The organism is Streptomyces sp. NPDC054794 (assembly GCF_053611585.1).
In genome coordinates this window covers 1-54,000 of sequence record NZ_JBSHAQ010000011.1, presented here as the reverse complement: position 1 = coordinate 54,000, position 54,000 = coordinate 1, and the positions used below count along the sequence as shown (strand labels likewise).

The 54,000-nt window shown below is 69.8% G+C and carries 58 protein-coding genes and 7 pseudogenes (1 of these 65 only partly in view); 38 read left to right on the top strand and 27 right to left on the bottom strand.

Annotation, left to right across the window (positions count from 1 at the left end):
• From ACWGKT_RS14050 to ACWGKT_RS14030, 5 genes are all read left to right on the top strand, one after another.
• Positions 1-713, top strand: partial view of an FAD-binding oxidoreductase gene (locus ACWGKT_RS14050; protein ID WP_453273781.1) — the end only. Its footprint begins 910 nt before the window's first position; only the last 713 of its 1,623 coding nucleotides appear in the window; its start codon lies beyond the left edge, outside the window; the stop codon is at positions 711-713.
• A 118-nt stretch (positions 714-831) separates the two neighbouring features.
• Entirely contained in the window at positions 832-2,013 is a 1,182-nt protein-coding gene (locus ACWGKT_RS14045; RefSeq protein WP_453273780.1) for a PP2C family protein-serine/threonine phosphatase, read from the top strand.
• 219 nt (positions 2,014-2,232) lie between these two features.
• A complete protein-coding gene (locus tag ACWGKT_RS14040; RefSeq protein ID WP_453273779.1) occupies positions 2,233-2,547 on the top strand; it encodes a hypothetical protein in 315 nt (104 codons plus the stop codon).
• A 218-nt stretch (positions 2,548-2,765) separates the two neighbouring features.
• Positions 2,766-2,906, top strand: coding sequence for a hypothetical protein (locus ACWGKT_RS14035; RefSeq protein WP_453273778.1), 141 nt, complete (start codon positions 2,766-2,768; stop codon positions 2,904-2,906).
• Entirely contained in the window at positions 2,897-3,115 is a 219-nt protein-coding gene (locus ACWGKT_RS14030; RefSeq protein WP_453273777.1) for a hypothetical protein, read from the top strand. Before ACWGKT_RS14035 ends, ACWGKT_RS14030 begins: the two co-directional genes overlap by 10 nt.
• Positions 3,116-3,120: 5 nt before the next feature.
• Here ACWGKT_RS14030 and ACWGKT_RS14025 read toward each other — a convergent pair whose 3' ends face one another.
• The 5 genes and pseudogenes from ACWGKT_RS14025 to ACWGKT_RS14005 form a co-directional block, all read right to left on the bottom strand.
• The gene (locus ACWGKT_RS14025) at positions 3,121-3,840 is read right to left on the bottom strand and encodes a DinB family protein (RefSeq protein WP_453273776.1); all 720 of its coding nucleotides are present in this window, start codon (positions 3,838-3,840) and stop codon (positions 3,121-3,123) included.
• Positions 3,841-4,230: 390 nt separating this feature from the next.
• Entirely contained in the window at positions 4,231-6,459 is a 2,229-nt protein-coding gene (locus ACWGKT_RS14020; protein WP_453273775.1) for a TIGR03767 family metallophosphoesterase, read from the bottom strand.
• Between the two features lie 564 nt (positions 6,460-7,023).
• Entirely contained in the window at positions 7,024-7,686 is a 663-nt protein-coding gene (locus ACWGKT_RS14015; protein ID WP_453273886.1) for a response regulator, read from the bottom strand.
• Between the two features lie 75 nt (positions 7,687-7,761).
• A pseudogene (locus ACWGKT_RS14010) lies at positions 7,762-7,965 on the bottom strand (ATP-binding protein); the annotation flags it as partial.
• Between the two features lie 232 nt (positions 7,966-8,197).
• Positions 8,198-9,586, bottom strand: a complete 1,389-nt coding sequence (locus ACWGKT_RS14005) for an MFS transporter (protein ID WP_453273774.1) — start codon at positions 9,584-9,586, stop codon at positions 8,198-8,200.
• A 98-nt stretch (positions 9,587-9,684) separates the two neighbouring features.
• Here ACWGKT_RS14005 and ACWGKT_RS14000 point away from each other — a divergent pair, with 98 nt between their 5' ends.
• From ACWGKT_RS14000 to ACWGKT_RS13990, 3 genes are all read left to right on the top strand, one after another.
• Positions 9,685-10,278, top strand: coding sequence for a helix-turn-helix domain-containing protein (locus tag ACWGKT_RS14000; RefSeq protein WP_453273885.1), 594 nt, complete (start codon positions 9,685-9,687; stop codon positions 10,276-10,278).
• 354 nt (positions 10,279-10,632) lie between these two features.
• Positions 10,633-10,803 carry a hypothetical protein gene (locus tag ACWGKT_RS13995; protein ID WP_235454081.1) on the top strand — a complete coding sequence of 57 codons (171 nt, stop codon included), beginning with the start codon at positions 10,633-10,635 and terminating at the stop codon, positions 10,801-10,803.
• 35 nt (positions 10,804-10,838) lie between these two features.
• Positions 10,839-11,039 (top strand): hypothetical protein, encoded by a 201-nt coding sequence (locus tag ACWGKT_RS13990; RefSeq protein ID WP_453273773.1) that lies wholly within the window; start codon positions 10,839-10,841, stop codon positions 11,037-11,039.
• Positions 11,040-11,060: 21 nt separating this feature from the next.
• Here ACWGKT_RS13990 and ACWGKT_RS13985 read toward each other — a convergent pair whose 3' ends face one another.
• From ACWGKT_RS13985 to ACWGKT_RS13965, 5 genes and pseudogenes are all read right to left on the bottom strand, one after another.
• Positions 11,061-11,270 carry a hypothetical protein gene (locus ACWGKT_RS13985; protein WP_453273772.1) on the bottom strand — a complete coding sequence of 70 codons (210 nt, stop codon included), beginning with the start codon at positions 11,268-11,270 and terminating at the stop codon, positions 11,061-11,063.
• Between the two features lie 88 nt (positions 11,271-11,358).
• Positions 11,359-11,787, bottom strand: coding sequence for a hypothetical protein (locus tag ACWGKT_RS13980; RefSeq protein WP_453273771.1), 429 nt, complete (start codon positions 11,785-11,787; stop codon positions 11,359-11,361).
• A gap of 46 nt (positions 11,788-11,833) precedes the next feature.
• A complete protein-coding gene (locus ACWGKT_RS13975; protein WP_453273884.1) occupies positions 11,834-12,082 on the bottom strand; it encodes a cupin domain-containing protein in 249 nt (82 codons plus the stop codon).
• Positions 12,083-12,296: 214 nt separating this feature from the next.
• Positions 12,297-12,622 (bottom strand): annotated as a pseudogene (gene fdxA, locus ACWGKT_RS13970) (ferredoxin).
• Positions 12,623-12,688: 66 nt separating this feature from the next.
• A complete protein-coding gene (locus ACWGKT_RS13965) occupies positions 12,689-13,162 on the bottom strand; it encodes a group III truncated hemoglobin (RefSeq protein WP_453273770.1) in 474 nt (157 codons plus the stop codon).
• Positions 13,163-13,280: 118 nt separating this feature from the next.
• Between ACWGKT_RS13965 and ACWGKT_RS13960 the strand changes: the two genes are divergently transcribed.
• The 4 genes from ACWGKT_RS13960 to ACWGKT_RS13945 all read left to right on the top strand — a co-directional run bounded on the left by ACWGKT_RS13960 (position 13,281) and on the right by ACWGKT_RS13945 (position 15,794).
• A complete protein-coding gene (locus ACWGKT_RS13960; RefSeq protein ID WP_453273769.1) occupies positions 13,281-13,979 on the top strand; it encodes a helix-turn-helix transcriptional regulator in 699 nt (232 codons plus the stop codon).
• 368 nt (positions 13,980-14,347) lie between these two features.
• Positions 14,348-14,800 (top strand): DUF5707 domain-containing protein, encoded by a 453-nt coding sequence (locus ACWGKT_RS13955; protein ID WP_453273768.1) that lies wholly within the window; start codon positions 14,348-14,350, stop codon positions 14,798-14,800.
• A gap of 85 nt (positions 14,801-14,885) precedes the next feature.
• Positions 14,886-15,119, top strand: a complete 234-nt coding sequence (locus tag ACWGKT_RS13950) for a hypothetical protein (RefSeq protein WP_356153439.1) — start codon at positions 14,886-14,888, stop codon at positions 15,117-15,119.
• A 33-nt stretch (positions 15,120-15,152) separates the two neighbouring features.
• Positions 15,153-15,794, top strand: a complete 642-nt coding sequence (locus tag ACWGKT_RS13945; RefSeq protein WP_453273767.1) for a TetR/AcrR family transcriptional regulator — start codon at positions 15,153-15,155, stop codon at positions 15,792-15,794.
• A gap of 30 nt (positions 15,795-15,824) precedes the next feature.
• On the opposite strand, the gene ACWGKT_RS13940 is transcribed toward ACWGKT_RS13945, so the two are convergent.
• Entirely contained in the window at positions 15,825-16,619 is a 795-nt protein-coding gene (locus tag ACWGKT_RS13940) for a hypothetical protein (RefSeq protein ID WP_453273766.1), read from the bottom strand.
• 88 nt (positions 16,620-16,707) lie between these two features.
• Here ACWGKT_RS13940 and ACWGKT_RS13935 point away from each other — a divergent pair, with 88 nt between their 5' ends.
• Positions 16,708-17,178 (top strand): hypothetical protein, encoded by a 471-nt coding sequence (locus ACWGKT_RS13935; protein ID WP_453273765.1) that lies wholly within the window; start codon positions 16,708-16,710, stop codon positions 17,176-17,178.
• A gap of 110 nt (positions 17,179-17,288) precedes the next feature.
• Positions 17,289-17,885, top strand: coding sequence for a nucleotidyltransferase family protein (locus ACWGKT_RS13930; protein WP_453273764.1), 597 nt, complete (start codon positions 17,289-17,291; stop codon positions 17,883-17,885).
• Positions 17,886-17,936: 51 nt separating this feature from the next.
• Here ACWGKT_RS13930 and ACWGKT_RS13925 read toward each other — a convergent pair whose 3' ends face one another.
• Positions 17,937-18,623 carry a DUF4232 domain-containing protein gene (locus tag ACWGKT_RS13925; protein WP_453273763.1) on the bottom strand — a complete coding sequence of 229 codons (687 nt, stop codon included), beginning with the start codon at positions 18,621-18,623 and terminating at the stop codon, positions 17,937-17,939.
• Between the two features lie 181 nt (positions 18,624-18,804).
• Between ACWGKT_RS13925 and ACWGKT_RS13920 the strand changes: the two genes are divergently transcribed.
• The 3 genes from ACWGKT_RS13920 to ACWGKT_RS13910 all read left to right on the top strand — a co-directional run bounded on the left by ACWGKT_RS13920 (position 18,805) and on the right by ACWGKT_RS13910 (position 23,136).
• The gene (locus ACWGKT_RS13920) at positions 18,805-19,770 is read left to right on the top strand and encodes a nitronate monooxygenase (RefSeq protein WP_453273762.1); all 966 of its coding nucleotides are present in this window, start codon (positions 18,805-18,807) and stop codon (positions 19,768-19,770) included.
• Between the two features lie 318 nt (positions 19,771-20,088).
• Positions 20,089-22,077: a galactose-binding domain-containing protein gene (locus tag ACWGKT_RS13915; protein WP_453273883.1), complete on the top strand. Its 1,989-nt coding sequence runs from the start codon at positions 20,089-20,091 to the stop codon at positions 22,075-22,077.
• Between the two features lie 111 nt (positions 22,078-22,188).
• On the top strand, positions 22,189-23,136 hold the full coding sequence (locus tag ACWGKT_RS13910; protein WP_453273761.1) for a YhjD/YihY/BrkB family envelope integrity protein: 948 nt from the start codon (positions 22,189-22,191) through the stop codon (positions 23,134-23,136).
• A gap of 57 nt (positions 23,137-23,193) precedes the next feature.
• On the opposite strand, the gene ACWGKT_RS13905 is transcribed toward ACWGKT_RS13910, so the two are convergent.
• The gene (locus ACWGKT_RS13905; RefSeq protein ID WP_453273760.1) at positions 23,194-23,871 is read right to left on the bottom strand and encodes a GAP family protein; all 678 of its coding nucleotides are present in this window, start codon (positions 23,869-23,871) and stop codon (positions 23,194-23,196) included.
• 369 nt (positions 23,872-24,240) lie between these two features.
• Between ACWGKT_RS13905 and ACWGKT_RS13900 the strand changes: the two genes are divergently transcribed.
• Genes ACWGKT_RS13900 through ACWGKT_RS13890 form a run of 3 tightly spaced genes read left to right on the top strand, consistent with a single transcriptional unit; the run spans position 24,241 to position 27,090 of the window.
• The gene (locus ACWGKT_RS13900; protein ID WP_453273759.1) at positions 24,241-24,468 is read left to right on the top strand and encodes a ferredoxin; all 228 of its coding nucleotides are present in this window, start codon (positions 24,241-24,243) and stop codon (positions 24,466-24,468) included.
• Positions 24,465-25,856, top strand: coding sequence for an NAD(P)/FAD-dependent oxidoreductase (locus ACWGKT_RS13895; RefSeq protein WP_453273758.1), 1,392 nt, complete (start codon positions 24,465-24,467; stop codon positions 25,854-25,856). The genes ACWGKT_RS13900 and ACWGKT_RS13895 overlap by 4 nt, the downstream gene beginning before the upstream one ends.
• A 13-nt stretch (positions 25,857-25,869) precedes the next feature.
• Entirely contained in the window at positions 25,870-27,090 is a 1,221-nt protein-coding gene (locus ACWGKT_RS13890) for a cytochrome P450 (protein WP_453273757.1), read from the top strand.
• Positions 27,091-27,178: 88 nt separating this feature from the next.
• On the opposite strand, the gene ACWGKT_RS13885 is transcribed toward ACWGKT_RS13890, so the two are convergent.
• Complete coding sequence (locus tag ACWGKT_RS13885; RefSeq protein ID WP_453273756.1) at positions 27,179-27,532, bottom strand: RNA polymerase sigma factor; 354 nt, start codon at positions 27,530-27,532, stop codon at positions 27,179-27,181.
• Between the two features lie 139 nt (positions 27,533-27,671).
• Here ACWGKT_RS13885 and ACWGKT_RS13880 point away from each other — a divergent pair, with 139 nt between their 5' ends.
• From ACWGKT_RS13880 to ACWGKT_RS13870, 3 genes are all read left to right on the top strand, one after another.
• A complete protein-coding gene (locus tag ACWGKT_RS13880) occupies positions 27,672-28,790 on the top strand; it encodes a trypsin-like serine peptidase (RefSeq protein ID WP_453273755.1) in 1,119 nt (372 codons plus the stop codon).
• Positions 28,791-28,991: 201 nt separating this feature from the next.
• Positions 28,992-30,479 carry an alpha/beta hydrolase gene (locus tag ACWGKT_RS13875; RefSeq protein WP_453273754.1) on the top strand — a complete coding sequence of 496 codons (1,488 nt, stop codon included), beginning with the start codon at positions 28,992-28,994 and terminating at the stop codon, positions 30,477-30,479.
• 51 nt (positions 30,480-30,530) lie between these two features.
• Entirely contained in the window at positions 30,531-31,208 is a 678-nt protein-coding gene (locus tag ACWGKT_RS13870) for a formylglycine-generating enzyme family protein (protein WP_356142293.1), read from the top strand.
• Here the strand turns inward: ACWGKT_RS13870 and ACWGKT_RS13865 are convergent.
• Positions 31,205-31,495: pseudogene (locus tag ACWGKT_RS13865) on the bottom strand (hypothetical protein); the annotation flags it as partial. The gene ACWGKT_RS13870 and the pseudogene ACWGKT_RS13865 sit on opposite strands and share 4 nt — an antisense overlap.
• Before the next feature lie 58 nt (positions 31,496-31,553).
• Positions 31,554-31,715 (bottom strand): annotated as a pseudogene (locus ACWGKT_RS13860) (TetR/AcrR family transcriptional regulator); the annotation flags it as partial.
• Positions 31,716-31,903: 188 nt separating this feature from the next.
• On the opposite strand from ACWGKT_RS13860, the gene ACWGKT_RS13855 reads away from it, so the two are divergent.
• Positions 31,904-32,422 (top strand): hypothetical protein, encoded by a 519-nt coding sequence (locus ACWGKT_RS13855; protein WP_453273753.1) that lies wholly within the window; start codon positions 31,904-31,906, stop codon positions 32,420-32,422.
• Here the strand turns inward: ACWGKT_RS13855 and ACWGKT_RS13850 are convergent.
• Positions 32,401-32,787: a hypothetical protein gene (locus ACWGKT_RS13850; protein ID WP_453273752.1), complete on the bottom strand. Its 387-nt coding sequence runs from the start codon at positions 32,785-32,787 to the stop codon at positions 32,401-32,403. The genes ACWGKT_RS13855 and ACWGKT_RS13850 overlap by 22 nt on opposite strands.
• 251 nt (positions 32,788-33,038) lie before the next feature.
• Here ACWGKT_RS13850 and ACWGKT_RS13845 point away from each other — a divergent pair, with 251 nt between their 5' ends.
• Together ACWGKT_RS13845 and ACWGKT_RS13840 are read left to right on the top strand one after the other, a co-directional pair.
• Positions 33,039-34,361, top strand: coding sequence for an Ig-like domain repeat protein (locus tag ACWGKT_RS13845; protein WP_453273751.1), 1,323 nt, complete (start codon positions 33,039-33,041; stop codon positions 34,359-34,361).
• Between the two features lie 218 nt (positions 34,362-34,579).
• Entirely contained in the window at positions 34,580-35,002 is a 423-nt protein-coding gene (locus ACWGKT_RS13840) for a hypothetical protein (protein ID WP_453273750.1), read from the top strand.
• 73 nt (positions 35,003-35,075) lie between these two features.
• Here the strand turns inward: ACWGKT_RS13840 and ACWGKT_RS13835 are convergent, their stop codons facing one another.
• On the bottom strand, positions 35,076-36,596 hold the full coding sequence (locus ACWGKT_RS13835; RefSeq protein ID WP_453273749.1) for a sensor histidine kinase: 1,521 nt from the start codon (positions 36,594-36,596) through the stop codon (positions 35,076-35,078).
• 204 nt (positions 36,597-36,800) lie between these two features.
• Here ACWGKT_RS13835 and ACWGKT_RS13830 point away from each other — a divergent pair, with 204 nt between their 5' ends.
• A complete protein-coding gene (locus ACWGKT_RS13830) occupies positions 36,801-37,454 on the top strand; it encodes a response regulator (protein ID WP_453273748.1) in 654 nt (217 codons plus the stop codon).
• Positions 37,455-37,671: 217 nt separating this feature from the next.
• Here ACWGKT_RS13830 and ACWGKT_RS13825 read toward each other — a convergent pair whose 3' ends face one another.
• The 4 genes from ACWGKT_RS13825 to ACWGKT_RS13810 are packed head-to-tail and all read right to left on the bottom strand — an operon-like array spanning position 37,672 to position 40,973.
• A complete protein-coding gene (locus tag ACWGKT_RS13825) occupies positions 37,672-37,851 on the bottom strand; it encodes a hypothetical protein (protein WP_453273747.1) in 180 nt (59 codons plus the stop codon).
• A 54-nt stretch (positions 37,852-37,905) separates the two neighbouring features.
• A complete protein-coding gene (locus ACWGKT_RS13820) occupies positions 37,906-38,046 on the bottom strand; it encodes a hypothetical protein (protein WP_453273746.1) in 141 nt (46 codons plus the stop codon).
• A gap of 59 nt (positions 38,047-38,105) precedes the next feature.
• Positions 38,106-39,989 (bottom strand): trypsin-like serine peptidase, encoded by a 1,884-nt coding sequence (locus tag ACWGKT_RS13815; protein ID WP_453273745.1) that lies wholly within the window; start codon positions 39,987-39,989, stop codon positions 38,106-38,108.
• Between the two features lie 54 nt (positions 39,990-40,043).
• Positions 40,044-40,973 (bottom strand): hypothetical protein, encoded by a 930-nt coding sequence (locus tag ACWGKT_RS13810; RefSeq protein ID WP_453273744.1) that lies wholly within the window; start codon positions 40,971-40,973, stop codon positions 40,044-40,046.
• 188 nt (positions 40,974-41,161) lie between these two features.
• On the opposite strand from ACWGKT_RS13810, the pseudogene ACWGKT_RS13805 reads away from it, so the two are divergent.
• Positions 41,162-41,640, top strand: a pseudogene (locus ACWGKT_RS13805) (class I SAM-dependent methyltransferase); the annotation flags it as partial.
• A 261-nt stretch (positions 41,641-41,901) separates the two neighbouring features.
• On the opposite strand, the gene ACWGKT_RS13800 reads toward ACWGKT_RS13805, so the two are convergent.
• The gene (locus tag ACWGKT_RS13800; protein WP_356142314.1) at positions 41,902-42,765 is read right to left on the bottom strand and encodes an enoyl-CoA hydratase/isomerase family protein; all 864 of its coding nucleotides are present in this window, start codon (positions 42,763-42,765) and stop codon (positions 41,902-41,904) included.
• Positions 42,766-42,852: 87 nt separating this feature from the next.
• Here ACWGKT_RS13800 and ACWGKT_RS13795 point away from each other — a divergent pair, with 87 nt between their 5' ends.
• A complete protein-coding gene (locus ACWGKT_RS13795) occupies positions 42,853-43,221 on the top strand; it encodes a MerR family transcriptional regulator (RefSeq protein WP_453273743.1) in 369 nt (122 codons plus the stop codon).
• Between the two features lie 27 nt (positions 43,222-43,248).
• On the opposite strand, the gene ACWGKT_RS13790 is transcribed toward ACWGKT_RS13795, so the two are convergent.
• Positions 43,249-44,247, bottom strand: a complete 999-nt coding sequence (locus ACWGKT_RS13790; protein WP_453273882.1) for a GlxA family transcriptional regulator — start codon at positions 44,245-44,247, stop codon at positions 43,249-43,251.
• Between the two features lie 259 nt (positions 44,248-44,506).
• Here ACWGKT_RS13790 and ACWGKT_RS13785 point away from each other — a divergent pair, with 259 nt between their 5' ends.
• Positions 44,507-44,893: a VOC family protein gene (locus tag ACWGKT_RS13785; RefSeq protein WP_453273742.1), complete on the top strand. Its 387-nt coding sequence runs from the start codon at positions 44,507-44,509 to the stop codon at positions 44,891-44,893.
• A gap of 13 nt (positions 44,894-44,906) precedes the next feature.
• Here ACWGKT_RS13785 and ACWGKT_RS13780 read toward each other — a convergent pair whose 3' ends face one another.
• Positions 44,907-45,128 (bottom strand): hypothetical protein, encoded by a 222-nt coding sequence (locus ACWGKT_RS13780; protein WP_453273741.1) that lies wholly within the window; start codon positions 45,126-45,128, stop codon positions 44,907-44,909.
• A 133-nt stretch (positions 45,129-45,261) separates the two neighbouring features.
• Here ACWGKT_RS13780 and ACWGKT_RS13775 point away from each other — a divergent pair, with 133 nt between their 5' ends.
• Both ACWGKT_RS13775 and ACWGKT_RS13770 read left to right on the top strand, forming a co-directional pair.
• A complete protein-coding gene (locus ACWGKT_RS13775) occupies positions 45,262-45,840 on the top strand; it encodes a TetR/AcrR family transcriptional regulator (protein WP_453273740.1) in 579 nt (192 codons plus the stop codon).
• A gap of 190 nt (positions 45,841-46,030) precedes the next feature.
• Positions 46,031-46,897, top strand: a complete 867-nt coding sequence (locus tag ACWGKT_RS13770; RefSeq protein ID WP_453273739.1) for an SDR family NAD(P)-dependent oxidoreductase — start codon at positions 46,031-46,033, stop codon at positions 46,895-46,897.
• A 1-nt stretch (position 46,898) separates the two neighbouring features.
• Here ACWGKT_RS13770 and ACWGKT_RS13765 read toward each other — a convergent pair whose 3' ends face one another.
• Positions 46,899-49,127, bottom strand: a complete 2,229-nt coding sequence (locus ACWGKT_RS13765) for an MMPL family transporter (protein WP_453273738.1) — start codon at positions 49,125-49,127, stop codon at positions 46,899-46,901.
• A 174-nt stretch (positions 49,128-49,301) separates the two neighbouring features.
• Here ACWGKT_RS13765 and ACWGKT_RS13760 point away from each other — a divergent pair, with 174 nt between their 5' ends.
• The 3 genes from ACWGKT_RS13760 to ACWGKT_RS13750 all read left to right on the top strand — a co-directional run bounded on the left by ACWGKT_RS13760 (position 49,302) and on the right by ACWGKT_RS13750 (position 51,978).
• Complete coding sequence (locus ACWGKT_RS13760) at positions 49,302-50,474, top strand: sensor histidine kinase (protein ID WP_453273737.1); 1,173 nt, start codon at positions 49,302-49,304, stop codon at positions 50,472-50,474.
• Positions 50,449-51,111, top strand: a complete 663-nt coding sequence (locus tag ACWGKT_RS13755; RefSeq protein WP_453273736.1) for a response regulator — start codon at positions 50,449-50,451, stop codon at positions 51,109-51,111. The genes ACWGKT_RS13760 and ACWGKT_RS13755 overlap by 26 nt, the downstream gene beginning before the upstream one ends.
• Positions 51,112-51,327: 216 nt before the next feature.
• Positions 51,328-51,978 carry an RICIN domain-containing protein gene (locus tag ACWGKT_RS13750; RefSeq protein ID WP_453273735.1) on the top strand — a complete coding sequence of 217 codons (651 nt, stop codon included), beginning with the start codon at positions 51,328-51,330 and terminating at the stop codon, positions 51,976-51,978.
• Here the strand turns inward: ACWGKT_RS13750 and ACWGKT_RS13745 are convergent.
• A pseudogene (locus tag ACWGKT_RS13745) lies at positions 51,969-52,399 on the bottom strand (GNAT family N-acetyltransferase). The gene ACWGKT_RS13750 and the pseudogene ACWGKT_RS13745 overlap by 10 nt on opposite strands.
• A 66-nt stretch (positions 52,400-52,465) precedes the next feature.
• Here ACWGKT_RS13745 and ACWGKT_RS13740 point away from each other — a divergent pair.
• From ACWGKT_RS13740 to ACWGKT_RS13730, 3 genes and pseudogenes are all read left to right on the top strand, one after another.
• Positions 52,466-52,591 (top strand): annotated as a pseudogene (locus ACWGKT_RS13740) (DUF7638 domain-containing protein); the annotation flags it as partial.
• A 91-nt stretch (positions 52,592-52,682) separates the two neighbouring features.
• Complete coding sequence (locus ACWGKT_RS13735) at positions 52,683-53,114, top strand: DUF7639 domain-containing protein (protein ID WP_453273734.1); 432 nt, start codon at positions 52,683-52,685, stop codon at positions 53,112-53,114.
• A gap of 42 nt (positions 53,115-53,156) precedes the next feature.
• Complete coding sequence (locus tag ACWGKT_RS13730; protein ID WP_453273733.1) at positions 53,157-53,936, top strand: inositol monophosphatase family protein; 780 nt, start codon at positions 53,157-53,159, stop codon at positions 53,934-53,936.
• Positions 53,937-54,000: the final 64 nt, after the last annotated feature.

The following is a 54,000-nucleotide window of genomic DNA, read 5'->3' as shown; positions in this document are numbered from 1 at the left end:
TGCGCGCCGTCGCGCAGTCGGGCCTGCACCCGGCGAACTGCCGACTCCTCGACCCCGGGGAGGCCGGCCTGGCCGGCATCACACAGAACGGCGAAAGCGTCCTCGTCCTGGGCATGGAATCGGCACACTCCCCCGTCGAGGAACGCCTGGCCGAACTCGTCGCGCTCGCCCGTGATCATGGCGGCACACCCACAGTCGGGGACTCCGCCGGCCCGGACACCGCCGCGGACACCTGGCGCTCGGCGTTCCTGCGGATGCCCTACCTACGTGACGCGCTCGCCCGTATGAGCGTGATCAGTGAGACCTTCGAAACGGCCTGCACCTGGGAGCGCGCACCGGCGTTGTACGAGTCGGTACGGAGTCGGCTGGCCGACGTGGTGAAAGAGGTGACGGGCACGGCCGGCACCATCAACTGCCGCTTCACCCACGTCTACCCCGACGGCCCCGCGCCGTACTTCACCGTGATCGCACCGGGCAGGCGCGGCTCCGAAGTGGCGATGTGGGACGAGATCAAGGCCGCGGCCATGGACATCCTCCACGATCACGGCGCGACCGTCACCCATCATCACGCCGTCGGCCGCGACCACCGGCCCGGCTACGACCGCCAGCGTCCAGAACCCTTCGCCCTCGCCCTGCGCGCCTCGAAACAGGCGCTCGACCCGGCCGGGATCCTGAACCCGGGCGTACTCCTGGACCCCGCCCCGGCGCACTGACAGCGCGCTCACGGACGTCTGTGCGCTGACGGAGCGTAGCGAGCGGTATCTCCACTCCTTGTGGGGACAAAAGGGCCTTGAGTGGAACACCGGACTTCAAGTGAGTCAGGCTGTAGCCATGGGGTCGCTCTACCGTTCGTCCGGCGCGTCAGGAGCAGGCGGTCATGGCCGGGTCCTCTTCAGGCTCGGTCAGTGCGTGCCGTTCATGATCGTGCTGTTTGCGCTGCTGATCGAGCTCTCGCCCGCGCATGATGTGGTGACCGGCCCCATCCTCGCCGCGACACCGGCTCTGGCTTCGCTGACGTGGGGCCCGAGAGGCATCGTCTCGGCGGCGGTCGGGGCCGGTGCTGTCACCGTGACGACGGCCACCCTCCACCACAGTTGGGGTGGCCAGGTCTACAGCAACCTTCTGTCTCTCCTGATGGTTTCGGTGGCCAGCGCCGCCGTGAGCAATGCCATGCGTACGCGCAGACGTATCCAACTCGACCAGGTTCGCCGAGTCGCCGAGGCGGCTCAACAAGTCGTCCTGCGCGAAGTGCCGGACCGGCTGGGGCCGGTGCAGATGGCCGGCCTGTATCTGGCGGCGGAGGAGGGGGCGCAGATCGGCGGCGATCTGTTCGAGGCGACGCAGACCCGGTACGGGGTCCGGATGATCGTGGGCGACGTCCGCGGGAAGGGGCTGCCTGCCGTGCGCCTGGCCGCGGCCGTGCTGGGCGCGTTCCGGGAGGCAGCACACTACGAGGATGATCTGGCGGAAGTGATGAATCGCTGCGCGGCCGCACTGCGCCGGGAGCGCGCCGTGCCGCATGCGGCCCATCAGGGCCCCGGGGAAGATCCCTCCGAGGATTTCGTCACGGCGCTCGTCGTCGAGGTCTCCGACGACTTCGTGGTCCGGGTCGTCAATCGCGGCCATCCGCCCCCGCTGATACTGCGCGAGGGCAAGGTGGAGGCCCTGATCCCCTCCTCCCCACTGCCTCCCCTGGGCCTCGAAGACTTCGTCCCCGCTCTTCCCAGCGAGCCGGAGAGCTATCCGTTCACACCCGGTGACCGTCTGCTGCTGCACACCGACGGGGTGATCGAAGCCCGCAGCTCCGACAACGAATTCTTCGCCCTGGCCGACGCCATGGAGGCGGTGTACCCGTGCACTCCGCCGCAGTTCCTGTCGCGTCTGCATCAGGGCTTGGTCCGCCACACCGGGGGCCGTCTGGCGGACGATGCGGCGATGCTCATCGTCGAGCGGCTCGACGAGGCGGAGAGTCTGGTGGGCGAGGCGGCAGACTTCCCGGGGGCCGTCCACTGAGCACCGGAGGGATGATCACGGGCTGGCTGGAGTGCTCATGGTGTGGCTGGGGTGAGCACGGCATCGGACCCGTGCGAGCGGCGCCCGTCGGCCCTGCCCGTCCTCGGCCGCTGCAGCCGCCTGCGACGCCGCATTCGGTAGGGTCGGCAGGCGGGCGGAACGCGACTCCCTGCTCTGCCGACGCAGCCGCCTCATCCCCCACGACGGAGGAGCCCGTTCATGACTCCCGATGAAGTCTTCGACGACATCGCGGCCGACCTCGCCCACCAGGGCGCGACCGCCGGTGCGATGTTCGGCAAGCGCGCCCTCAAGGCCCACGGCAAGGCCTTCGCCTGCCTCAAGGACGACTACCTCGCCTTCAAACTCGGGGACGGCACCCCCACGCACACCGCAGCCCTCGCCCTCCCCGGTGCCGAATTCTTCGACCCTTCCAGCAAGCACCGTCCCTTCAAGGACTGGGTCGCCGTTCCCCACACCCACGCGGGGAAGTGGCCTGAACTGGCCGAAGCCGCGCTGAACAGCCTCGCCTCATGACCCCATGCCATCATGCGGGAAGGCGGATCGTACTCACTCGTTGAGCAGCCGCCATGCGGTGAGGGCGAGCCTGGCCCGGGTCAGCCCGGTGGGTTCGGTGAGTTCGAAGTCCAGGTTCTTCGCGATCTGTTCGAGTCGGCGGGCGACGCTGCTGTGGTCGGCGTTTCTACGGCAAACTGCTCGACGGCAAGATCGTCAACCCGTCGTCGCTGGCGGAGATGCAGCACACCGTCCCGGTCCGTGCCCTGGACGGAACGACGATCGACTACGGCCTCGGACTGCAGAAGGTCGGCATCCCGGGTTGCGGCACCTTCTGGGGCAACGAGGGCACGTCTGGGGAGCCGGAACGATGTCCCTGACCCGGGCCGACGGCAAGCGGCAGATGTCCGTCGCGTTCAACCTCATCAGGTGGAACAAGCGGGACTCCTCGGGGGCGCCGCGGCACCATCCGCTCGACGACGCGCTGCCGAAGTTGTACGAGCAGGCGATGTGCGGTGGCGGTGACGGCGGCGCCCAGGCCGAGAATGCCTCACCGGTCTCGGGGTTGGTCCCGTGGCTGCCTCGCTGACGGGCCTAAGCGCGAGTGGTGAGGCGGGTCCGCCAGAGGTCGCGAAGCAGCGCGATCTCGGCCATGTGGTGGATGAATTCGAGGTTGGTCCCCCAGAGCACGTCGAGGTACGGATCGTCGGGGTCGGAGCCGTACGGGTACTGCGAGAAGCCGATCGTTTCGAGCTGCTCGTCGGTAACGGTGGCGACGCTGTCGCGCCAGCGGTCGATCACTGCCCAGAACCGCTCGACCGCCACGGTGGCATCGGGAGTGAAGTCGACCAGCTGTTTCGGCTCCTGCCGCCGGTCTCCGAAGGTCCACTCCCATTGGCCCGCGAAGCCGACGTGCAGGTGCCCGAGCCGCCACGCGATCGTGGTCACCGGGGTCTCGTCGGGCTCGGGCGGGCTGCTGTGGTTGAGGATCTGCTCGACCCGCTCGACGCTCACGCTCCAGTCCTCGGCGATCTTGGCGACCGACATGCCGTCGGCGGCCTGCCGGGCCACCTCCGCGTACTCGCTTGCCGGGATCTCCGGTGCGCCCTGATCGAGCAGCCAGTCACCCGGCCCGAAGGCCCTCGGCGTCGTCGCCTCGCCCCGACGCCGGATCGACCAGCAGTCGGGTACCGGCTCCCAGAGGAACTCCTCGTCGCTGAGCCCGGTCAGCCGAACCTCGGCTCTCTCCCTGGCGTAGTCGAACTGTTCGAGCAGCAGGCCCAAACGGTCGGTCCGCGTGCGCTCAGTCCCCATGTCCGGCTCCGTTTCGCGGTGACGTACCTCGCTGAGTCCAGGCGGAGGCTAGCGGCTCGCTCTCACGGGGCGCGACAGATTTCCGCGCGCTCCTGCCACGCTGCGATCGACACAAACGCAGCCCGTCTCGGAGCGGTGGCGGCCCGCCGCCTGCGGGAGGCCGACCCGGCCGGCCCGTCAGCTCGCCGCGCGAAGAGGGCGCCACCTGGGAGTCGAGTGCGGCCACTGGCACGCCTCATGGGGCACGCCCCGCCGAACCGGAGGCCGCCAGGGCCGCGGCGCAGACGCAACTGAGGGCGGTGCCCCAGCTGATACCGGACTACGCCCAAGGGCACCTTCGACCGCCTCCGTCGAGGGGGCGGTCGAGCGTGCTGCGGGTGCCCGGTGATGTCAGGGTGCCAGGAGCGCCTGCCAGGTGGGTGGGGTCACCAGGCCGTCGGTCGTGAGTCCGCGGCTGGTTTGGAACGACCTCAGGGCTGAGGCGGTGAGGGGGCCGAAGACGCCGTCCACGGTCAGCGCCGCGCCATGCGTCTTCAACTGGCTCTGCGTCGCCGCCACCGCCGGGCCGGTGCTGCCCTGCTGCACCGTCACGGCGAGCGCCTGCCAGGTCGACGCGGCGGCGATGCCGTCGGCCGTCAGGGCGATCCGGGTCTGGAAGGACCGCAGGGCGGTGGCCGTGGCGGGGCCGAAGGCGCCGTCCACGGTCAGGGCCGCACCGCGAGCGTTCAGCAGGTACTGCAGTGTCTTGACCTTCTCACCGCTCTGCCCCTGCTGGACCTGCGGCCAGCCGACGCCGGGGAGCAGCGTGCCACCACCGGACGGGATGGTGAAGGGCGCCGGAATGAGCAGCTGGGTGTTGCGCACGTCGGGGGTGCCGCGGCGCTCGTCGATGCCCCGGCCCACTTCCTGCAGGTCGTTGGCGGACAGCTCGCGCGCCACGGAGGCCAGCGCCGCCGCGGTGCTGGTGTCCCCGCCTGCCGACAACGGCGCGTCGGCGTCGACCATGGTGGTGAAGACGGACAGCAGGCCGTCGCCCTCGGCGATCTCCAGGAGTCGGCTCTGGACGGGCCAGTCGATGTGCGAGGCGGTGTTCACCTCCCAGAAGCCGTGGCCGAGGGTGGAGGGGAAGGCGGGACGGTGGGCCGTGATGTTGTTGGCGTGGGTGTGGCCGTCGACCATCAGGACCACGTTCGGGAAGCGCAGCAGCAGGTCGCGCAGGTCCGCGCCGCTGTAAGGGTGGTCGCCGTCCGTGTTGCCCATCGAGTCGATCGTGTGGTGGCAGAACACGACGAACAGCTTGTCGGTGACGCCGGGCTGGGTGACGACCGTCCGGGGCTTGGTGCCGTCGGAGTCGTCGCGCTCGTACCGGGAGCTGTTGGCCTTCAACTGGCTCTGGAGCCAGTTCCATTGGTCCTGGCCGAGCGCGCCGTCGGCTCCCCCGCTCCCGTTGGTGGTGTCCAGGACGAGGCACTTCACGAGGTCGTTCGCCCCGGACGGTATCGCGTAGTACGCCTTGTCGCTGCCCGAAGTGAACCCGTGCCCGGAGGGAAGCCCGCTGGTGTTGAAGTGCTCGGAGATGAACTCCTGCCGCGAGAGCAGCCGGCGCGCGGAGTCCGAGGTCACCGTGGCGGTCTTCAGGGTGAACTCGCCGGTGATGATGTCCTTGAGGAACTCGATGTAGTACGAGGGGTCCGTGTAGTTGAAGACGTCCGGAACGCCGGTGACCTGCGTGAGCTTGGTCGACCCTGTGGCGATCTTCTTCAGCGGGTCGAAGGGCAGCACGTCGGGCGGGACGTTTCCCTGCACCAGCGCGTCGTGGTTGCCGTAGGCGGCGTACCACGGCATGCCGAGGCCGCTGGCGGTGTACGGTCTGCGGGCGGCCGCCAGCAGACCGGGGAGTACCGGGAAGCCGTTGACGTCGTTGTGGTCCGGCGGGTTCTGACGCGCCTCCGGGTGCCAGTAGTTGACGTCGGGACCGAGGACACCGCTCGACACGCTCTCGTCCTCGGCGAGGTTGCCGGAGTCGGGTCGGACGGTGCTGCCGTCGAGCAGGTTGATGTACCAACGGGTCTCGTTGTACTGGCAGTTGTCGACCGCGTCGCCGGTGACGACGGTGAAGGTCAGCGGGGCGCCGGTGCGCGGGCCCCGGCCGACCGCCCTGATGGCCCGGCACATGGCGTCGGTGGAGTGCGTGGAGAGGAACTCGTGGGCCCGATAGGCGGATGCGGTCGGGTACGAGTTGTAGTGCGGGGGGCCGAAGTCCGCGAGCCGGTCGAGGCACTCCACACGCAGCGGTGACTGGTCGTCGATGATGTGCAGGTCCGTCATCTGGGCGAACGCGGCCAGTGAGCGGGTGATGTGAGGAGCGGCGACGTTGACGAGGTCCCGGCGGACGATGTGCGGCTCGCCGGGAGCCGCGACGATGCCGTGGTAGCCCTCGCCGAGATCCGGACCGCGCTGCACGGTCACGTCCAGCGTCGTCAGGCCGAAGGTCGATCCGGTGGTCGGGGCAGCCTGGGTCGCAGCGCTGGCGGTGGCTCGCAGTCCGCCGACATCGATGGCCGCCGCCACCACGCTTGCCGCGGCTGCTGCGAGGAGTCTTCGGCGGGAGATTTCCATGTCGCGTCCTGTTCGATCGGTGGGGTGTGGGGGTGGTGCGATACGGAGGGGCGCGGTGAGGTGCGGGTTCCGTCCCGCGGGGCCGGGGAGGGCCTGAGGCGGGGCGGCTTCTGGACGAGCAGGGGGCGTTGCAGCGGCGGATGCGGCGATCGAGGCCGGCGACTACGGGGGACGACGCCCCTGCGCGCGGCGGGGCCCGGATCTGCCGTAGGCAGGCTGACAGCTGAGGAATCGGCCCTCGGATGTGCCGGGCGCGCGCCAACCGCGCAGGGCCGACGCTGCCGACGCTGCCGGCCTAGGAGCAGGCCGATTCGACACCGGTTCCCCCCTGGGTGATGCGGAATTGAGTGTCAGTCACCTATGTGGCAAGGCCGGGTCCACGGCCGAAAGCCTCGCCAAGAGTGGGGCATGGAGACCCGGTGCGGCAAGAGCTGGGACAGTGACTCATCCACTGAGCCAGTCGTCCAGTGAGCGGACCTGCGGGTTCCCCGCTCAGAGCAAGTGACTTGACGCAAGGAAGGTCGCACCGCGCAAGCCACTCACAGCATTCCGGCGTCGGCGTGCTCAGCTCGGCGGCTTGGCCAGCCCCACTTCATAGGCGGTGATCACGAGCTGAACCCGGTCCCGGGCGCCCAGTTTGGTGAACAGCCGTGACACGTGCGACTTCGCGGTGGCCACCGTGATGAAGAGGTCCCCCGCGATCTCGCTGTTGGACCGGCCCTGGCCGACCAGAGCCAGCACTTCCCGTTCCCGCTCGGTGAGGCCCTCGATGGGCCGTGGGGAGCGCTCCGGGGCAACCGGGGGGCGTCCGACGAAGTCCGCGATCAGACGGCGCGTCACGCTCGGTGCGATCAGTGCGTCACCGGCAGCCACCACGCGGATCGCCGCGAGGATGTCGTCCAGGGCCATGTCCTTGACCACGAAGCCGCTCGCGCCGGCCCGCAGGGCGCCGTACATGTTGTCGTCCTCGTCGAACGTGGTCAGCATGAGGACACGGGTCACCGCCGGTCCGGCCGTGATCTGGCGAGTGGCCTCGATCCCGTCCATGCCCGGCATCCTGATGTCCATCACCACGACATCGGGGCTGACTTCGTTGACCAACTGGACGGCCTCGGCGCCGGTGGCGGCCTCACCGACGACCTCCAGGTCGGGGTGGTCGGCCATGAGCACGCGGAGACCGGACCGTACCAACGGCTGGTCGTCGGCGAGTACGACTCGGACGGTCACCGGGCCTCCCCCGGCACGCCGACGGGCTTGGGCAGCGGCAGGCGCGCCACCACTCGGAAGCCGCCCCCCCGGACGCGGACCGGCGCTGAGGTGTCCGTGCAGCAGGTCGACCCGCTCCCGCATGCCGACGAGGCCGAAGCCATGGGCCGAGCCGTTCTCGGTGACGCCGCGACCGTCGTCGACGACCTCGACCGAAAGTTCCTCGTCCCTGTGGTCGACGGTCACCCGGCAGTGCCCGGTGCCCGCGTGCCGGACCACGTTGGTCAGCGCCTCCTGCACGATCCGGTAGGCGCACAGTTCGATGTCGGCCGGGAGGGGCCGCCGTTCGCCGCTGAAGCGCACGTCGACGCGTACCCCCGCGTCCGCGGTCGCCGCGGCGAGCCACTCGATGTCCGTCAGACTCGGCGCGGGTGCGAGAGTCGCCTTGCCCGATGCCGCTGACTCCGCTTCGGCCTGACGCAGCGCCACCAGTGTGCGTCGCAGGCTCGACAAACACTGCGCAACGCCGTCTTCAGCCCTTCGACCGCGACGCACGGGCCATGAGCAGCAGGAGCAGTCCGCAGGTGGCGACCAGGAACCACCCCGGGCGGGAGGCTTGTGCGAGTCCCGCCGGGCCGGTGTGTGCGACCAGGCCGCCGGCGATGGCTATCCCGAGCGCGGAGCCCAACTGCCGTGCCGTGGACGTGATCGCTCCGGCCACACCGGCGCGGGCGGGAGGCAGGCCGCTGACCGCGGTGTTGGTGATCGGCGCGTTGGCGAAGCCGAAACCGATCCCGATGAGGAAGTAGGCGAACAGGAGCAGCGCCACGCCCGTGTGCCGGTCGAGCCCGATCAGACACAGGCCGCCTGCCGTGATGAAGCCGCCGGCCAGGCTCAGCGGCAGCCGTGGCCCGACACGACCGACCAGACGGCCGGACCAGGGTGCGCAGACGGTCGCTCCGAAAGCCATGGGCAGGGTCGCCAACCCGGTGGCAAGTGGCGTGAATCCTCGGGCTTGTTGCAAGTAGAGGGTGTTGAGCAGCAGCGTCACGTTCAAGGCGACGAAGACCGCCACGGCGCCCAGGACCGCACCGCTGAACACCGGACTCCGGAACAGGCGCAGATCCATCAGCGGCTCGTCCCGGCGGGCCTCGACCCCTACGAACCCGACCGTCGCCATGGCCGCGACCCCGTAGGCGACCAGAGCCGCAGGCGACGTCCAGCCGATGCGCGGCCCCTCGATGAGGACGCCGACCCAGACCCCGATGACCGCGGTCAGCAGGACCTGACCCGGCACATCGAGGCGCCGCGCCCGCGGCCCCCGGGACTCGGGCACGAACACCGCGCTGAGCACCAGGGCGATCACTATGACCGGGGCATTGACCCAGAACAGCGAACGCCAGCCGAACACCCCGACGAGCGCACCGCCCGTAACCGGGCCCAGGGCCATGCTGAGCCCGAACACGGACGCCCAGACGCCGATCGCCTGCGCTCGTTCCTTCGGATCGGTCATCACGTTCACCACGATCGCGAGCGCCACCGGACTGAGCATCGAGGCGCCGACGCCCTGAACGGCACGGGCCGCCACGAGCGCGTCCACCGAAGGTGCCGCCGCGCAGACCAGCGAGGCCGCGCCGAACACCATCAAGCCGCACTGGAACACCCGGCGGCGCCCGAAGCGGTCCGCCAACGCACCGGAGGAGATCAGCAGACCGGCCAGGACGATGGTGTACGCGTCCACCGTCCACTCAAGGCTGCGTGTCCCGACATCCAGGCCGCGCCCGATGGCGGGCAGACCTACGTTGACGATGGTGGTGTCCAGGCCCACCAGGAACATGCTCAGGCAGCAGACGGCCAGCACCGTCCAGCGTCTGCGCGCGCTCAGGACTGCCTGAGCAGGGGGAGTCGTCGTTGTGGTCACGGTCTACCTCTCACGTCCGGGAGTACCAGCCCGGCAAGGCTCAGACAGGCCGACCGCCCCCGACCAGCGTTTTTGCGAAGGCTGCAAAAGGCTCCACACTGGACCACGTGGACACGGAACTGGAGCAGATCCTCGACGGCATCGGGCCACGGCTGCGCACGATGCGCCAGGACAGAGGGCTCACGCTGGAGGCGCTGGCGTCCACTACCGGTATCTCGGTCAGCACGCTGTCCCGTCTGGAATCAGGCAAGCGGCGCCCGACGCTGGACCTGCTCATCCCCCTCGCGCGAGCGCACCGGGTCGCACTCGACCAACTCGTGGCGGCTCCGGCCACCGGTGACCCAAGGGTGCATCTCACGCCCTTGCGCAAGAACGACGGCAGCATCCTCGTGCCCCTGACCCAGTACCCGGGCCGGCTGCAGGTGTTCAAGCACGTACTGGCGCCCCGCGAGCCGAAGTTGGTGACCCACGAGGGCTACGAGTGGCTCTACGTCCTCGCCGGCGAGCTGCGTCTCATCCTCGGTGACCACGAATCCACGCTGCACCCCGGTGAAGTGGCCGAGTTCGACACGAGGGAACCGCACTGGTTCGGTCCGGCGGGCACGAGCGCGGTGGAGATCCTGCATCTGTTCGGGCCACGAGGCGACCAGGCCGTCGTCCGTGCGAGACCTTCGGCCCCGACCTCTCCCTGACGACCGTCGGCTCGGCGACGCGAAACCCCAGGGCGGGAGGGACTCCTCGCGCGAATGCGGCGGTGGTCGCCTGGGCCTGGGCCTTTGCATTCGGCACAGGATCGCATGCGATGCAGGAGTCGAAGTGAGACGAATCCCGCACCGGCATCGGTGTTTGAAGCATGTGGCCATGACGAGGCATTTGGCCCCCGCGGGCCCGCCGCCCCGGGACCGGCGGGCCGGCTCCTCGCAAGGAGCCGACGCGGGGTAAGCGGAACATACGCCTCCGCAAGTCGAAACGGAAGCCCCTTTGCCCCTTGACCCTCAACCTTCGCAGACGCAACCTGAACCCCACGCGCCGCAAGGGAGCACAGCATGAGTCGAGCCACCGCCACACACCGCGTCGTCGAGTACTGGACGGACCAGGGCACCCACGTGATCTTTCCAGTCGAGCGAAGCGAAGAAGTCGACGGCATGAGCGACGCGCAGCTGATCTCGATGTACGGGGATCCCGAGGACGGGGCTGTCACCCGCATCGTCCACTAGATCGCTCCACCGCTAGTCTGGAAGAGGTCACTCTCATGCGGGAGTTGGGCGTCGCGCTCAACGCCGCGCAGGCCGAGGCACCCAGCGACACCGACGCGGAGTACCTTCAGGCGACGGTATGGCCCGAAGTGGTGGCGGTCGCCGGACGTCTCGCTCAGGTCATGGTCGCGAACGACTTGGCGGAACTCGTTGCCCTGCACGACGCCGAGCCCACCGCCGGGTCCCCGCCCGAGTAAGGGCCAGGCAGCGGCGCGCCGTCATCGCGGCGCCGCCGTCGGTGCCGAAGGGTGTGCCGACGAGCCCGCGAGAGTGCGAAGTACCTGCTCGCACAGCATCCGCAGCTGGTGTTCCTCCGCCGGGGACAGGCCCAGCTGGCACAGCATGGCCTGTGGGATGTCGATGGCCTCGCGCTGCAGTCGCCACCCCGCCTCGGTGACGGTCAGCACCAGGCGCCGCTCGTCGTCCACGGCCTTGGGTCAAGGATCACCTTTCGCCTGTCGGCCGCCGCACCACGAGCCAGCGCCATGGGGCCCCACGCTCACGCACCCGGCCGGTCTACCCGGTCAGCACGCTGACCCCCAGCACGAGCAGGGCGAAGACCTTGGCGAGCTCCAAGGCCACGTAGTACAGGTGACCCCGGGAGCGCGGCAGGTTCTCTCCGGCCAGCACCCGGTCGGTCCTCCGGTTGAGTCGGGGCCGTCCGATCCCGAGCTGCGCCGCGAGCAGCACCGCCGCCGCCGACGTGGCCCCCGCGGCGACTGCCGACGCGCCACTGGCGACGACCGCGACGATCACCGCGACGCAGAGCACGACCTCGATGAGGTTCAGGGCCCGGAAGACCAGGCGGCCGATCCCGAGCCCGAGTGGGATGGTCACCCCGGGGGCGCGGAACTTCAGCGGTGCCTCGACGAAGGAGATGGCGAGGACCATCCCCAGCCAGACGAAGGTCACGGCACCGGCCGTCACCGTGGCGGTGGTGTTCATGGCTCGTGTGGCCCTTCTGCGTGCTCTGCGGCCGCTGTCGACTCCTTCACGTGGTGGGCCAGCCTGCCAGGGACCGGGTGAAGTCGGGCGGGCTGGCCATGGCCATGACGGATGCCGGTTCGGTTCCCGGGTTGGCGAGGCTGACGCGCTCGCCGACGGCGATATGAGCGGTCATGCCGGGCGACAGGGTCCGGGCGAGCCCGTCGTGCCGGAGCTCGACCGACCCGGCGAGCGGGATCAGCACTATCTCCGAAGGCCCGTGATCGTGCTCGGGCATGCCGCCACCGGCCGGGATCTCGACATGGAAGACGCCGACTTACCCGGAGGCGTCGGCAGGGGTGAGCAGGGCCACGGTGGGTCCACCGGGGACGGGGGCGCGGTGCCGTGCGATGCCGGCGACCTCGGTGATGTTCATGGGGTCCTCCTTTGAGGCTTGTCCAGGTGGTCCGGTGTCACGCGGTGAGAACGCCAAGGGATGCGTCACGGGGATGCGTCACGAGGGCCGGCGCTCACGCCGCGCCTTGTTGCGGCGGCAGGGCGGCTATCACGGGGTGGTCGCGCTCGATCAGGCCCAGAGCTGACGCACCGCCCGGCGACCCGAGCTCGTCGAAGAACTCTACGTTCGCCCGCAGGCAGTCCTTCCACTCGGCTGGCAGGTCGTCTTCGTGGAAGATCGCCTCGACAGGGCACACCGGCTCGCAGGCACCACAGTCGACGCATTCGTCGGGATGGATGCACAGAGACCGCTGCCCCTCGTAGATGCAGTCGACCGGGCACTCCTCGACGCATGCCTTCCCTTCACGTCCACGCATGGCTGCGCGATCACGTAGGTCACGGGCTCCGCCTCCGCTGAGACGCCGCCCGATACTGCAGCCAATTTATCTCATAAATATGAGACGCGCTAGCGCGAGCCCTGGGACCAGGTGCGGCGCGGACGACGGTGGATCGTCACGAACTCGCTGCCGCTCCCGCCGTTGAGCCGCTTGTCCAGCGACCAGGCGATCCGGCGAGCCCGTTCCTTGGCGAGCTCGGCCTTCTCTCCCGAGTGGAGCAGATCGACTGTTTGCGTCCAGAGGGCGAGCCAGCGCGCGAAGTGGGCGCCCCCGAGCGAGGCCTGGGAGTGCAGTTCGGCGTGAACCGTGAAGGCGTTCCTGCGGTACAGGCCCGCGCGGAAGAGCATCGTCTCCCAGAAGTCGCACATCACCGGAAGGTGTTCGGCGAGATCCATCCGTGCGATGCCGATGAAGACCGGGCCCAGGAGCGGATCGGCGAAGGCCGCCCCGTAGAACTGGGTGACCAGCCGTTCGATGTCCTCGCGGCCTCTGATGTCAGGGTTACCGGGATCCTGACGTTCCGGTAGGTATTTCTGATACATATCAGCGATGGTACCCGCAGGCGATTTCCAGACCCGGGGAAGACCAGCACCGGCCCCCGTCCACCGCCAGACCTGACCGCTTCTTGGTTTCTACTAAAAATCTGTCATAATTCGCCCTATGGTCGATTCAAGTGCCGGCAGGCCGAGCCGAGGCCTCACCAACGACACCCGACAGGCCGTCCTCGACCTGTTGCGCCGGTCCGGCAAGCCCGTCACCGTGCAGGAGATCTCCGCCGAGCTGGGTTTGCACACCAACACGGTCCGGTTCCATCTGAACCGCCTGATGCAGGACAACCACATCTGGGAAGAGCAGGCGAGCACTGTCGGCCCTGGCCGCCCGAGCATGGTGTACACCGCCGCCCAGCCGGTACGCGACGAGGTCGGCGACGGTTACCGATTCCTCGCCGAGATCCTGGCGAGCCAGCTCGCGTCCACCGCCCCGGAACCCGAGACGGCGTCGATCGCGGCCGGCCAGGAGTGGGGGCGCTTCCTCACGGAGCGACGCGCCCCGTTCGCCCGCACCGGCAGGGACGAAGCGATCGGGCAGATGGAGTCCATGCTCGCCCGCATGGGCTTTGATCCCGAGGTGGACGAGGAGGGCAATCGGATCCTCCTGCGTCATTGCCCCTTCCGTAAGGTCGCCGACGAACTGCCGGGCGTCGTCTGCTCCATTCACCTGGGACTGATGCGCGGTGCCCTCGCGGAGATCGGGGCGCCGGTCGAGGTCACCGAACTCCAGCGCTTCAACGCTCCGCGTCCCTGTGTCGCGAGCCTGAGCGGTCCTGAGGAGCGGCCCGAGCGTGACGCTCCGGCGTGACGCAGGCCGGAGCGCCCTCCTCGGCGGGTTCAATCCATCGCCGTATCACCAGGATTCGGCCTGCAGGTACAGCCTGATCACCTCCACGAAGAACCAGATGGAGAACACCAGGCAGGCAAACCACAGTCCCCACAGGACCCAGCGGGCCTCTCGTCGTATGCGCATGAGCCGATCATCCCCCCTGTCACCGGAGTGCGCGTGTCGTGGGCGCCCTGCGTTGGTCCGCTCGTTGAGCCAAGTGCAAGCACCTAGGCCGAGTTGAGTACCTGTGCTCAGGTCCGGGACGCCTCGCCGTTGCGAGTATCGATGCAGCGGCGCAGCCAAGAGCGCCGGCTTCAACCCGCTGAGACAATTACGGAGAATCCGCCATGTCCCGACGTATCGCTCTGTCCGTCGCCGCCGGTGTCGTCGTCCTCGGAGGCGCCGGAGCCTTCGCCTTCGCCTACGCCGGGGACCAGACCCCCACCCTGGCGCACAGCACCGCCCGTTACACCGCCCCCGACAGCGGCCGGGACGGCTCGCTCACCTTCACCACCGCGGTCACGGCGTCCTCCGGCGTCAAGAGCCTGAAGATTCTGCCCTGGCCGGCGAACTCCTCCTTCGCCAAGATGGGGCTGACCGAGAAGGACATGGCCAGTGCGGAGTCGGCCACCTGCAAGTCGGCCGGCGACGACACCGTACGCTGCACCTACACGACCAAGGTGTCCGGCGCCGAGGCCGCTTCGTCCCCGCACGGTTCCTGGCACGTCGCCGTCCTCGCCACCGCCAAGGACGGCAGGACCACCCTGGACACCAAGGCCGCGGACTTCAAGGTCAACTGAACGGACAGCACGCACGGCTGAGGGCGCGGGCCGTACGAGAGCGCGCGAGTTCGCCCGCCCTACCTGCCGCGAAAGGAGCAATGCCGTGACAGCGGACGGCGAGCGGTGGCCGATGACGGTCGACGGCCAGGAGTTCGAGGTCGTACAACCGCAAGACAGCCCGGGGACCTACCACTTCACGTGGCTGACCGGGCCCGATCCGCAGTACGGGTTCGGCTTCCGCACCAACCCTCCGGCGCAGGCCGACACGGCCCGACTCGAAGAGGCCGTACGGGGCTTCCTCTCCCAGGTCGACCCCGTCACCGGGTACATCGAGTAACCGGGTCCCCCACTCAACTTGCGATCCGGTGCCATGGAAGAGCGATGGTCCCCCCGCGGTTCGGCGGCCCGGCAGCGCACACTCCAGGCGGCCGCCGAAGAGTTGGTCATGACCGGAGACATCGAGGTGTCCAATGTGGCGCGGCGTGCCGGGGTGAGCGTCGGCCTGCCCTATCGGTACTTCGGCACCCGCAGCGGCCTGGTGAGCGCTGTCGTCTCCGACTTCTACGACCGGCTGGACGAGGCAGTGACCAACCGGGAGTTCGACGGGGACACTTGGTACGAGACGGAGCGGGCACGGGTCTCCGCGTGGGTGGCCCATCTCTACGAGGATCCGCTCGCCCCCGTCGTACTCACCCGGCTGGGCGGCGACCTAGAGACGGCGGGCATCGAGACGCAACGCCTGCACACGGCCATCGCGCTCGGCGCCCGCAACATCGCACGCGAACAGCGTGACGGCGATCTACTCCCCGACCGGAACCCCGAGTTGCTTGTGGCACCGGTCCTGGGCGGCGTGCACACAGCCGTCGCCGTCGCCCTGACCAGGTCACCTCGCCCCGACCGCGCACGAGTCACGGCCGAGTTGTGGGCCTTCGTCGCCGGAGCCGCCGGTGCCACGAACCTGCCTGATGCCGACGGCGTGGTACGGGCCCGGTGGCGGACCGAACCCAGCTGACTGGTCCCTGTCTGTTTCAACCTCCGGTTGTCAGCTCGCCGGAGGGACGTGGCGCGCTGCTACCAGTTTGGCCGCTGTTCGAAGTCTCATGAAGTACGAGACGCAGTACTGCTCGTTGATCAGCGGCACGATCTTGTCGAGGTCGTCGACGCAGGCCCAGAGGATCGCAATGCCGCTGTCGTCGAGTCCGGCTTTCAGTTCTCTCTGCACGAGGCCGGCGACATCGGCGTCCAGGAGGATCAGTTCCACGCCCTCGATGTCCACACCGCGGAAGCTTGCCGGGAACGGTGCGAGGCGGTGCTCTTCCCACAGCCGGGTGAGCCGGTCATCGGCAGCTGCGTCGTCAGCCGCCGATGGTGAACGAAGTAGCACGGCAACGGCGTCGAAGACGGCACGCACCAGGTCGACGGCCCTGGTTGGGCTGAGGGCGGCACTAGTCATGGCGGCCTGCGTGAGCCTGTCGCGCAGAAGTCGGCCGTGGTCGAGTTCGGCGGCGAGCTCGGCCGGGATGAGCCCTGTGTCGGCGGCCTGCTCGATCAGGTCCCGGAGTGGTTGGTTGACGGCCAGGCGCTCGACGAGGACGTGCTCCAAGGCGAACAGGGAGTGCGTGACGGCGACGGTGGCGAACTCGTACCGGTAGTAGGAGTGCCGGATGAGCTCGCGGGCGGTTTCCAACGCGCTCATGACGTACATCGACGCGTCGCCGGGCACGACCAGGTCGGCAACCAGGGCGTGCATGCCCGCAAAGTCGAGAACGGCGTCGCGGGTGCGCGGGTCCGGCACGGGTAGACGGGGCAGCGGGCTGGGCGACGGCGGGGTGTTCACCGGTGCAGTCTGGTCGCCGGAAGGCTGAGTGTGCCAGCGGATTAGCCGGTGGTTCCTGGTGATCGGAGGGTGCAGGGATACTGCTGGGATGCTGTTGACCTGGATCGCCGAGGTGGCGGACGAGCCGCTGGTACTGGATCCGGCTGACCGGCGGGTGGAGCGGGAGACCAACACCTGGCGGCTGGGCGCGGAGGACGAGGACAGGCGGGCCTTGTCCGTGTCAGAGGTGGTCGCTGCCTTCGAGCAGACCGCTGAAGGCATCCGGCTCCGTATCCGGGACATGGACTTCGCCGGGGTGGCGACGTTCTACGTGTGGCACGACGAGCAGGCCGGGCAACTCCGGTGCTCAACAGGGTCGGTGGCCGCGGACGAGCTGCCCTTCGGCGGCGCCCATGTGCCGACTGCCGATCTCGGTCGTGTCATTGATGGCTTCCTGAGCGACCGGGAGCCGGGTTTCATTCCCTGGTCACACCTTGAAGACGCGGATGATCAGTCAGCGCAGGAGACGACAACACCCTTTCCAGTGTGGGTTCGCAGCGTCGGCCCGCGCCAAGACTGACCGATCCCGACGGTGTCGGCACCAACGCCCGCTGGAGGCCCGGTCATCGCCCGGCACCGCGTCCGCACCCAACCGTGATGCTCTGGGAGTGGTCGTGGTAGGCAAGGCGGGTGTTTGGCCGACTTCCTCTCGATGAGCAACTCGACAGCTTGCGATCCGTACTCTCCCAGAACGAGATCTTGACTGAGGTGATGACCAGGGCGGCAACGCTGGCATTGCCAGGCTGGTACGTAACGGCGGGTTGCCTGTTCCAGACGGTGTGGAACGTGGTCACCGGCAGGCCTCCGACCAACGGCATCAAGGACTACGACCTCTTCTACTTCGACAGCAGCGACCTCTCCTGGGAAGCGGAGGACGCCGTGATCAAAGCGGGCCACGAGGTGTTCGACGACCTGCCGGCCGAGGTGGAGATCCGCAACGAAGCACGCGTGCACCTCTGGTACCAGCAGAAGTTCGGCGTGCCCTGCCCACCGCACGAGTCCACCGAGGCCGCGATCGACTGCTTCGCGGCGACGACCTGCTGCCTCGGCATCCGGCAGGAGCCCGACGGTCGATGGCGCGTCTATGCACCTCACGGGCTCTCCGACGTGTTCAACCTCGTCGTTCGGCCGAACTCGGTCCTCGCTCCCCGGCAGGTCTACGAGACCAAGACAGCCCGCTGGAAGGAGCAGTGGCCGGAGCTCAAGGTTCTGCGATGGGCCGACTGATGGCCCGTCGCTCGGTGAACCCGGCCCGGCCGTGCCGGCGGCCGGCGCCCGTCAGGAAGCCTTGAAAGCGGAGAGTCGTACGTCCTTCCCGCACACGTTGAAGGAGCCCGGCGCCCCGCTGTCCTTGGTCACCTTGACGGTGCGGGACACGTCCTTGGGCAGGGCGATCTCGACCTTGGATGCCTGTACCGCACAGACCTCCCGGCCCGACGGGCTGCCGTCGAAGTTCAGGTCGGTGTAGGCCACCGACGCCCGCGCCTTGGCACCCGGCTTGACGTCGACGGCGTCCGTGCCGCCCGCCGTGTTGTCCGTGTCGACGGGGTCGGCCTTGCCCTGGTCGTCCTTGGCCGTCAGCGTGACGGCGCCGACGATCGTGCAGGTCGTCTTCGAGGTGTTGGTGACCTCGATGGTGCCCTGTGCCGGTCGCTGCTCACTGGCGTGCCGCGCGGCCTGGACGAAGCGGAGTTGGGTGTTCTTCGTCGTGCACGCCGAGACGTCACCGCCGCCGTTGTTGCCGGCAGTGGTCGGGATCGCGGTCTGCCCGCCGGTCGCGGATCCGGTCGAGCCGGTCTCCTTCGACGTCGGGGCGGCCGAGCCGGACTCGGAAGACGCGGACGTGGAGGAGGAAGCGCTCGCGGACGCCTTGCTGTCGTCGTCGCTGTTCCCGCAGCCGGTCAGGGCCAGCGCCGACAGGGCGAAGACGGCAGCGGTGGTGGAGACACGGGAGCACATGTGCATGGAGGTCCTTCCCCTCGACAACCTGTGGTCACGTCGCAGGACGGCACATCCATGACCGGGGTTCCGGTCCCCACAGGACGCTCACGACCTTCACGCGACCGTGATCAACGAAGGGTGCCCGCACGACCCGCCGAACCGAATTCGCTGCGACCGGCATGGCGGGTGGGAGAGGATTGCGCTCATGGGGCTGTCAACGGCGTTCACGGAACTGTTCGGTGTGGAGCATCCGATCGCCCTGGCCCCGATGGGCGGTTCGGCCGGTGGCGCACTGACGGCAGCCGTTTCGCGCGGCGGCGGCCTCGGGCTGCTGGGCAGCGGGAACGGCGACCGGGACTGGCTGGCCCGCGAACTGCCCTTGCTGGCCGCGGAAGGCGCCGGGAAGCCTTGGGGTATCGGCTTCCAGACGTGGGCAGTTGACGACGACGCGATCGCGCGGGCGCTGGAGTACGACCCGTCGGCGGTGATGCTGTCCTTCGGCGACCCCAGCCCCTTCGTGGAGCGCGTCCGCGGCGCGGGTACGCCGCTGATCCTTCAGGTCACCGACCTGGAGGAGGCCCGCAGGGCGGTGGATCTGGGCGCCGATGTGATCGTGGCTCAGGGCACCGAAGCCGGCGGACACGGCGCCCGGCGCGGACGGTCCACGCTGCCGTTCGTGCCCGTCGTGGTGGACCTGGCGGCGCCGGTGCCGGTGCTCGCGGCGGGCGGGATCGCCGACGGCCGCGGCGTGGCGGCCGCCCTGGCCCTGGGGGCCGCTGGAGCACTGCTCGGAACCCGCTTCCAGGCCACGGCCGAAGCCCTCGTCGCCCGCTCGACCGCCAGGGCGATCGTCGAGGGGCGCGGTGAGGACACCGAGCGCAACAGGGTGCTGGACATCGCCCGCGGCTCGCGGTGGCCGGCGCGGTACACCGCGCGCACCCTCGGCCACCCGTTCCTCGACGGATGGCGCGGCCGGGAGAGCGAACTCGCGGCCGACCCCGATGCCCAACAGGCCTACCAGGACGCCTTGGTACGCGGCGAGATCCCCGCGTTGCCGCAGTGGGCGAGCGAGGCCGTCGACCTCATCGACGACCTGCCGTCCGCCGTCGATCTGGTCGGCACCCTGGCCGCCCAGGCCGAGCAGGCGCTGGCCCGAGCCGGCAGACGCTGACCACGATCGCCGGGGAGCTGGGAGCACGGCCGGACCGCGGCCCCTCGCTGAACCAGCCGCCGTGTGCGCCTCACCGCTTGTGAGACTGATCGTAATCAACTGCGGCAAGACCCTTGACGTTGAAGGCCGTACTGGCGATCCTCATGGCCGAGCTGTTTGTGAAGGACATGACAATCCGGACCTTGTGGACCCCGGACGACCTTGTCCGTCGACCGCCATCCCCCCGACCAAGGGACGTGGGTTGTGACCGTGAGCAGAAATCCGTACCGGCGCCACAGGCACGTCGCCTCCGTGTCGTTGCTCCTCCTCGTGCTGGCCATGATCCTGGGCCCCACGCCGAGCACGGCGGCGTCCAACGACTGGTGGAATCCCACTTCACGCCCCGTTCCCGACTCCGACATCAATGTCACCGGCGAGCCGTTCACCGGCACCAACGCCAAGGGCGAGGTGCGGGGATTCGTCGACGCGCACGACCACATGTTCGCCAACGAAGGCTTCGGCGGACGTCTGATCTGCGGCAAGACCTTCTCGGAGGCGGGTATCGCCGACGCGCTCAAGGACTGCCCCGAGCACTACCCCGACGGCTCGCTGGCCATCTTCGACTTCATCACCAAGGGCGGCGACGGCCGACACGACCCGGTCGGCTGGCCCACCTTCAAGGACTGGCCCGCGCACGATTCGCTGACGCACCAGCAGAACTACTACGCCTGGGTGGAACGGGCCTGGCGCGGCGGTCAGCGGGTGCTCGTCAACGACCTCGTCACCAACGGCGTGATCTGCTCGGTGTACTTCTTCAAGGACCGCAGCTGCGACGAGATGACGTCCATCCGACTGCAGGCGAAGCTGACGTACGACCTCCAGGCCTACATCGACAGGATGTACGGCGGCCCGGGCAAGGGCTGGTTCCGCATCGTCACCGACAGCACGCAGGCCCGCCATGTCATCGAACAGGGCAAGCTGGCGGTCATCCTCGGCGTCGAGACCTCCGAGCCCTTCGGCTGCAAGCAGATCCTGGACATCGCGCAGTGCGACAAGCACGACATCGACGCGGGCCTGGACGAGTTGTACTCACTCGGCGTGCGCAGCATGTTCCTCTGCCACAAGTTCGACAACGCGCTGTGCGGAGTGCGCTTCGACTCGGGCGGCCTCGGAACGGCGATCAACGTCGGGCAGTTCCTGTCGACCGGCACCTTCTGGAAGACCGAGAAGTGCACGGGCCCCCAGCACGACAACCCCATCGGCAACGCGGCGGCCCCCGGCGCCGAGGCGAAGCTCCCGGCGGGCGTGGCGGTGCCCTCGTACGCCTCGGACGCCCAGTGCAACGTCCGCGGGCTCACCGACCTAGGTGAGTACGCCGTCCGCGGCATGATGAAGCGCAAGATGATGCTGGAGATCGACCACATGAGCGTCAAGGCCGCCGGCCGCGCGCTCGACATCTTCGAGTCCGACTCCTACCCCGGCGTGATCTCCTCGCACAGCTGGATGGACCTCAACTGGACCGAGCGGGTCTACGGCCTCGGCGGCTTCATCGCCCAGTACATGCACGGCTCGGAGGGCTTCAGCGCCGAGGCCAAGCGCACGGACGCGCTCCGCGACAAGTACCACGTCGGGTACGGCTACGGTACGGACATGAACGGCGTCGGCGGCTGGCCCGGGCCCCGTGGCGCGGACACCCCCAACCCCGTCAAGTACCCCTTCCGCAGCGTCGACGGCGGCTCGCTCATCGACCGGCAGACGACCGGCAAGCGCACCTGGGACCTCAACACCGACGGAGCCGCGCACTACGGCCTGGTGCCGGACTGGATCGAGGACATCCGGCTCGTCGGCGGCCAGGACGTGGTGGACGACCTCTTCCGGGGTGCCGAGTCCTACCTGCACACCTGGGGAGCGACCGAGCAGCATCAGGCGGGAGTCAACCTCGCCCAGGGGGCGCCGGCCACGGCCGGCTCGGCCGAGTGGAACCCGTTCACCAGCTATGCGCCGGGCCGCGCGGTGGACGGCCGGCGGGACACCCGCTGGGCCAGCGACTGGAGCGACGGCCAGTGGCTGCAGCTCGACCTGGGCTCGACCCACCGCGTCGGACAGGTCACGCTCGACTGGGAGCGCGCGTACGGGAAGTCGTACCACATCGACCTCTCGACGGACGGCGTGAACTGGCAGACCGTCTGGTCGACCACCGCCGGGGACGGCGGACTCGACACGGCGCGGTTCCCCGGCACACCGGCCCGCTACGTCCGCATCACGGGCACGGAACGCGGGACCCAGTGGGGATATTCGCTCTACGAGGTGGGTGTGCACAGCGGCTGACGGCGGTTCCGCCCACCCCTGCCCCCGTCGCGGCCCGGCCGCGGCGGGGGCTTCGTCCGACGTGCTCCGAAGCGCCCTGTCCCCCACCCTGGGGATAGGAAGGAGCGCGACATGCCCAGTGCCGGGAGGGTGCCGCCAGGGGACATGATCCACCCGCAGAGCCAGGCCGCCGACGTGTCCCGTCGGCAGAAGTGGACGCATCGGCTGGTGGCCTCCGCCCGGGACGCGCACGCCCGCGCGACGACCCGGTTTCCGGTGATCACCCACCTCCTGGACCGCATGGTCTCGGTGAACATCTTCGACTCCGCCACTCGCCTCGCGGCGCAGTGTTTCCTGACCGCGGTTCCGCTGCTCTTCGTGGTCGGGGCGTACGCCCCGCCCGCGGTCCGGCAGCAGCTCATCACGTCCGTCCGTACGGTCTTCGGGATCACGGGTGCCGCGAACGCCCAGCTCGTACACGCGCTCACTCCCACGACGGGCAATCTGCGGCAGGCGACCGGCGTGGTGGGCGGGCTGATGGTGCTGCTCTCGGCCACCGCGGTGAGCAGGGCGATGCAGCGGCTGTGCAAACGGGCCTGGGAGATTCCCCGGGCGGGGACCAGAATCGCCCCCTGGCGGTGGCTGGCCTGGCTCGTGTTGTGGTTGGGGTCGCTGCTGGTGCAAGGCCCGATGCGCGACGGGTTCGGTGTCGGGGCCTGGCTGGGGATCCCGGTCACGCTGGTGGGTCTGACGGGGCTGTGGTGGTGGACCCAGCACCTGCTGCTCGGCGGCCTGATCGGCTGGAAACCCCTGTTGCCCGGCGCGGTGATCACGGCGGTCGCCCTCACCGCGCTGACCGTGACCGCACGGTTGTATCTGCCCCGGGCGCTCAACCACGCCCTCGCCGAGTACGGCTCCCTCGGCTCTGTGTTCATCATGCTGTCGTGGTTGATCGTGGTGTGTGTCGCCGTCGCGATCAGCATCAGCGCGGGCGCCGTGGCGGCGCAGCAACCGGCGCTGGCCCGTCGCCTCGGCAGTCCGCCTCCGCTTCGGGAGCGGGCCGCGACCGCGCGCCCGTGACACCACCGACCGTGACACCACCGATCGCGACACCTTCGGCGGCCGACGCCGACATGATCAGGAAACCAGTACGTCGATGCCGTCCCCGAGCAGCTTCAGCCCGAACACGAAGAACAGCACCGCCATGATGGCCATGTTGTGCCGCGCGGCCCATTCCTTCCAGTTCCCCAGCATGTTCTTCGCCCGCTCACCCAGCACCAGGAAGACCCCCAGCGGCGTCAGCAGCCCGAGGGAAGCGATGACGATGAAGATCGCCAGCGCGGCGATCTGCTGTCCGACGGGCAGGCCGGACGAGCTGATGGACGCTGCCGCGGCGATCGTCAGCGGGGCGTTCTTCAGGTTCCCGGCCGACAGCAGGAGGGCGAGAAGGAAGATCTTGACCGGTGTGAAGCCGTCGATCGCGGCCATCCATCGAGGCAGCTGTGCCTGCGTGGCGTCGGCGGGACGATGACGCCACAGCCTCGCGGCGAAGACAACCAGGGCCAACCCCAGGGCGAGCTTGAGAGCCCCCACCCAGTCAGCCGACTTCCCGTGGCTGTCGGCGCTCTCGTGGCCGCCGATCAGCAGCATCACGACGCCCAGGGCAGACAGACCCACCACCCAGCCGGTGGCGAACACCAACCCGTTCAGGCGTCCGCGAGGCGTGGCCAGCACGATGATGATGGCGACGATCGGGAGCGGACTGACGGCGACACCGGCCGCCAAACCCAGCACATCACCCAGCACCTTGCCCATGCGCGCCTCCGGCACATCGAAGAACCGCGCCGATCGCAGCCGCCATCCCGACCGGCACCACCACGAGACGGGAGCGCTCCTCGCACCGGATCACTCCAGCCACATGACATCTACAGAATCGACGAAGTGCGCGGTCCCTGCCGCATGAGCACCCGGCGCCCGGGTGAATGGCGGCCGGGGTGCGGGTGCAGTGCCCCAGGGATACGCTTTTGACGGCAAGATCAGGTTCTCTGGGCGGATTCACAGACGCCGGTCGCCTCATTCGCGACGATCAATTCTTTTCTTTCTGTGGAGACCCGACGAGCGCGGTGCACCGCACGCCCTCGCACTTCGCAGGATCCGCAGTTCGCAGTCCCCGTGGAGGTCGGGATGAGAATTGTCGTTGATCTTTCCCGGTGTCAGGGGTATGCGCAGTGCGCTTTCCTGGCTCCGGACGCATTCCGGATGCACGGCGAGGAAGCCCTCATGTACGACCCGAAGCCCGACGACGCACAGCGCGAGCAGGTGCTGCGGGCCGCGGCGGCCTGCCCGGTCCAGGCGATCCTGGTGGACCAGTTGGAGGGACGGAACGTACCGGCTGAGGCGTCTACGTCATGACCAGCGCCGACAACCTGCGAGCGTTCAAGCGCGACGGCCGCATTGTGGTCGTAGGGGCGTCACTGGCCGGACTGCGGGCCGCGGAGGCGCTGCGCGACGAGGGTTTCACCGGATCGCTGACCATGATCGGCGACGAGCTCGGCGAACCCTATGACCGGCCACCCCTGTCCAAGCAGGTACTGACCGGATGGGTGTCGGCCGGGGACACCACGCTGCCGCGACGTCGTGACATCAATGCGGAGTGGCTGCTGGGCGTTCCCGCCAGCGGGCTGGACCTGGCGAACAACCACGTGCGTCTCGCCGACGGACGAGAGATTCCCTTCGACCGCGTGTTGATCTCCACAGGGGTGCGGGCCCGGCCGTGGTTCGTCGAGAGCGAGGCGGCCCTGGACGGAGTGTTCGTCGTGCGCACCCGCGAGCACGCCGAGGGCCTGCAGCAAGCCCTCGCCGCCGGACCCTCCCGCGTCCTGGTCATCGGTGCGGGATTCACCGGCTCCGAGATCGCCTCCATCTGCCGCGAGCGGGACATCCCGGTGACCGTCGCCGAACTCGCGCCGGCCCCGCTGGTCGGGGCGCTCGGTGCCATGATCGGTGACGTCGCGGCGGACATGCAGCGCGCTCACGGTGTCGATCTGCGCTGCGGTGTCAAGGTCACCCGGCTTGAGGGCGACGCGCAGGGACGGTTCCGCCGCGCTCACTTCGACGACGGCAGCACAATCGACGCCGACGTGGCGGTGGTGGCACTCGGCGGCGTCCGCAACACCGAGTGGCTACGGGACTCGGGCCTGGCGGCGGGTGTCTGGGGAATCGCCTGCGACACGGGCTGCCGTGCCCTGGACCTCAACGGCCTGATCACCGACGACATCTTCGTCGCCGGAGACGTGGCACGCTGCCCGAATCCGATCTACGAGTACCGGCTCATCTCGCTGGAGCACTGGGCCAACGCCGTGGAGCAGGCCCAGGTCGCGGCCCACAACATGGTCAGCGGCCAGGCGGATCGCTGGCCCCACCTGTCCATCCCGGTGTTCTGGTCGATCCAGTTCGGCGTCAACATCAAGTCCGTCGGCGTACCGACCTTCGCCGACGAGGTCGTCGTCTCCCAGGGATCGGTGTCCGACCGCCGTTTCGTCGCGGCGTACGGCTATCGGGGCCGCGTGACCGCGGCGGTGAGCTTCAACAACGCGAAGTGGCTGGACCACTACCGGAAGCTGATCGAGACGGCCGCACCCTTCCCGCCGCCCTGCCCCACACCCGACCAGCCCGTCGACATGAAGCCGGTGCCCGTCGACTTCCCCGGCCCCACCCTGCTCGCGCAGGGTGCCACGGTGGTCGTCACCGGACATGACCCCGGTGAGCGGCGGGTCACGGCCGCGCAGTACCACCGGTAGGAGGGAGAGCGAGATGGCCACGACCGAGATGCCCGGCACGCTGCGCCGGATCCTCGACTACTCGTCCCGGGCCGACCCGTACCCGCTGTATGCCGAGCTGCGCGAGACGCCGGTGGCCCGGCAGGAGGACGGCAGCTACGTCGTCAGCACCTATCGTGAACTCACTCAGCTACTGCACGACCCGCACCTGAGCTCGGACGTCCGCAATCTGGCCCGCCCGATGCCCTCCGCCGAGGGAGGGGGGACGCCGGCGTTCATCAACGTCGACCCGCCCGAGCACGACCGCCTGCGGCGCATGGCGATGCGCCACTTCGGCCCCCCGCACACCCCGGGGCTGGTGGCCGGCATGCAGGGCGACCTGACCGCCATCGTCAGCGGCCTGATCGACGACTTCGCGGGCAAGGAGCAGATCGACATCGTCGACGACTTCGCCTACCCGTTCCCCGTCACGGTGATCTGCCACCTGCTCGGCGTGCCACGCGAGGACGAGCCGAGGTTCCGGCTGTGGGTGAACGACATCATCAACTCGATCGACTACGACCCCAAGATCGACCCGAAGGAAAAGCTGGAGAACGGCGTGCGGGCACGCCAGGACTTGCGCGAGTACATAGGTGGGCTGCTGGAGCAACGCCACGGCCGGCCGGGGGACGATCTGCTGTCACGGCTGGCCAACGACGACGGGCCCGACGGTCGGATGACCGACGCCGAGATCGTCGCCACGGCCAACCTGTTGCTGATCGCCGGCCACGAGACCACCGTCAACCTCATCACCAACGGCATGCTGACACTGCTGCGCCACCCGGAGGTGCTCCAGCGGCTGCGCGACGAACCGGGCCTGGTCGTCCCGCTGGTCGAGGAACTGCTGCGCTACGAGCCGCCGGTGCACATCATTCCCTGGCGGGCGGCGTACAGCGACATCCCCGTCGGCGACACCGTCATCCCCAAGGGCTCGCAGATCATGCTCATGCTGGCCTCGGGCAGCCGCGATCCGAACCGCTTCCACGATCCCGACCGCTTCGACCCCGACCGGCGTGACAACCAGCACCTCGGCTTCGGCAGCGGCATCCACCTGTGCTTCGGCGGCCCACTGGCCCGCCTGGAAACCCAGATCGCCCTGACGGAGCTGGTACGCCGACTCGACCACCCAAGGCTGGTCACCGACCCCCCGCCGTACCGGCGAAGCCCGGTTCTGCGCGGTCCCATCCATCTCAACGTGGAGCAGGGTGCCGGTTGAGCACTCGGTCGGCGAGGGCGCTACGGCGCCCCCAAACGGCGCTGACCTCGAACGATGCGCGAATCCTTGACGCTGCGTCACATCCCGATCAGAGCCTCACACCACGCATGCGGCGGCCGCAGGGCCGGGCTCCCGAAGACGCCCGGTCCTGCGGCCTGTGATCTGCGACCGGCGCCGGCGACACCAACCGCGGCAGCGCCCGGATCCAGCGCGTCCGGCGCCGGTGCAGATCCACGTAGCGGTTGAGCATCGTGCGCCGTACGTAAGCCTCCGCCTCCGCCAGCTCCCACGCACGGCGGGGTCGGGCGAAGACCCGTACCGATGCCTCCTGAACCAGGTCGGCCGCCTCCGCGCGGTCGCCGCACAGCAGGAAGCCGTACTGGTTCAGCTCCGCGCCGCGCTCCCGCGCCAACTCGGGCAGCAGCGTTGACCATTCGGCCACGCAACTCCCCCGTCTCGTTGGGGGTCGGCGCCGCTCCGTGATGTCGCTCACCCGCGATCGGCAAATAGTTCGATCATCGAGTATCCGTCCCATATCGTCTGCTCGTTCTGTCCTGTCGCCTACCGAAGGAACACACCGCGTGAAGAGACCCAACGAGTTGTCCAGTTCGTCCAAGCACCGTGCAGGCCGGCGCGGTGCTCTTCTCATGGCCTCCGCGGGCACCGTCGTCGGCCTCATCACACCGATGACCGTGGTGGGCACGGCCGACGCCGCGGACGCTCCCGGGGTGTCCACCGCCGCAACTTCCAAGAGGCCCACCTCCGTTGCCGAGGGGCCGCGGTGGACGGCCGCGGCGGCGGAGCGCTTCTGGACCAACCGGCGGATGGCCGAGGCGAAGCCGATCGGGGGTGGCGAATCCTCGACGGCTGAAAGGCCTTTGTCCCAGCGGGCGTTGTCGGACCGCGGCGCGGTGACAAGGCCCGAAGGTGCCGGTGTGACCGGCGTCGGCCCGCGGAGCTCGCACTTCGGCGGGCTGGCGATGATCGGGCGGATGTACATGCAGCGCGGCAGCGGCTCGTACTTCTGCACCGCGAGTGTGATCAAGAGCCGGAACCGCAACATCGTGCTGACCGCGGGCCACTGCATGGACGGCAGGGCCGGGGGCGGCGCGATGGCGTTCGTACCGCAGTGGACGGCGGCCAACCCTCGACCGCACGGCGTCTTCCCGGTCGCCACCGACACCCGGGGTCGCAGCCGGGTCTGGATCGATCAGCGCTACTACGACCGCGGCCACACAAAGGGCGCCCCGTGGGACGTGGCCTTCGCTCAGGTCGGGGCACGCAGCGACGGCAAGAAGGCCCAGGACGTCGTGGGTGCCAACACCCTTGCCACCGGGCGGGGTTACGCGTTTCCACGCATCCGGCTGATCGGCTATCCGAACGCCGACCAGCAGCCGCTGACCTGCACCAACTCCACGACCCGCTTCACGCCGACGGACGGCACGCCCGGGTCGTACCTGCGGATCGCCTGCGACGACTACCGGTCGGGTACCAGCGGCGGCCCGTTCCTGGCGAACTTCAACTCCCGTACGGGGACCGGTGACGTGGTCGGCAGCATAGGCGGCTGGAAGACCGGCGGGCCCACTGCCGACATCTCCTACAGCCCGTACTTCGGCTCCGACATCCAGCGTCTGTACGACGCGGCCGTGAACGGCTCCCCGCCCGCCCGGCCCCGCGCGGTGTCCAGCGCGCCGCGCTGACCCACGCCGCGTACATCGCTTCGGACCGATGCACGCCGCCTCCCTCATCGGATCCGGATGAGGGAGGCGTAGCCGTGCGACAGGGGGAAACGCGCCAACGCCGCTCCGGGGCAGGATCCTCCTCGCCGTGAGACAACCCCAGGGCCCTCCGCCTCATCTTGCTTTCCGTCAGCAGCAGAACCGACGTGAAAGCAGGAAGCCTTGCCCAGCGCGACCTCTCTTCTCGTACGACGTGGTGCGGCCGTCGCTGCCGCGTTCGGGCTCGTCACCGTCGCCGGCCCGCAGGTGGCCGACGCGGCGCCGGCCGCCGCGGTCACCGGGCCCGCGGCCCTGCACTGGTCCACCTGCCCCGCGGGCTCCGAAGCGCCGCGCGGTACGTACTGCACCACCCTCAAGGTCCCCCTCGACTACGCCCGTCCACGCGGTCGGCAGATCAAACTCACCCTGTCGGTGGCCGGTGACGCGAACGCCCCGCGCACCCTCGTGGTCAACCCGGGCGGGCCGGGTGAACCCGGCATCGGCACCGCCCAGTTGGTGTGGAGTCAGCTGCCCGCGGACGTCAGCGCGAAGTACAACGTGGTCAGCTTCGACCCGCGCGGCGTCGGCGCCAGCACCCCGGTGTCCTGCGGGGACACGAGGTGGCTGATCAAGCATCCGGCCGGGCCGTACACGCCCGCGACGGATGCGCAGGAGCAGGCACGGCGCACCGTGGCCCGCAAGGTCGCCGAGCAGTGCTACGCGAAGGCCAAGGACCTGCTGCCGTACATCACCACCGAGAACGCGGCACGCGACATGGACCGGATCCGTGGCGCGCTGCGCCGCGACAAGATGGACTACCTCGGATATTCGTACGGAACGAAGCTCGGCGCCACGTACGCGACCCTCTTCCCGTCGCACACCGGCCGCATGATCCTGGACAGCGTCGTCGATCCGACCGTCACCTCCTATGCCTCGCAGTACGAGCAGGATCCGGCGCTTCAGCACCGGGCCGAGCAGTTCTTCGCCTGGGTGGCCAAGAAGGACGGGACCTATCACCTGGGCACGAGCGCGGCGAAGGTGTCGGCCGCGTGGGACGCCGTCCGCAAGAAGCTGGACGCTCACCCCGCCGGGGGCAGGGCGGGCAGCGCCGAACTCGACGATCTGCTCGCTTCCGGCATGTACACGGATCTGGAGTGGGCGGACGTGGCCCAGCCCGTCGCCGACTACCGGCGCGGGGATGCGAGCGCCCTGGTCGGCACCACCGACCAGCTCGCCCTCGGCAGCGTCGTCCCGGCCCGGCTCGCCTACAACTGCGTGGACGACGCCTGGCCCCGCGACTGGGCGACCTGGCACCGGGAGACGGCGGCGGCAGCCCCCAAGTCCCCGCTGTTCGCCTGGCTGAACAGCTGGTACAGCGCGCCGTGCGCGTTCTGGAAGGCCCCGACGGCGCGCCCCGTGAAGATCGGCTCGGCGCACGTGCCGCCGGTCCTGCTGCTCCAGGCGAAGGACGACGCGGCGACCCCCGTCGTGGGCGCACGGCGCATGCACCAGGCGCTGACCGGTTCCGGCCTCGTCGTCGCGGGCGGCGGCAACCACGGCCAGTACCTGTTCGACGGCAACGCCTGCATGGACCGACACGGCAGCCGCTATCTGCTCACCGGGCGGCTCCCGGCCGAGGGCGCGACGTGCCCGGCGGCACCGGCGCCGTGAGCGCGACCGGTGATGATCTCGCCGGACCTGGCATGGAGTAGAAGTGTCCTCATGGATGTGAGTGTCGAGTACGAGATGATCGCCGTTCCGGCGGGGCAGGTCACGCTGTCGGACCGGCGGACAGAGCGCAGTTGGACAGTTGAGGTCGCGCCCTGTCAGCTCACCAGCTACCCGATCACTCAATCGGTGTACGCGCAGGTCACCGGCCTGCGTCCAGGCACCGACCAGGGGGACCGGCTGCCCGTCGAGGGGGTCTCGTGGTGGGACGCGGTCCGCTTCTGCAACGCCCTGTCCGAGAAGGACGGGCTCACGACCGCGTACCACTTCGAGGGCGATGACATCGAGTGGGACACCTCGGCGGACGGGTACCGGCTGCCGAGCGAAGCGGAGTGGGAGTACGCCTGCCGGGCCGGCACGACCGGACCGCGCTACGGACCCCTGGACGAGATCGCCTGGCATCGCGGCAACTCCCACGACCGCATCCACGAGGTGGGCGGCAAACGGCCCAACCCGTGGGGCTTCCACGACATGCTCGGCAACGTGTGGGAGTGGTGCTGGGACGTCTACGACGCCGAGGTCTACGGCAGCTATCGGGTGCTGCGCGGGGGTGGCTGGTTCGACGAGCACTGGAGTTGCCGGGCCTCCGTACGACGCCGCAGCCACCCCACGTTCCGCGTCGACGACGTCGGATTCCGCGTCGCACGCGGGAAAGCGCTGGAGCAGAGCTAGCGGAGTGATCCGCGCTCGTCGACGTGCACGGTGGGCGCCGACAAGAACTCATCGGCGCCGACCGGGCCGTAGGCGATGTTGAAGGTGTCCATTCAGTACGACCGGTCCCGCACCCCCGCCGCACTGCTGAAGCGGTAGTTGAGCTGCCAGCGGACCCACTGCCCGGGGGCCAGGCGCACGGCCGGGGGTCTGCGCGGCCGGGGCGGAATGGCGAACAGGGGATCCACTCGGGGCTGGACCCGGAGTCTGCCGTCGGTCTCGCGGAGCTGGACGTCGACGCCGCGCAAGGCTTCCCCGCCAGGCTTCCAGCGCGTCGCCGTTGTAGCTGTCGAGAGCCGCCAGGAACAGCCCGTGCTTGTCGCCGAAGGCCCCGTACAGACTCCCTCGGCCCAGGCCTGTCGCGGCGCTCAGGTCGTCCATGGAGGTGCCGTTGTAGCCCACCGACCAGAACTGGTCGCGGGCGGCCTTCACGACCTCTTCTTCGTCGAATTGCCGGGGCCGGGCCATGGGCCAACTGTACGTCGCGTTCCGCACCGGTCCGGTGCGATCACGGCGTCGGATCCGTCCTGGAGAGCCCTTTGTCACGACGTCCGTTCCGTCCTCTGGCGGACACGCGTAGACCTCCGGCACCATCTGTCTGCACCGCCTGCACAGCCGCCCCAGAGGAAGCTCGGCCGACCGCAGGAAGGGTTCCCATGAAGGCCAACCGAAGGATCACCAAGACCCGCGCCGCCCTGACCGCACTCGCTCTCGTCGTCGCCCCCGGCGTCGCCGTCCTCGGCACCGCCACCGACGCCTTCGCCGTCACCAAGATCAGCCACGCCACCGCCACCCAGATGTTCCGCGACGTCGGCATCACGTGGTCGTCCTCCGGCAATTGCTCCAACCGCAACAACTCGACGTGTACGTCCTTCGAGCAGCTCAACCTCGCCACCGCCCAGGGCGCCCAGACCCTCAAGCGCGCCAGCGGCTGCGCCCTCAACATCACCGGCGGTACGGAGACCGGTCACGCCTCCGGCACGTACTCGCACTGGAACGGTTACAAGCTCGACTACAGCAAGTACACCTGTGTCGGGAACTACATCAAGAACAACTTCACCTACATTGGCCTGCGCGGCGACGGCGCCCCGCAGTGGCGCTCCGGTTCCGGCAACATATACGCGGACGAGGGCAGCCACTGGGACGTCCTCTACTACAACTGCGGAGGCTGCTGACCGCCACCGCCCGCCCCGTTGCGAACCCGACGGTCGACTCGACGGCGTGAGTCGTCGAGCCGACCGAACATGACACGGTCCTTCAACGCCGCGTATGCCCGCTCGACCTCACCCAGATACTGCTCCAGGCGGAAGCGCGCCTCCTCGACGACCCCGCCGTTGACGCCCGGGTACATCAGGTCGGACCAGATGACCGTCTCGCCCCGGAGCTGAATCCAGATGGTCAAGCTGTCCGACACCGGCTCGGGCAACTCCTCCACCGCCACGTCCACGGTGCGCGGCATTTCCGTCGGATAGAGAGGTCCGCCCGGGCGGAGCAGTCGCCGCGGGTCGAGGCCGACCATCCTGCTGTCGCTGCGGGCCACCAGGTCGAGGCCATCGACGAACAGGTACGTGTGCGTGTCAGCACACGCCGGCGGCCCAGGACACGCGCTGATCAGAAGTGAGCTCACCGCACCACCGATTGGCCGGTCGGGCACGGTGGCCCTCAGCTTGCGCGGGGATCTACGAGGCATCCGCCAGATGGGAAGACATGGGCCGATCGTAGCGGCTATGCCGCACCCGTTCGGAGGGTCGCGCAACCGGGTCTGGCAACCTGTCCGCTTGATTCCCGACGATGACCGTTCTCGTCCAGGGCGCTCTCGAAGCGGCCACCTCGTACGAGCCCGGCTGGGCCCATCGCCTTCTCCGGTGGTCAGTTGTGCTTCACCAGCCCTACTCGCAGTACGTGGGAGCGTGCTCCACCGCCCAGACCTACCTGGACGGCATCGTCAACGGCGTGCACACCCGCACCGGTTGGAACGACTACGGCAAGATCAAGCTGGAGTCCGGCTCCGGCGACCGGATGCTGATGAGTCAGCCGCGCAACGACAACGCGGCCAATCCGTTCCTCACCGTGTACGACACCAGCAACGGCTCTCTCGCACGCAACGCCGCCCGCCGCTTCGCCGACGGCAGCAAGGTGGCCGTCGCCGACGCCGCATACGGCACCCGGCTGCTCAACACCGACGACCTGTCGGACGCGGCGAACGGCTACCAGGCGCTCCCGGCCGGCGCCACGGCCAGTTCGGTGGCCTTCAGCGGTGACGGCAAGTACGTCGCGCGCGGCGCGGCGGCCACCGGCGCCACGCCCGACCTGCTGGTCCAGCCCGCCGATCCGACGGACTCGACGGCGCCGCTGGAGTTCGTCTTCGAGGGCAGCCCCGACGGCGACCGGGTCGCCCCGCGCGGCATGGAGTGGTCGCCGGACGGCTCCCGGCTGTTCGCGGTCACCACCAACGCGGCCGGCAGCCAGTACTGGCTGCACGTCATTCAGCCCCCGGCCGTCCAGTACGACACCCGCTTCACCGGCGGCCTCACCCACAGCCCCGCCCAGGCGGTGGCCGGCGAGCCGCTGGCCGTGCGCGGCAAGCTGGAGTCCGACGGGCCCGCTCCCGGCACGCCACTGAAGGTCAGGGCGACCCGCACGGACGCGACCGGCACGCACGACCTGGGAACCGTCACCGTCAAGGAGGACGGCACCTTCACGGTCCTCGACGAGCCGGACCTCGTCGGCGACGCCACGTACAAGGTGTCATTCCTCCGGGATCTGACCCACCGCCCGGCCGAGGACGTCAGCCACAGCGTCACCGTCGGGAAGGCGCCCACCTCGATCGCGCTCACCGCGCCGGAGAAGGCGACGCTCAGCGGGGGCATCACCATCACCGGCACGTTCAGCGCGCAGGGCAAGGCGCTGCCGGACAAGGCCGTGCCGAAGGTCGTACGGACCGACCGGCTCGGCACCGGCACGCTGTCGTCGGTGACCGTCGGCGCGGACGGCACGTTCACCATCAACGACATTCCGCGCACCCGGCGCGAGGTGACCTACACCGTCAGCTGGCCCGGCGACGACCTCCACACGTCCTCGACCGCGTCGGCGACGGTCTACGTCACGCGCTGATCCCCTTCGGTTCCGCCGCGAGGGGATGCGATTACCGCTGGCCGGTAGAGCCGCTACCAGCCTCCAGGGTTGTCCCGCTCTTCCACGCAAAGGCAACGTGGAATGCGCAGAAAAGGAACAAAACGGATGTTGACGGCGCAAGTGCCTGACGGCCTCTGTGTCGTCATCCCCGCGCGCTCGACGCGCTCTCAGTTTCGGTCCGTTCCTGGAGATTGATCATGCGTAATGTCAAATGGCCCGTCGCTGCCCTCGCAGGACTGACGCTGGCCCTGGGAGGTGCCGCGTCGGCCGTCGCCGCTCCGGCCACATCGGTGGACGCTGTTCACGGTCACGTCGTCTCCATGGTCGCCTTCGCCAGTGACCACGGCGGCGGAGGCGGAGGCCACGGTGGCGGAGGCCACGGCGGCGGAGGCCACGGCGGTGGAGGCTATGGCGGCGGAGACCACGGCGGCGGAGACCACGGCGGCGGAGACCACGGCGGCGGAGGCCATGGCGGCGGAGGCTATGGCGGCGGAGGCTATGGCGGTGATCACGGCGGCTACGGCGGTGACCACGGCGGCTACGGCCACGGCGGCTACGGCGGCTACTTCTTCGACCGCGGCGACCACGACCGCGGCTACTTCAGCGACTGGGGCTGGTAGCTCGGACAGGAAAGGGGCCGGCACGAAGCCGGCCCCTTTCGGCAGCTCGGCTTTCCGCCGTCCGGCCGACGAGCTAAGGGGTGCCGTGACCGGCACGCTCGGTCGGCACCAGCGGCAGCTCCGCGATGAGTGTGGTCCCCGCACCGCGCGGACTCTCCAGGAACATCGTGCCGTCGAGCGCTTCCACACGGTCCTTGAGGCCGACGAGCCCGGTACCGCCGGCGGCAAGGTCGGCGCCGCCGACGCCGTCGTCGTGCACCTGGACCCGTAGCAGCTTGGAGTCGGCCTCCACCCTGACGGTGACGACCGTGGCCTGCGCGTGCTTGACCGCGTTCGTCAGCGCCTCCGAGACGACGTAGTACGCGCTGACCTCGACCGGCTCCGACAGTCGCTCTTCGACGTGCACGTCGAGTTCGACGGGGATGGCCGATCGGCGGGCGAGCGCCTTCAACGCGGGAGCGAGGCCGCCCTGAGCCAGAATCGCCGGATGGATGCCGCGCGCCACCTCGCGCAGTTCGTCGAACGCGTCCCTGAGGCCGCCCGCGACGTCGTGGAGTTCCGTGCGCAGTCCGTCCAGTCCGTCCAGATCCGACGGGACCGTCGTCTCCGCGTTGTTCAGCCGGATGAGCAGCGTGACGAGCCTCTGCTGGACGCCGTCGTGCAGATCGTGCTCGATGCGGCGCCGTGCCCCGTCGGCCGCGGTGACGATGCGCGCTCGCGAGGCGGCCAGCTCCGCATTGGCCTCGGCGTTCTCGATGGCGATGGCGACGAGGTCGGTGAATGCGGCGATCTGTGCCTCGGTGTTCGCCGGGAAGGGATCGTCGCTCTTCTTCGCCGTGACGATCACCCCCCACACCCGCCCGGCCACGAGGATCGGGCACGCCACCGACGAGCGGATGCCCAGGGCACGCGCCTCCCGGGCGATCGAGCCCGTGACGTACCGAAAGTCCTCGACGCGGACCGAATCGCAGGTCCGCCGGACCTCGCGGGCGACATCGAGGCCGTCGAGGGCGGGCCGGGTGCCGACGCTCGGCGGACCCGGCCCGCTCCGGCGGCTCCAGGTGGCCACGGATCTCACGGAGCCGTCCGCCTCGTAACGCTCCATGCAGGCCAGATCGGCGCCGTACAGGAGGCCCACCTCGCGGGTGACGGCCTCGTACACCCTCGACGGCTGGGCCGACCGTGCGACGAGTGTGGCGATCCGGCGCAGCGCGGACTGCTCCCGCGACAGCTGTGCCGACACGAGCGCCGCGTGCCGCAACCGGGCCGCCAGCCGCCCCACGACCACCGCCGTGACCAGGAAGGCCGCCAAAGCCACGGCGGTTTGCGAGTCGGCGTTCTCGAACCCGTACGGCCGCGCGAACAGGTACAGATACGCCACGACGCTCAGTACCGATGTGACGACGGCGAGTACGGTCCCCCACACCATGGCCACGACCAGGACCACGAGCAGGTAGAGCGCCAGAAGGTGCAGGGGCAGGACGTACGGCTCAAGGACGTCCAGGAGGCCGGTGACTGCAGCCACCATCGCCGTACCGGCGATCAGTCCATACAGTCGGCGCCGGCTCAGCGCTTCCGCCCGGCGATGCGCCATCGCGTCGCTTCCCTTGTCCGGCTTGTGCAGCCTTCACCTATCAAGTGTGGCACCGCGCCGAGTGCCGCGCAGAGGCGCCGACAGCCGGTCGGTTCGCGGTCGCCGCGCGGTTGATGACCGTGAGAGTCTGCTGGTAGGCAGGCTGGCCTCGCCGTGGCCGGGGGCTTGCCGACCCTGCCGCAACATGACGGTGGAGGGCGCCGTATGACGCAGTTGCGGGTGGTTCTGGCGGACGACGACGTGCTGCTCCGCCAGGGCCTGGCCAGCTTGCTGGAGCGGTCCGAGGTGTCCGTCGTCGGGCAGGTCGGGGACGGCCAGGCCTTGCTGCGACGCGTCAGGGAGACGGAGCCCGACCTGGTGGTCGTCGACATCCGCATGCCCCCGACCAACACCACGGAGGGGCTGGAGGCGGCCCGCGTCATCCGCCGTGAGCTGCCGGGCGTCGGCATCCTGGTGCTGTCCGCGCATGTCGAGGTCGAGCACGCCATGGAGTTGCTGGCGGGCGGCAGACGGATCGGGTACCTGCTCAAGAGCCGGGTCGCGGACGTGGAGGAGTTCGTGGAGGCGATCAGGAGGATCGCCAAGGGCGGATCCGTCGTGGATCCGGCCCTGATCCAGGAGCTGGTGTCGGTGCAGCGGCGCGAGAACCCTCTCGACGTGCTGAGCGACCGCGAGCGCGAAGTGCTGGCCCTGATGGCGGAGGGCCGGTCGAACGTCGGTATCGCCCGCCGTCTGTGGGTCACCGAGGGCACCGTGGAGAAGCACGTCCACAGCATCCTCGGCAAGCTGGGCCTGTCCGAGACCGACGACGACCATCGGCGGGTACGGGCCGTACTCACCTTTCTGCAAGCCCCATGACCTCCGCTCCCGCGCGGGAGGGGCGAGTGCTCAGGAGTCCGTTGTCACCTTTCGCCGGGCCGCCTCTCCGGCCCTTTTGCCGACCTGGATTCGGTGCGGCAGCGGATCAGCGAGGTCGCCGCGGCGATGACGGCCATCGCGATGGCCAGGGTGAAGACGATGACCAGGCCTTCGTGGAAGGGCCGGGAGATCAGGTGCGGGAAGAAGTCCCGCCCGGTCAGGACGGCGGCGTCGGCCCGTGGCAGGTGGCCGACCGCACCCTGCTGATCGGGGCTTGGGACTGCAGGGTGCGCAGGTCCGGCGGCGGGTCGAAGGGGCAGGCGGCCGCCCTGGTCATGGGGAAGCCGGGTACCCGTGCCGTCGGCGCGTCGGTGCCGTGTGCCGGAGTGGTTGTCATGGTTCTCCGCCCTTTCCGGAAGGGAGAAGCCTTCGAAGCGTGCGGCGAGGAGGGTCAGGAGGCCGACCCGGTGCCCGGGACACGGGGTTGCGGCGCGGCTTGGAGCATCCGCTGGACGATGGGCAGCGCCGTACGCATGGCCTGGCCCAGCGCCCGTAGGTCCTGCTCGAGCAGCATGGCCGGCATGTCGGCCACCCGGGCTCTGTGCGCGCGGCGGCGTTCGGCGAGCAGTCGCCGCCCGGCGTCGGGGGTCGCTACTTGGGAGCGACGAGCATGCGCTCCGTACCGAACGTGGCGCCGGTGTGGGTGTACATGGTCGTTTCCCCGTCGGACCAGCGCACGACGAGGTCGTCCGGCCAGCCGTTGCTGTCGTAGCTGCCGGCCGTCATCACCACGTCGTGGCTCCAGACGCTCTGGGGCGCGGCCATCTCGACTTCCTTGCCCAGACCGCCGGGACCGGTCTCCTGGAACTGCGAGACCTTTCCGTCGGACCAGCGCACCAGGGTGTCCCAGTTGGCGCCGCCCGTGAAGTCGCCCGCGGTGACGAGAGTGGCCTGCTTCCAGGTGTCGTTCGGCTTCAGCAGCTGGTGTTCGGTGCCGAAGCCCTTGTCGCCGACCGCCGTGTAGTCGGTGACCTCGCCGTCGCTCCAGCGCACCAGAAGGTCGGTGACGTACTTCGCCGTACCGAAGCTGCCCGCGGTGATCTGGTCGGCATGGCTCCAGATGGAACCGGCGTCGGCCAGCTTGATCCCACCGCCCAGGCCCTTGGTGCCGACGTCGGGGAGGATCTTCACCTCCCCGCTGTTCCACACGGCCAGCAGATCCGAGCCGGCGCCGCCGGAGAAGTCGCCGCCGGTGAGCGACTTCACGTTCTTCCAGGTGTCGTTGGGCCCGGACAGCCGACGCTCACCGACGAAGCCGCCGTCGCCGTCACCGATGTAGAGCGTGACCTCGCCGTCCGTCCAGACAACGATCATGTCGCCGTTCTTGTCCCCGGTGTACTCCCCGGACGCCAGCAGCCTGGCGTGGGTCCAGGTGTCTCCGCTGCCCATGGAGTACGGCAGGGCCGGCTGATCGTAGGACTCGCCGTGAGAGACGTGCTGGCTCTTCTTCGCCTCGTCGTACAGGCGGAAGAACCAGTCGCCGTGCATGGGGCTGTAGGTCAGCCAGTCGACGTTGTCGTCGTTGCCGCCGCCGTTGTAGCCGCCGACGTTCCCGATGATCTCTCCGGTGCCCGCCGTCCAGTCGACCGTGGAGAACCAGGGGCCGCCGGAGACACCGCCCCACATGCCGCGGCACTTGGCCTGGATCTGGTAGAAGCCGGGCAGCGCCTCCGTCCGCGTGGGGCAGCGTACGGCGTGGTCCTCGGGGTTGTGGCTCGACGGGTAGCCGACCATCGTGACCTTGTTGAGGTACTTGGGCGTGCGGAGCAGCTTGTTCGCGCCCACCACGTCCTGCGCCTCTTTGCCGGTCTGCGACGGCTTGAGCCGGCCGAACGCGAAGTCCAGGTCCGAGATGGCCTTCTTGGAGTTGTGCACGTACCGGTTGTCGACGAACCAGTCGGAAACCCGGTAGAAGCCGTACGGCTGCTTGTCCAGCGTCTTCTCGGCGACGTACCAGGGAACGAAGACCGCCTTGCCACCGGAGCAGTGACCGGCGGTCAGGATCAGATCGCGGTCCGGGCTCTCCACGACACTGGCGGAGCACTTGTGCGCGTGCATGCGGCCGGTGTCCGGCTCCGTCGTGTAGGTGAAGATCGTCCCTACGGACTTCAGCCCGAGGAAGTGCTCGGCGGTCGGCATGTCGGCTGCCGCCGAGGGGCCGGCCGGAGCGACCCGGTGGAGACCGTTCTTCGCGCTTGGGCTTGAACTCGGGCTCGGGGCCTGGGTCTGCGCGGGCAGGGCCGGGTCAGTGGCCGTGGCGATGCGCTCGGGCGTCCAGAAACGGATGGCGTCCTGGTCCGTCCAGTTCCCGTCCTCGACAGCCCGGTGAGAGGGCTTACCCGCGTTCGCCGAGGCGGAGGCCGAGGGGGCCGGGGCCGACGGGGCCGGGGCCGAGGGCGTCGGGGTGACGCCTTGGGCCTGCGCGAGGCCTCCCCCTCCGACCAGGAACAGCGCGGTTCCGGCTGTCGAGATCACGAGGCGGGATATTCGTCTGTATGAGGTAGGCAAGGAATGCTTTCTGATTCAGATTCATGGAAACAACAGCCACTGGGCCGCAGGACGCGCCACACCCTGCCGAAGCCGCCGCGAGGCGGAGGCAGCGGCCTTGCGCGTACGCGTACGGCGGCGCAGCGCGATCCCGGCGCCGGCGACGAGCGCCACACCCGCGGCCGCGACGGCACCGCTGGTCACCCAGGAAGGACCGTGGGCGACGGGCTTGCCGGCCACTGTGACCCGCCGCGTCGTGGTCTGCTGCCCACTGTGGCTGACAACGGTCATCGTGTAGCGGCCGTTGGGCACGTCGTCGCGCACCCGCGTGTGGCCCGCGTAGATCGTGGCCCCGTCGTCGCATTTGCATCCGGGGTCGTCCGCGCTGCCCGTCCGGATGGTCAATGGGCTCTTGAATATGGGCGAGGTGACGGTCAGCGCGTGCTCGTTCGGTGCGGCTTGAAGGTCGGTGAGAACCACCCGGACCTCACTGCCCGCCCGTACCCGGGCGGAACCGTCGCTACCGGGAAACGCGTCCTTCGGGCTGATGACGAACCGGCCTATCTCCGCGGATCCTTCGGCCGCGACCTTGAGCCGCGCGGTGGCGACGGTACGGCCATGACTCGTCGCGGTGACGGGGTAGGTGCCGGCGCGCAGACCCGAGCGGATGCGGTGCCGTGTTCCCGGCCCGTCGACCTGGACCGACTGTGTCGCGCCCTTCTTGACCGGGGTGAGGGTGATCGGCTCCACCAGGGCCGGAGAGGTGACCGTCACGGCGTCCCACCCCGGAGGCATCCCCTGGATGTCGAACCAGAGTGCGTCACCCGCCTCAAGGCGCAGGCCCTGCGGCACGACGTACGTCAGGCGAACCGATTCCGAGGGGCTGCTGCTTGCGGCCGGGCTCGCCCCCTCGGCCGATGCCCCTGCCGCGGCTCCTGCCGAGGACACCGCAACGAGACCGGCGACGGTCACGGCTCGCACTGCATTGAGGATCAAACGATCTCCCCCTTCCGTCCGACGTCGTTCGACGATTTCGATCATGAAGAGGGTGGTTCCGCACTGAAGGTTGCTTCACCGCGCGCAGTACGGACGGTCGGACGAACAGGCCGATGCCGGGCAGTTGGACGGGCATCCGAAGCTCCTGTCGCCAGCCTCTCCGCATGCCCGACGACCTCACATCCGCACAACGCGACGACAGGCCCGACGAGTCCCGGCGGGCGCGCCTGAGCCGGATCTTCGACGAGGACGCGGAGCTGTACGACCGGGCCAGGCCCGGATATCCGGCAAAGCTGTACGACGATCTCGTGGAACTCGCGAGTACCCGCCCCGGCAGCCGCGTGCTGGAGGTGGGCTGCGGGACCGGCCGGGCGACGGTGCCTCTGGCCCGGCGCGGCTGCCGGATCACGGCCGTCGAGGCGGGACCGCGCATGGCCGCCGCAACCTCGCCGAGGCCGCGACGCCAGGGTGGGTGGAAGTGGACGTGGTGACGGCTGAGTTCGAGAACTGGCCGTTGCCGGAGCAGCCGTTCGACGCGGTCGTCTCGGCGACGGCGTTCCACTGGATCGACCCGGCGGTACGGATGGCCAAGGCCGCCGACGCTCTGTGTCCGGGTGGCGCGCTCGCCGTGGTGCGCAACCAGCAGAGCGTCCGCCACCACGGGCCCGCCGAGATCACGATCTCGGCGGCTGTCCTCCTCCCCCACCGTGCGATCGCCACGCTGCTGGTCCGGCGACTGCGCCGCCCGACGCGTCGTCCGACGGAGCCCCCGTCGAATGGGAAGGTCTCCGCACAGGGATGAGCACAGAAGGTGAGCACACAGGGTGAGCCGACCCGCCGCGAGCAGGAGGTACTCCGCCTCATCGCGGCGGATCCGTTCGCGGCGGGACGGGCCGCGGGTCGGTCAGGAGACGCGGTCCAGCGAGCCCTCAAGGTCGAGTTCGCCCTCGCGGGTCTGTGCCCCGGCCTCCACGGCGGCGCGCATACGGTCGACCACCGCGTCCGGTGCCGGATACACCCCGCCCAGCGCCTTGCTCTCCTCGCCCAGCCCCTCCAGCAGGTTCCCGCTGGTGACCGCGGCACCGACCGCCGCCTTGGCCGCGGCGATCTGCTCCGGGCGCAGCACCGCGATGCGGTGGGCGAGCGCGTCGACGAAGGCGTCGAGTTCCTCCGCCGGGAGCGCGCGGTTGATCCAGCCGTAGCGCTCGGCGAGGTCCGCGTCGAAGAGGCTGCCGCCGAGGATCACCTCCAGAGCCCTGGCCCGCCCGACCAGCGGGGGCAGCAGCTGGGTGCCGCCGCCACCGGGAATGATGCCCATACGGGTCTCGGGCTGGGCGAGCCAGGTCCGCCCCTGGGCGGCGAAGCGCATGTCGAGTGCCATGGCCAGCTCGTTGCCGCCGCCGCGCAGGCGCCCGGCGAGCTTGGCGATCGTCACCTGCGGCAGCGCGCGCAGGCGCAGCATCAGCTTCTGCATCGGGTTGATCAGCGACTCGTCGGCGCCGGTGCCGCCGTCGGGGTTGGCCAGCTCGGCGAAGGTCTCCGGCTTGAGCATGAAGCCCAGGTCGACGTGGGCGACGAAGAAGTCCGGGTCGGCGCTCTGCAGCACGATCACGCGCACCCGCTCGTCGTCCCGGACGGCTCCGACGAAGTCGTGGAGTTCGTTGATGAGCGTCGTGTCGAGCATGTTGACCGGCGGGTTGTCGAGCGTGACGTGAGCCACGCCCCCGTCGATCGCCACGCGCAGATCCGTGTATCCGTCGTAAGACATATCGCGCTTCTCTCATGAAATCTCTGGCCTCTGGCCCGTACGTCGGTCACGCTAAGAGCTGACGCTGACGTCAGAGGCAAGGGGAGAATGATGCGCATCGGCGAACTCGCCGCCAAGACCGGCGTGAGTGTGCGGGCGCTGCGGTACTACGAGGAGCAGCACCTGCTCGGCTCCGAGCGCAGCACCAGCGGGCAGCGGCACTACGCCGACGGCGCGGTAGACCGCGTCCTGCTGATCCAGCAGTTGTACGCGGCGGGGCTGTCGAGCAGGTCGATCGTGGAGCTGCTGCCCTGTGTCGTGACCGGTGAGGTGACCCCGGAACTGCTGGAGCGGCTGTCGGCCGAGCGGGACCGCATCGACAGCCAGATACGCATGCTGGCCGACACCAGGGACAGGCTGGGCACCATCATCACGCAGGCCACCACCACGTTCCGGACGGGCCGCCCCTGCGACTGACGCGATCACAGCGTCACGAGACCTGCTTCAGTCGCCGGTGCCCGAGTGCCGGAACCGGCTGCGGTACTCGGTCGGGGTGGTGTTCAGCTTGCGCCGGAAGGCACGTATGAGGGTGTCGATGGTGTTGAAGCCGCAGGCCGATGCCACGCGGTCGAGGGTGTCGTCCGTGGTTTCGAGCCGGTTCCGTGCGACTTCGACACGGGCGGCTTCGACGTAACGGCTCGGCGTGGTGCCGAGTTCGTCATTGAAGAGCCGGTTGAGCTGCCGTTCGCCGACATTGACGTGGGCGGCGAGATCGGCGACGGACAGCGACCCGGCTATGTTCCGCGTGATGTAGAGGCGCAGGTCGTCCATGCGCCTGGACGTGGAACCGGTCTCGATGGGCACGCTGAACTGGCTCTGCCCGCTGGGCCGCTTCAGGTACATCACGAGCTGTCGGGCCACCCGCATGGCCGCGGGCTCCCCGAAGTCCTCGGCCACCAGGGCCAGCGACAGATCGAGGCAGGCGGTGAGCCCGGCTCCCGTCCATACGTCGCCCTGTCGAATGAAGATCAGGTCGGGGTCGACCTCCACCGACGGGTGTTCGGCGGCCAGTTGCTGCGCGGTCGACCAGTGGGTGGTGGCGCGCTTTCCGTCGAGCAGCCCGGCCGCCGCGAGGAGATGCGCCCCGACGCAGACGGAGGCGATACGCCGGGAGCGGCCGGCGAGTTCCTTCACCCGGGCGACCACGTCCGGATTCACGAGTGCCTGGACCTTGCGCCGTTGGTCGACCTCGACGGAGCCGGGAACCATGAGCGTGTCGATGGGCCGCCGAGCCACCTCCTCGAAGGTCGCATCCGGCAGCACCCGGATCCCGGCCGACGTGGTGACGGGGTTGAGGGTCTCGGCCGCCAGGACGACTTCGTAGCCGGAATCCCCGTCCAACTCCCGCTCAAGCAGCGTGAACACTTCGGGCGGTCCGGTGACGTCGAGCAGGTCGACGCCTTCGAAAAGCACGACGACGACGAGTCTTTGGATACAACCCATGCCAGTCACCAGTCCCCCCGGACGTCCGGGCGGCATGTCGCTTTCCGCAAGTAGTACGACATTGCCGCCATGCAGCACGGATCGTAGCGTGTGACTCGGCAGCCGCGGAGGTCCGGAAACGTCCGACGTACGACCGCGAAAGGGGCAGTTGTGCCTTCGAGGACGCTACGTGACCTCGGCGCCCTCGACCGTGCGGCCGAATCCCGACGCCACAATGACAGCCCGAGCCACCAGCCTCACCGATCAGCCCGGAGATGTCATGCCGCTGCAGATGAAGTTGACCGCCATCACCCTCGACTGCCCGGATCCGCTCGCTCTCGCGGCCTTCTACCAGCAGGCCACCGGCCTTGAGCCGCACCCGAAGTCGGACGCCGACTTCGCCGGACTCATCGGTGAGGGCGGGCTCTTCATCGGCTTTCAACGGGTCGACGACTACCGGGCTCCGCATTGGCCCGACCAAGCCGTCCCCCAACAGTTCCACCTCGACTTCGCGGTGGAGGACCTGGACGCGGCCGAGGCCCGATTGCTGGAGCTGGGAGCGGGGAAGCCGGCTCACCAGCCGGGGAAGGACAGGTGGCGGGTCTTCACGGATCCGGCCGGTCACCCCTTCTGCCTGGTCAGGGGAAGTGGCAACCAGTCGGCATAGACGCGCGAGGGGACTACGGCCGCGCCCGGGTGTCGATCTCATCGAGGGCATTGACGAGGTCCTCGACCAGCCTCTGGTGCCGCTCTCGCTCGGGATGCCGTGCCGGGCAGCTCAGGACCAGCGTCTTCGCCTGCTCAAGGGTCCCCGGTCCGGCGCCCAGCAGTTCTCTCGTGACGATGACGGAGTCCATCACGCCGATTCGACGAGCGCTCAGCAGCTCCTGAATGTCCGACATCCGCGTGCCTGCGGCCAACAAGGGGCGCAGTTCGGCCGTCAGAGCCGAGAGCCGTGCCGCCCCTGTTGCCCCGCTCGCCTCGGCCCGCCAGGCCGCGCCTCTCGGGCTGCCGGCGGCCCTTTATGCTGAAACCGTGACACCCAGAACCGGGCAGGGCCCCGCGCGGCGAGCGGATGCCGCGCGCAACCGTGCCCGGGTGTTGCGGGTCGCCCGGGAGCAGTTGGCCGCCGGTGACGACTCGCTCCAGCTGAACGCCATCGCCCGGCTCGCCGGCGTGGGCGTGGGAACCGTGTACCGGCACTTCCCCAACCGCCATGCGCTGGTGGAGGCCCTGTCCGCGGAACGCTTGCGGGAGCTGCTCGACGAGGCGCAGACGGCCGCCGCCACCGAGAACGCGCTCACGGGCCTGCACCGTCTGCTCCGCTTCGCGCTCGACCGCGCGCTGGACGACCCCGGGTTCGCGGCCGTACTGGAGTCCGCGAACGATGCCGAGGCACAGACCTCGCAGATGAAGGCCGAGCTCGACCGGGCCGTGGCGGACCTGCTGGGCCGCGCCCGTCTGAGCGGTGCCATCCGCGCCGGTGTCGAGGCGGAGGACGTGCGCCGCCTGCTCTGCGGGATCGAGCACGCCGTACGCACCGGCGACAGCGACGCCGCCCGCCGAGAGCTCTATCTCGACGTCCTTCTTGAGGGGCTGCGCCCTCCGCGCTGACGGACGGCAGACGGCACCCCTTCCCCGGGCACGTACACCGGCCGACCGCCACCGAGGCAGTCGGCTGGGCCGCCCGCCCACCCTTCCTGAACCGGATAGCTATCCGGTTGTGCTAGCGTGCCCTCACTGAACCGGATAGCTATCCGAATACGCGCCAACGCGGAGGGGTGGAGCTGTGGAGCCAAGGGCAGTGGTTACGGCGGGGACCGGGGGTATCGGCCTGGAGACCGCGAGGCGACTGGCGGCGCACGGGCTCGCGGTCACCGTCGTCGGGCGCGACCCCGAGCGCGGCACCCGCGCGGTCGAGCGGATCGCCGAGGTCGCGACCGGGGCCGACCCGCGCTTCGTGGCCGCCGACCTCGCGTCGCTCGACGACGTCCGGGCGCTCGCCGCACGGCTGGCGACCGAGGGCCCGCTGAAGGTACTGGTCAACAACGTCGGCGCGATGTTCGCGGAGCGGCAGCGGACGGTCGACGGGATCGAGGCGTCGTTCGCCGTCAACCATCTCTCGCCGTACCTGCTCACCGAGCTGCTGCTCGACCAGCTCAAGTCCGGCGAGCCGAGCCGGATCGTGAACGTCAGCTCCGGTGCGATCAAGGTCGCCAAGCGCACCTTCGACGCCGTCGAACCGCCGGGGGGCTACTACGGCTTCCACTGGTACGGCCGGGCCAAGCTCGCCAACCTCGCCTACACCCTTGACCTGGCCGAACGCCTCCGCGGCACCGGCATCACCGTCTTCGCGGCCGACCCGGGCGGCGCCGCGACCGACATGACCAACGGCACCATGACCTCGCCGAAGATCGTCTCCCCGGGGCTGCGTCTGATGTGGCCGCTGGTCCGCCGGGCCTTCGAGCGCTCCACTGCCGGTCCCGCGTCCGTTGCCGCCCGGCCGTCCGTGTTCGCCGCGACCGACGCCTCTCTCGACGGGCGGACCGGCCTGCTCATCGGCCCCGAGGCCCACCCCGTCCCCGCCTTCCGCGGATCCGACGACCCCCAGGTCATCGACAACGTCCTCAGACTCAGCCGACAGCTCGCGCCCCTGACCTCGGGGCGTTGAGTCAGCCGGCCCAGCCCGCGGGGAGCACTCGGTCCAGCCACCTCGGCAGCCACCAGTTGGCCTTGCCGAGGAGCGTCATGGTCGCGGGTACCAGCACCATGCGGACGACCGTGGCGTCGATGAAGATCGCGGTGGCCAGGCCGAGCCCGAACATCTTGGTCGAGGGGTCCTCGGCGACGACGAAGGACAGGAACACGGCCACCATGATGAGCGCGGCTGACGTGATGACCCGGGCGGTACCCGAGACGCCCCGCACGATCGCCGTGTCGTTGTCGCCGGTGCGCTCGTACTCCTCGCGCACACGAGACAGCAGGAACACCTCGTAGTCCATCGACAGGCCGAACAGGATGGCGAAGAGGAACATCGGGATGAAGGACACGATGGGCACCGTCGTCTCCAGCCCGATCAGTGCACCGCCCCAGCCCCATTGGAAGACGGCGACCAGGATGCCGTAGGCCGCGCCGATGCTCAGCAGGTTCAGCAGCACCGCCTTGAGCGGTACGAGTACCGAGCGGAACACCAGCATCAACAGCGCGAACGACAGCGCCAGTACGGCCGCGACGAACACCGGCAGGCGTCGGCTGGTCCGTTGGCCCACATCGGACAGGCTCGCCACGGCGCCGCCGACGGAGGCCCTGGACGGGCCCTGGCCGACCACGGTGGGCAGCACCTCGGCGCGCAGCCGGGCGACCGTGTCGGAGGTCGCCCGCTCCTGCGGGCCGGTGGTCGGGAACACCACGAGGGTCGCGATGCCCGTGGCCCGGTCCACCTGGGCCGGCGCGACGGAGGCGATGCCCGGGTCCGCGGCGACCGCCGCGACGAGCCGGTCCAACACCCCGGGAACACCGGCAGGGTCCGCGGCGATGACGAGCGGACCGTTGGTACCCGAGCCGAACCCCTCGGCGACCAGGTCGTACGCGCGGCGCTCGGTGCGGCTCGGCGGCAGCGAGCCGTCGTCGGGCAGCCCGACGCGCAGGCCGAGCACGGGCAGCGTCGCCGTCAGCAACAGGCCGGCGGCGCCCACCGCGTACGGCAGCGGGTGCCGGTTGACGTGACCGATCCAGCGCCGCCATCCGGCGGCGGGCGGGGCGCCCGCCTGCGTACCCCGCCGCCGTCCGAACCGGCCCGGCCGGACGAGCCGGCCCGGCCTCCCGGACCCGAGGGCCCGGACGAGCCGACCGGCCCGGGCCAGGCGCGGGCCGGCGGCGCCGAGGAAGGCCGGCAGCAGCGTCACCGACGCGACCACCATGGTCAGGACGACGATCGAGACCGCGAGCCCGCCCACCGTCATGAACGGCACGTTCGCGACCGCCATGCCGAGGATGGACACGACGACGGTGCCACCGGCGAAGACCACCGGACGTCCCGCCGTGGCCACCGCACGCCCGGCCGCCGCACGGGGATCGAGCCCGTTCGCGAGGTACTCCCGGTGCCGGGCGAGCACGAACAGCGCGTAGTCGATGCCCACCCCGAGCCCGACCATGCTGCCCAGGACAGGTGCGAACGTGGGGATCCGGGTCATCCCCGCGAGGACCGTCATCGTGGCCACCCCGACGGTGAGCCCGAAGACCGCCATGCCGATGGGCAGCGCGGCGGCTACCAGCGAGCCGAACGCCAGGAACAGGATCGTGGCCGCGGCGAGGATGCCGATCAGTTCGCTCGCTCCGCCGTCGGGGTCGGAGAAGACGTAGAAGAGGTTCCCGCCCATCTCGATGCGCAGCGGCAGCTCGCCGCGCAGCCGGTCGCCGAGGTCGACGAGGGCGTGGAGATCCTTGGCCGACAGCCGGCTCTGGTCGGGGTACTGCACCCGGACCACCGCGATCCGCCCGTCGGCCGAGACCAGACCGTCGCGCACGGCGAAGTCGCCGCCCCTGTCGAGTGCTCCCGCCGGGTCGCTCGTACCGAGCACGTGCGGCAGTCGCCGCACCTCGGACCGGAGCCTCGCCAGCGCGGCGCGCGGGCCGCCGGGGTCGAAGAACGTCTCCCCGCGGTCGAGCGGTGTGACGACCACCTGGGCGGTCATCCCGTCCTGCCCCGTGCCGGCCCGCTCGATCAGTTCCGCGGCCCGCTGGGAATCCAGTCCCGGAGCGGTCATCGAGTCCGCGGTCCGCCCGCCGAAGGCGACCGCGGCGACGACCGCGAGAGCGGCCGCCAGTACCCATGCCGCGATCACCCGCCAGGGATGGCGGGCGGCACAACCGCCCACACGGAACAGGGCTTTCGAGAGCATCGGTCCTCCAACCACCTTGTCGACCGCCTCCGTACGGCCGCCGATGCCGAGGTTCGTCGGAGCGGCGCTCCGGGACATCGGCTCGCGAGCCGCGGATCCGTCCGCCCCTGGACCGAGCGACGTCCCGTCCTTTTGGCCGATGCGCGGCGCGGCGTGCTCCTTAGGCTGAGCACCGTGCTGCGAGACGACCTGCGAACCCTGTGGACCGAACCACGGCCGCCCGACGCGCCCGGCCGGGTGTGGCGGGACTGGGCGCTGCTCGCCGCGGGCCTGACCGGTGTGGTGCTGGAGGCCACGCTGCGCGCGGACGTGGTGTGGCGGCCGGTGGCCGTGGTGTTCGCCGTCTGGCTGTGCGTGCTGCCCCTGTGGCGTCGGACCCGCCCGCTGACGACGGTCGTGCTCGCGTTCGGCGCGATGATCGTGCTCCAGGTCGTCTCGCTGGTGGCCACCCCTCGGGAGCCGGTCGGTCTGGACGTCGGCGTGGTCGTCCTCCTGCTGGTGTACGCGCTGCCCCGGTGGGGGTCGGGGCGGGAGATCGTGCTGGGCGGCGCGGTCGTCCTGGCGGCCTTCGGTCTGTCGGCGGTCACGGACCGGACCCCGGCCGGCGAACAGGTCGTGGGCTTCGCCTTCCTGCTCCTGCCCGCGGTGATCGGAGCGTCCGTACGGTTCCGGGCGACCGCCCGCGAGCGGCAACTGGAGCGGGTACGCTCCCGCGAGCGCGAGCAACTCGCCCGGGAACTGCACGACACGGTGGCCCATCACGTCTCGGCCATGGTGATCCGCGCCCAGGCGGGCCGAGTGGTCGCGGGCACGGATCCGGCCGCCGCCGTCGAGGCGCTGGAGGGTGTCGAGGAGGAGGGGGCGCGCACGCTGGAGGAGATGCGCGCCATGGTCGCCGCGCTGCGCGACGCAAGGGCCGGCGCCGAGTTGACGCCGCCGGCCGGTGTCGCCGACCTGGAGCGCCTGGTGCGCGCCCCGGGTGGTCGGCTCCGCGTCGACCTGGGGCTCGACGGCGAGTTGATCGCGTTGCCTCCGGCCGTGGACGCGGCGGTCTACCGGATCGTGCAGGAGTCGGTGACCAACGCCATGCGCCATGCGGTCAACGCGACCGAGGTCGTCGTCCGGGTCACCGGAGAACCGCGGAGGATACGGGTGACGGTGCGGGACGACGGTCAACGGGCCGGCCGGGTTCGCGACGGCTACGGTCTCGCCGGGTTGCGCGAGCGCGCCGCGCTGCTCGGTGGGCAGCTGCGGGCCGGCCCCGGCGCCGACCAGGGCTGGCTTGTCGAAGCCGAGTTGCCGAGAGGGAGGGCGGGCAGCGGTGTCCATCCGCGTCCTCGTCGCTGACGACCAGGCGATCATCCGTACCGGGCTTCGGATCATGCTGAACGCGCAGCCGGGCATCGAGGTGGTCGGTGAGGCGGCCGACGGGCAGCAGGCGGTACGTCTGGCCCGCGAGCTGCGCCCCGACGTCTGCCTGTTCGACATCCGGATGCCCCGGCTCGACGGGCTGGAGGCCACCCGGCTGATCGCCGGTCCGGGCGTCGCCGATCCACTGGTCGTCGTCGTGATCACCACCTTCGATCTCGACGAGTATGTGTACGGCGCCCTGCGCGCGGGGGCCCGGGGCTTTCTGCTCAAGGACACCGGGCCGGAGCTGCTGGCACAGGCCGTGCGCTCGGCCGCCGACGGCGAGGCACTCATCGCGCCCAGCGTCACCGTGCGCCTGCTGCGGGCCTTCGCGGACCTGCCGGCCGGACGGCCCGCCGCCCAACCCGTCTCCCCGGTCACCACCCGAGAGGAGGAGGTACTCCTCGCCGTCGCCCGCGGGCTGACCAACACCGAGATCGCCGATGCCCTGCACATCAGCCTGAGCACGGTGAAGACACACCTGGCGAACCTGATGGCCAAACTCAACGCCCGCAACCGCGTGGAAATCGCGATGTGGGCCTACGAGACCCGCCGGATCATCCCGGGAACCTGACCGGCCGTCTGCCCCGGCTCCCGCTCGAACAGGTCCGAGGGCGGGGATCGTTGGGCGGCGGTGAGGGGAAGGGCGGCGAGGGAATGGGCCGTCCGGTGGCCGTTGGTGATCTTGTGGAAGTGTCGCGTTGCCGGGCGGGACTTCGCCTGGTCCACTTGCCGCCAAGTCCCCATCAGGGCAAATCGACGCCAATGCGCATGTGAACACGGAGGCTTCATGTCCCGTCAGCTGTCACGCCCGAGGGCCAGGACCGGCCTTCGTATCACCACCGCCCTGGGCGTCGTGTCCCTCGCCCTGACCCTGAGCGTCGCCCAGCCGGTCGAGGCGTCGCCGTCCGCCCCTGCGGCGGCGGGGCCCCGGATCGTGGACATCTCGTCGCTCAGCGAACTGCCCGCCCCCACGGACGCGAAGGTCCCCGCCACGCGGAAGGCGTCGGACTGGATCATGTACCGCTTCCAGAAGATCACCAGCCGGGCGACCGGCAACCTGTGTCTCGACGCGGACGCCAGCACCCTCCCCAACAACGGGACCAAGGCGCAGCTGTGGGGCTGCAACGGCAACAACAACCAGGTCTGGTACTTCTCCGTCATCTCCAGGGGCTACTACTACGTGCAGACCGGCCAGGGCTTCCAGTGTCTCGACGCGGACGCCAACACGATTCCCAACAACGGGACCAAGGTGCAGCTCTGGGACTGCAACGGCAACAACAACCAGGTGTGGTCCCCCTCGGGCAACTCCCTCGTGAACCGTGCGTCGGGCACGTGTCTCGACGCGGACGCCAACACCATCCCGAACTACGGGACGAAGATGCAGCTCTGGGGCTGCATCGCGGGCGCCGCCAACCAGGCGTGGTCGTACTACAGGTGACCGGACGGCGGGCTCGCCCACTCTGTCCGGGTGAGCCCGTACTCGACCTCGCCGTATTCGGAGCCTTCGATCGGCTCGGGCCAGTCCTCGGCGCAGTTCCGCAGGAACTTCAGGCCTGCCCTCTCCATCACCTGCCGGGACCGGGTGTTCACCGCCATGGTGTTCGCGGTGACGCGTTCCACGCCGAGGGCCGTGAACGCCTTGCCGATCAGAGCCCGCTATCACTCCGTGGCACACCCCTTGCCAAGTCGTGCAGCAGCCGTGGCAGGTCCGACGTCCGGATCGTCTCCCTGCTGGTCGGCTTGCCGCCGTTGATGAAGCGTATGACGTCGGGGTCGTTGTCCAGGGCGAAGAGACGGTCGGCGTCGGCATCGGTGAACGGGCGCAGCACGAGCCTTTCGGTCTCCCGGAATGCACGCATGCCGCGACCCTGCCCACCCATGGCCGGGTCCGCCACCCGATGTCGCCCTGAGGGTGGGGCCATTCGATGGGTGTGCCTCCTCAACAAGACAAGCTCCGCAGCGGCTGGGTCGCCACCAGCCTCCCGGACGGGGCCTCGGCGTCCGCGCACGACCTGGCGGGGTGGAAGTTCAGCGGGCCACGCACCTGGCTCACGCCCGAGTTGTTGGTGGCCGAGGCCCGGGACACCATCGACCAACTGAACGGCCGTCCCGGAGTCACAGCGCCGCTACGCCCTCGGCGACATGGACTGCAAGGACGGGCCGCTGCAGGTCTTGGTGGCCGGTCCCGGCGGCCGCACGCAGAACTGGCCCGACGCGCCTGTTACGCAGGAGGTGTACGACGAGGCCGTCTCCTACTTCGAGGAACGGGCTCGGTGGATCGCGGAGCGGCCCTCCCGGATCCCGGCCGACGGACCGGCGACCTCGCACGCTCCCGCGGTCAAGCTGAACCACTCGTATCCGCAGGAGCGAGTGGCCGACCCGGGCGCGCGTGGCCTGCGCGACGACTACCCCGCCCCGGTCGTTGTCGCGGAGCGCTGTCGGTCGCCGACCCCGCGGTGCGGGACGCGGTCGCGAGGGCGGACACGGGCGACGCGGCGCGCAGGCTCGCCGCCGAGGCACCGCGTCGGGAGGGCTGGGAACAGGCCCGTACCGCCGTCATGGCCGATGTTGTAGAACTGGCGGGACAGCGGGAACGACGGTGGTGGTGGGCGACTGATGGACCGGGAACTGGCAGTGGCGACGGAACTCGCCGAATGGGCCTCGGAACGGATCCGTCGGCCTCGCGCCACGGACGACGTGAGCGACGTACGGGAGAAGGCCACCCCCGCCGACATCGTGACGGACACGGACGAAGCGGTGGAGGCCCACGTCCGGGCCGTCCTGCGCCGGGAGTTCCCGGAGTACGGCATCGAGGGCGAGGAGTACGGCGTCCACGAGGGTACGAAGGGTGCGCCGCACTGGGTGATCGACCCGGTGGACGGTACGACGAACTACGCGCACGGCATCGGCTGGTGCTCGTTCTCGCTGGGCCTGGCGAGCCCGCAGGGTGTCCCGTTGCTGGGCGTGGTGGCCGATCCCTGGCGCCGGGAGATCTTCACCGCGACCCGGGGCGGCGGAGCGCACCTGAACGGCCGTTCGATCCGTGCGGCCACCCACGACACCCTGACCGGGCACGTGTTCATGACGGAGTGGGCCGCCCACGCCCACTGGCCGGGCCTGGACGACCTGCTGCGAGAGCTGTCGTCCCGGCACTGCACGGTACGGGTCATGGGCTCGACGGCCCTGTCCCTGGTCCAGGTCGCGGCGGGCCGCGCGACGGCAGCGGCGATCGGCGAGTTCCACCCGGTGGACGCCCTGCCGCCGCTGCTGATCGCGACGGAGGCGGGCGCGGTGGCGATCCCCGAACTCCCCGTGTACGACACCCCGTTGCTGCTGACCGCACCGGGGGTGGCGGACGAGGCGACGGCCCTGTGGCGGGAGACGGTGCTGCGTTAGGGCAGGACAGGCGCCGGCGCGATGCGGACCTGTGGGGGCGGCCCCGACCTGAGCCGGTCGGGGC

Bases quoted from the DNA above. Each gene is read 5' to 3' on its own strand.
- ACWGKT_RS13915 (WP_453273883.1), top strand. From the start codon at position 20,089: ATGATCCTGGGCCCCACGCCGAGCACGGCGGCGTCCAACGACTGGTGG.
- ACWGKT_RS13990 (WP_453273773.1), top strand. From the start codon at position 10,839: ATGCGGGAGTTGGGCGTCGCGCTCAACGCCGCGCAGGCCGAGGCACCC.
- ACWGKT_RS13945 (WP_453273767.1), top strand. From the start codon at position 15,153: ATGGAAGAGCGATGGTCCCCCCGCGGTTCGGCGGCCCGGCAGCGCACA.
- ACWGKT_RS13935 (WP_453273765.1), top strand. From the start codon at position 16,708: ATGCTGTTGACCTGGATCGCCGAGGTGGCGGACGAGCCGCTGGTACTG.
- ACWGKT_RS13785 (WP_453273742.1), top strand. From the start codon at position 44,507: ATGCCGCTGCAGATGAAGTTGACCGCCATCACCCTCGACTGCCCGGAT.
- ACWGKT_RS13830 (WP_453273748.1), top strand. From the start codon at position 36,801: ATGACGCAGTTGCGGGTGGTTCTGGCGGACGACGACGTGCTGCTCCGC.
- ACWGKT_RS13995 (WP_235454081.1), top strand. From the start codon at position 10,633: ATGAGTCGAGCCACCGCCACACACCGCGTCGTCGAGTACTGGACGGAC.
- ACWGKT_RS13960 (WP_453273769.1), top strand. From the start codon at position 13,281: ATGGTCGATTCAAGTGCCGGCAGGCCGAGCCGAGGCCTCACCAACGAC.
- ACWGKT_RS13780 (WP_453273741.1), bottom strand. From the start codon at position 45,128: ATGTCGGACATTCAGGAGCTGCTGAGCGCTCGTCGAATCGGCGTGATG.
- ACWGKT_RS13730 (WP_453273733.1), top strand. From the start codon at position 53,157: ATGGACCGGGAACTGGCAGTGGCGACGGAACTCGCCGAATGGGCCTCG.
- ACWGKT_RS13920 (WP_453273762.1), top strand. From the start codon at position 18,805: ATGGGGCTGTCAACGGCGTTCACGGAACTGTTCGGTGTGGAGCATCCG.
- ACWGKT_RS13800 (WP_356142314.1), bottom strand. From the start codon at position 42,765: ATGTCTTACGACGGATACACGGATCTGCGCGTGGCGATCGACGGGGGC.
- ACWGKT_RS13845 (WP_453273751.1), top strand. From the start codon at position 33,039: ATGACCGTTCTCGTCCAGGGCGCTCTCGAAGCGGCCACCTCGTACGAG.
- ACWGKT_RS13855 (WP_453273753.1), top strand. From the start codon at position 31,904: ATGAAGGCCAACCGAAGGATCACCAAGACCCGCGCCGCCCTGACCGCA.
- ACWGKT_RS13735 (WP_453273734.1), top strand. From the start codon at position 52,683: ATGGACTGCAAGGACGGGCCGCTGCAGGTCTTGGTGGCCGGTCCCGGC.
- ACWGKT_RS13750 (WP_453273735.1), top strand. From the start codon at position 51,328: ATGTCCCGTCAGCTGTCACGCCCGAGGGCCAGGACCGGCCTTCGTATC.
- ACWGKT_RS13765 (WP_453273738.1), bottom strand. From the start codon at position 49,127: ATGCTCTCGAAAGCCCTGTTCCGTGTGGGCGGTTGTGCCGCCCGCCAT.
- ACWGKT_RS13790 (WP_453273882.1), bottom strand. From the start codon at position 44,247: ATGGGTTGTATCCAAAGACTCGTCGTCGTCGTGCTTTTCGAAGGCGTC.
- ACWGKT_RS13895 (WP_453273758.1), top strand. From the start codon at position 24,465: ATGACCAGCGCCGACAACCTGCGAGCGTTCAAGCGCGACGGCCGCATT.
- ACWGKT_RS13965 (WP_453273770.1), bottom strand. From the start codon at position 13,162: ATGTATCAGAAATACCTACCGGAACGTCAGGATCCCGGTAACCCTGAC.
- ACWGKT_RS14045 (WP_453273780.1), top strand. From the start codon at position 832: ATGGGGTCGCTCTACCGTTCGTCCGGCGCGTCAGGAGCAGGCGGTCAT.
- ACWGKT_RS13890 (WP_453273757.1), top strand. From the start codon at position 25,870: ATGGCCACGACCGAGATGCCCGGCACGCTGCGCCGGATCCTCGACTAC.
- ACWGKT_RS14030 (WP_453273777.1), top strand. From the start codon at position 2,897: ATGTCCCTGACCCGGGCCGACGGCAAGCGGCAGATGTCCGTCGCGTTC.
- ACWGKT_RS13900 (WP_453273759.1), top strand. From the start codon at position 24,241: ATGAGAATTGTCGTTGATCTTTCCCGGTGTCAGGGGTATGCGCAGTGC.
- ACWGKT_RS14035 (WP_453273778.1), top strand. From the start codon at position 2,766: ATGCAGCACACCGTCCCGGTCCGTGCCCTGGACGGAACGACGATCGAC.
- ACWGKT_RS13835 (WP_453273749.1), bottom strand. From the start codon at position 36,596: ATGGCGCATCGCCGGGCGGAAGCGCTGAGCCGGCGCCGACTGTATGGA.
- ACWGKT_RS13795 (WP_453273743.1), top strand. From the start codon at position 42,853: ATGATGCGCATCGGCGAACTCGCCGCCAAGACCGGCGTGAGTGTGCGG.
- ACWGKT_RS14025 (WP_453273776.1), bottom strand. From the start codon at position 3,840: ATGGGGACTGAGCGCACGCGGACCGACCGTTTGGGCCTGCTGCTCGAA.
- ACWGKT_RS13905 (WP_453273760.1), bottom strand. From the start codon at position 23,871: ATGGGCAAGGTGCTGGGTGATGTGCTGGGTTTGGCGGCCGGTGTCGCC.
- ACWGKT_RS13955 (WP_453273768.1), top strand. From the start codon at position 14,348: ATGTCCCGACGTATCGCTCTGTCCGTCGCCGCCGGTGTCGTCGTCCTC.
- ACWGKT_RS13840 (WP_453273750.1), top strand. From the start codon at position 34,580: ATGCGTAATGTCAAATGGCCCGTCGCTGCCCTCGCAGGACTGACGCTG.
- ACWGKT_RS13980 (WP_453273771.1), bottom strand. From the start codon at position 11,787: ATGAACACCACCGCCACGGTGACGGCCGGTGCCGTGACCTTCGTCTGG.
- ACWGKT_RS13870 (WP_356142293.1), top strand. From the start codon at position 30,531: ATGGATGTGAGTGTCGAGTACGAGATGATCGCCGTTCCGGCGGGGCAG.
- ACWGKT_RS14020 (WP_453273775.1), bottom strand. From the start codon at position 6,459: ATGGAAATCTCCCGCCGAAGACTCCTCGCAGCAGCCGCGGCAAGCGTG.
- ACWGKT_RS13825 (WP_453273747.1), bottom strand. From the start codon at position 37,851: ATGACAACCACTCCGGCACACGGCACCGACGCGCCGACGGCACGGGTA.
- ACWGKT_RS14040 (WP_453273779.1), top strand. From the start codon at position 2,233: ATGACTCCCGATGAAGTCTTCGACGACATCGCGGCCGACCTCGCCCAC.
- ACWGKT_RS13925 (WP_453273763.1), bottom strand. From the start codon at position 18,623: ATGCACATGTGCTCCCGTGTCTCCACCACCGCTGCCGTCTTCGCCCTG.
- ACWGKT_RS13910 (WP_453273761.1), top strand. From the start codon at position 22,189: ATGCCCAGTGCCGGGAGGGTGCCGCCAGGGGACATGATCCACCCGCAG.